We start from the raw sequence: 54,579 nt of genomic DNA, 5'->3' as shown, positions 1-54,579 counted from the left end.
GGCGAGTGAGCTCGATGGGCTTGGCGACCCAACCATCCATACCGGCCTCGGCGTACTCGGCGAGGTGATGGGCCATGACATTGGCGCTCAGCGCCAGGATCGGTGTGCGCGGGAGGGCGAGGCGCGCTTCCTGTTCCCGGATTTCGCGAGCGGCGGCGACGCCGTCGAGCACCGGCATCTGCACGTCCATGAGGACGACGCTCCACGCGCCGCTACGCCAGGCCGCCACCGCGTCCGCCCCGTTTCCGACCACCTGGATCTCGATCCCAAGTGGTTCCAGCAGGGCGCGTAGGACGAGTTGATTGGTCGGGTTGTCTTCCGCGGCCAGGATGCGAATCCCTTCCTCACGCTCGTGGAGCTCTGCCGCGCCGACCAGTTCGGCCGCATCATCGGCGGGCGCATCCGCCCGGGCCAGAGGCAGCCTGACAGTGAAGCGTGACCCCTGGCCAAGCACGCTCTCGACCCGGATCGAGCCGCCCATCAGCTCCGCGAGCTCGCGACAAATCGCCAGGCCAAGCCCGGTGCCGCCGAATCGACGGGTGGTCGACGAGTCGGCTTGCGCAAACTTGTGGAAGAGCTTGGCAAGACTCTCCTGGGCGATGCCGACGCCTGTATCCGCAACCTGGATCACCAGCTCGCCGCCAGCCCGGTCGATGGAGATTTGGACCGACCCCGCGTCGGTGAATTTCACGGCGTTGGTCACCAGGTTGTAGAGGATCTGACGAACACGAATGGGATCGCCCCGCCAGTACCCCTTGGCCGCCTCCGAGACGTTGAGGACCAGGTAGATATCCTTCGCGGCAGAGAGCGCGGTGAAGTTGGCCTGCGCCTCGGCCGCCAGGGCGCCGACATCCAGGACCCCGTCTTCCAGCTCGATCCGCCCAGCTTCGATCTTGGCGAGGTCGAGCAGATCGTTGAGAAGATCGAGCAGCGCCCGGCCGGAGGTGTTGATGACGGCCAAGCGTTCGCGTTGGGTCGGAGAAAGCGCCTCATGACCCATCGCCTGGGCCATGCCAAGCACACCGTTCAGGGGTGTCCGGATCTCGTGGCTGATGTTGGCCAGAAACTCGCTCTTGGCGGCGTTCGCCGCCTCGGCGAGCCCGGTCTTCTCCTCCAGCTCACGCTTTGCGCGGATCAGCTGAACGTGCTCTCGCCAGGAGGAGAGGGCGGAGCTCAGGGCGAAGCCTGCCAGCAGCAGGAAGGCGGCCTCCACGCCAAGCAGACCAGGGCCGGGCGGGCCGTCGCGCACAGGCAGGATCGCCAGGCAGAGCACCGGGGGGAAGGAAGCGGCGATGAGGTGGGGCAAATTGCGGTGCGAGGTGCGAACGACGTAGAGAAGCACCCCGGCGGCGAGGGCGAGCGCCACCATGCGGGCCGGCTCCGTGCCCTTGTCCCACGTCGCCACAGCGATCAATGACCAGGCGGCGCTAGCGATGAACGAGGCGAGCAGGCGGACGACCCGCGAGGGCCCCGGGGCCTTCGCCAGAAGCGCCGGTGACGTCGCCCACCACAGCATCAGCTCCGCGGGAAGGGTCAGCGTCCACCAGATGACAGCCTCGTGCGCGCCAGCCGGAAGAACGCAGACCAAAACGGCGGCGATGGAAAGGGCGATGCGCTGCGGCGCCGTGCGCCGTGTGCTGGCGGCGGTTGCGTCGAAATGCTCGTCGAGGTGGAATAGCTGCCACAGGGCCATAGCGCACGTCTCTACTGAGCCACCGCTTTAGCGCGACGGGGCGAACAAACGGCTAAGCGGCGTCCTTAACGAACACTGCCTCGTCCGCCGTGACGTTATTCAGCCGCGCCCGGATTCGCATGCCGGCCGACGGCGGGTGGACTCAGCGCTGAGGCTCATGCCGCTCGAATTCCGCTGGCGGCGGGGCTTCGGCCTTTCCCAGCCAGCGGCCGGCGAGATCCATGTAGTCGCCCATCATCGCGAGGTCGTCGCACGTCTCGGCGAGCTCGTGCGTCGCGGCCGCCATGCGCAGGGAGTGTTCACGCCAGCGCCCCGCGGGCGCCCCCGACTGGTCTCCGCCAGCCTTCAAGGGACGACCCGCTTGGCCAGTTGGGTCGCAAGTTCGGCAGGCGCGAGAGGCTTCATCAGAAATGCCCTGTCCGGCACGCCGAAGGACCGGAACGATTCGGGCGGGACCTGTCCGCTGACATACAGAACCCCGAGATCGGGGATCACCTGCCGCGCGAAGCGGGCCACCTCGAAACCCGTGGTCGCCACGCCCAGGTGAATGTCGATGATGAGCGTGCCGATCGTCGGCAACGCGGTGATCCATGGGTAGGCGGCGCGGTCGCTGTCGGCGGTCTCGACGGTCATCCCGCCTTCGCTGACGGCCTCGGCGATCACCTCGCCGACGAGCGGGTCATCGTCCACCACCAGCACGCAACTCATCACATACTCCAAGCGGGGGCTCGCGAAGGGGTTGCTTGCCGAGTCCACTAGCCGACACTTTCCTGCTTGGTCTTCCGTCAGTCCAGGGGCGACAATCATCGACGCTGAACTTTCACCTCCAGGTCGCTCCTCACCGGCGCGTGCAACTTGCGGAGTTGTAGATGTTCTTGGCAGCAACGCGAAGAATAGTGGCGCGACGCGCCTATGCCGGATCTTCAACGGCCTGATACGGGGTCTCGCAAGCCTCCTTCAGCAGGGCGGCGCCGTCTCCGCCGCTTCGTGCATTCAGCCCGCCAGTCACAGTGATGCTGAGGGCGGTGAAGTCGCGGCGCAGGCGGTAGATGGGGGCGAGATCTGAGGCTGGATCATGTCGTGGAAACCTACGGAAGGAATGCGCTGCGGAGCAGGACGATGGCGATCAGGAGCGTCATGACGCCAGTGGCGCCGTCGAAGACGCGCCACGCCATCGGCTTGGCGAACAGTGGAGCAAGGAAGCGCGCGCCAGGCCATCAGGCCGCGCAGGACTTCGGGCCGATCCTCTTTGAAGGCCAGCGTCGCCGCCGCCCGTGCGCTGGATGGAACCGCACATCCAGCCTCTCCGCGCCGGAATCCGTTCTGACGTCCGCAACTCTTGGGCCGTCGGCGGAACAGGCGCGCAGCGGTGGAGTTGTTCGCCCGTCTCTTACCCTCGGTGTCGAAATGCCCCTGCTGTCGATCATCCGATTCTTCACGATCGTGCTCTCGCTGGTCCTCCTCGGCGCGGCGGGCTACCTGCTCTGGAGCTGGTATCAAGGCGATCTCGTGCGCGACGCCGCTGGCGACCTGCAGCGGGTGCGGGAAGACTGGCGGCTCTGGACCGGCGGAGCCCTCCTCGCTTGGTCCTTCCTAGGCCGCAGCGTGGTTCCCCTGTTGCTGGCGAAGGCCGACATCCGGCGGACCCGGGCCGAGAGGGCCGAAGGCCAGATGATCGCCAGCTCCACCGGCTCTACCCTCTATGTCGAACAGCATGGACCTGTCGGTGCGCCGCCGATCATCTTCACCCACGGCTGGGGCATGGACAGCACCTTCTGGAACTACGCCAAGCAGGATCTCGGCGATCGCTTCCGCCTGGTGCTCTGGGACCTTCCTGGACTTGGCAAGTCGAAGGCCGGCAAGGACGCCGTACGGCTGGAGGCGTTCGCCGCCGACCTGGCGACCCTGGTTGAAGTGACAGGGCGGCAGCCGGCCGTGCTTGTCGGCCACAGCATCGGCGGCATGACTATCCAGACGCTGATCCGCGACAACCCGCAGCTTCAGGCGCGGCTCGCCGGGCTTGTGCTGCTGAACACCACCCACACGAACCCGCTGAAGACGATGGTCCTGAGCGGCCTTGCCCGCGCCTTGCAGCGGCCGGTCCTCGAGCCGGTCATGAAGCTGATCATCGCCCTGCAACCGCTCGTCTGGCTCTCCAAGTGGCAGAGCTATCTCAGCGGCTCCGCGCACCTGGCCCATCGCCTGGGCTTCGGCAAGTTCGTCACCCGCAGCCAGCTCGAGCACGCGACCCTGCTTTCGACCCGCAACCCGCCCGGCGTGCTGGCGCGCGGCGATCTGGCCATGTTCCACTGGGACGCAAGCGAAGCGCTCGCCAGGCTCCGCATCCCGCTGCTGGTCATCGGGGGAGACAAGGACATCGTCACCAAGCTTGAGGCGAACCGCACGATCGCCGGCGAGAGCGACATGGCCCGCCTGCACGTCGTGGAGGGCGTCAACCACATGGGCCCGATGGAGCGCGCCGACCTCTACAATCAGCTGATCGGCGACTTCGCGCTGGAGGTTCAACCGAGCGCTTCCGTGGATCTGCCCTCCCGCTTCGATCGTGCTGGGGATGACACGGCGCGCGAGCTGCGGCCTGATGAACGCCTGACCCGCCCTCCGGCCACGTGACGGGCAGCGCAGAGTTCACGCGACTTCGCGGGGCAAAGCCCGGCGCGATCAAGGCCGCTCGCCGACCGGCGCCGGCGAGCATGCGCGAGGGCTGACCAGCGGACGCACGGCCGGCTAGCTGCGCCGCATGGAGATCATCTGTGGTGGGCCTTCCGGCGGGTCGGAGATCTTCAGGACACGGTGCGCACGGTGCTGACGGACTGGCGCCGTGACATCGGCGTCAGCTAGGATTCTTAGGTCGTGATGCGTCGCCAAGCCCACGCCGAGCAGGGACACTGATCCTCCGGGACGGTTTCGGCGAACGGAGGACGGCCGTAAGCACGGCCCATGCCAAGTCTGCGGGTCACACGCTCTCTCCGCGACCGTCCTTGAAGTCTTTTAGGTGAGCCGTTCCACCAAGGCGGCCAATTGATCCAGCGTGGCGCCCCAGCCTTCCTGGAAGCCCATCTCCTCGTGCTTGCGAGAGTCTTCCGGGGTCCTGTGCAGAGCCCGGGCCGAGTATCGTGTCCCGGCGCCCTCCGCCTCGAAGGTCATGATGGCGGTGAGGGCAAGCCAGGGCTCCGTCGGCTGCCAACCTTCCTTGAGCACGGTCGTAAACGCCAGGCGGGTCTCCGGAACCACTTCGACGAAACAGCCTTCGACGTGCGGCTGGAAGTCGCCGTCACCCTCGCGCATCAGAGTCTCGAAGCCACCCCCCGGCCGCAGGTCGAGCTTGACGACCTTGCATTCCATGGGGGCCGGGATCCACCACCTGGCCAGATGCTCGGGCATGCTCCAGGCCTTCCAGATCACCGACGGGGGCGCCTTGATGAAGCGGTCGATCGTCAGTTCCGACGTTTCAACCTTCATGGTCTCCGCCCTTCATAAGGTGAGTTTCGACGTAGTCGGCGAGGCGATCGGCCTGCGCCTCCCAGATGGCCCGTTGTTCGGAGAGCCAGGCCTCCGCGAGCGCCAGGCGCGGGGCGTTCACCCGGCAGGTGCGCACCCGCCCAACCTTCTGGGACCGAACCAGGCCATCCTCCTCGAGAACCCGAAGGTGCTTCAGAAACGAGGGGAGCCCCATGTCAAAGGGGGCTGCGAGCTCCTTGACCGAGGCTGGGCCACGCGCAAGCCGAGCGAGGACCGCTCGTCGGGTGGGGTCGGCAAGGGCGTGGAACACCCCGTTGAGAGATGCGCGAGAGTTCTCCATCTGGACAACCATAAGCGATAGTTATCCATTTGGCAAACTAATTGGCTCTCCAAACACAGGCCTCGCGGGCATGCATCTGCTCAAGCCGCCGCTCACCTACAGCTCTGGCGCCCGGAACAGCGTCATTGGGCTGGGCTGGAGGCTGAGCCTCCCCGACCGGCCGCAGGCCGCGCCGCCGACGACGTATGCGCTTCACTCGCTGAGCCTATCGCTAGCGCCAGGCCGCCGCGCATCCGGCCCCACCCGCCCGTCGATCTTGGACGGGGAGCGTCTCAACCAGGGGCGGCGTACGCTTGGCCGCCGGCAAGTCCGCGCCCCAAAGGAAGGCTTGGTGTAGGGCCCGGCGCCACAAGCGTCGGCCTATGCCGTGTTTCGGGGCAGCGGGCGCCCCTCGCCGAGCCTAACAAATTTCGCGAATATCCCCTGTCGGCGTTGTTGCCAACCCGCCCGCCAACAGCGGATGACCCGCCGGTTGAGAGGGGCTAACACGCCGGCCGATGGTCCAAGGTGAGCTGAATGACTGAAATCCTGTCCGCCGGGCGGCTGGACCTTTCCTTCCTCAGCGGCGGCGGCCGGGTCGGCGAGATGATGCGCGGCCATGAATGGAAGGGCTCGCCGCTTGGACAGCCCGCCTCCTGGCCGCAGTCGCTGCGCTCTGTCGTCGGGCTTCTGCTGAATTCGAAGTTCCCGATGTTCGTGGCTTGGGGCGAGGATCTTGGCTTCCTCTACAACGACGCGTACGCCGAGATCCTCGGCGCCAAGCATCCAGCCGCGCTGGGCGGTCGGTTCCGACAGGTGTGGGCCGAAATCTGGGAGGAGATCTCGCCGTTGGTCAGCACCGCTATGAGGGGCGAGGCGTCCTACCACGAGAACCTTCGGCTCACCGTCAGCCGCAAAGGATACGACGAAGAGGCCTGGTTCACCTTCTCGTACTCGCCGGTTCGCGCGGAGGACGGGATCGTCGCCGGCATGTTCTGCGCGGTGCACGAGACCACCGAGCTGGTGCTGGCGGAGCGCAGGTTGAGCGGTGAGCGCCAGCGGCTGGTCGACATGTTCGAACAGGCGCCGACCTTCATGGCGATGCTGTCCGGTCCCGAGCATCGGATCGAGATGGCCAATCCCGGCTACATGGCCCTGGTGGGCCATCGGCCCGTGGTGGGCCGGACGGTGGCGGACGCCCTGCCGGACGCCGTGGCTCAGGGCTACCTCACCCTGCTCGACGGCGTCTACTCGAGCGGCGTCGCCTATGCCGCCAACGGCGCCAAGTATGCGGTCCAGGCCGAGCCCCAGGGGCCCGTCGACGAGCGCTATGTCGACTTCGTCTACCAGCCCCTGAAGGATGGCGAGGGCAAGGTCACAGGGGTCTTCGTGCTCGGGGCTGACGTTACGGACCGCACCTTGTCGGAACTGGCGGTGCGGTCGAGCCAGGAGCAGCTGAAGCTCATGGTCCTCGAACTCAATCATCGGGTGAAGAACAACCTCGCCACCGTCCAGTCCATCGCGGTCCAGACGCTTCGGGGTTCCGACCCGCCTGAGCGGATGCGCGAGGCGCTTGTCCAGCGGATCTCCGCCCTGGCCGCCGCGCATGACATCCTCACGCGGGAGCAGTGGGAAGGCGCGACCCTCTCGAATATCGCCCTGGGCGTGCTGGAACCGCTTGCCGTGGGCGATCGCATCCGGCTTTCCGGCTCCGAGGTCCGTCTGTCCAGCAAAGTCAGTCTCGCGCTGTCGATGGCCTTCCACGAGCTGGGCACCAATGCGGTGAAATACGGGGCGTTGAGCACGGGAAGCGGATCGGTCGAGCTGACGTGGCAGGTGGCCGGCGGAGATCAGCTGCGCCTCGAATGGCGCGAACGCGGCGGTCCCCCCGTGCATGCTCCGGCCCGGCGTGGATTTGGCTCCAGGCTGCTGGAGCGCGGGCTTGCCGGCGAGCTCAACGGGGAGGTCGAGATGACCTTCCCGGCTGAGGGGCGTGCGCTGCCGGATCACGGCGTCGTTGGCTGAGGCGTCCTAGGGCGGCGCCCTCAAGCCGAACGCCGAACGGCGACGCTCCGCTCCTGCCTCTCTCCCTCGAGCTCGTGTCCGCCGCGCAACCCAGTGTCGACGCCTCCACGAACTTACCGACCTCGCTCTCCGCCACGTCCCGCATCCAGGATCAGGGCGCCGCGCGGCCCAGGCAGGAGGTCGAGGCTCTTGCCGGTTCGCGGAGGCGACTGGCCGAAGCCCAGCCTGGCGTAAACCTCCTCGCCGTCACGGCTGCGGACGATCACCCAGGGGATCCCTCCGAGCTCGTCATGCGAGCCGCTTTGGACCACCTTCCCGCGGACCCGCTCGTCGCCGAGCTCGCCCACCGCTCGCCCGGTTTCAAGCCGCCGCCGATGCAGGGTCCGGATGATGTCCCGCCGCAGCTGCAGGCTGCGCAGCCGCGCTTCCAGGTCCGCATCGAGCCGGTAGCGGCGTCCTTGGCGGGTCGCGAGCCCGAGCGCCTCGAGGTGCCGCAACCGGCCCCGGGTCAGCGCGGCCCAGGCGTCGTTCACGCCGACGCCATCGTCCACGAGCCGGTCCGCGTCGGCGGCGGCCAGCAGGCGGCGGTCGAAGCCGGTGAACCGACCGGACCGGGTCTCCCGCCACACCCGCCGCTCGGCGTCCGCGCGGGACAGATCGCCCAGCAGCTCGTGCGCCACCTCCTGGGCTCGCGCCCGGAAGCCGTAGGCGATATAATCGCGCGGGATCACCAGGTCCTTGCCGTTCGCCTTGCGGCCGCGGATCAGCAGGTGGGCATGCGGCTGGTCCGTGTCGAAATGGCAGGTCCCGACCCACTCCAGCTCCGGCTGGCCGAGGTCGTCCGCCACGCGTCGCATCACCTCCCGGGCGTACGCCTTCAGGTCGGCGATCCGGTCGCCGTGCTCCGGCGAGACGATGAGGCGGAAGTGGTGCCGATCGGGCGCCCACCTCGCCGTGGCCGCCGAGGGCTCCAGCTCGTCCGTCGCTCGGTCGAAGAACTCGGGTCGGGCGCCCTCCGCCCCGGCGCCGGACCGCCCCAGATAGGCCAGGTGCTTGGCCAGGGCGACACCCCGCCCGGCGCCACGCCCGGCGTGCCTCGAGACCAGCGCCTTGACGATCACCCGCTGCCGGACGTCCAGCTTGAAGGATCGCCCTGAACGCCGCTGCGCCGACCTGAGCACGCCGGCCCGGCCGCCGATCGCGAACAGCCGCGACGCCGCCAGCCGCTGAAGCATGACGGTCCGCACCCCCGCCCGGTCGGATTTCAGGGATGTGGGAAGCCGCACGTAAAGGGGCCGCTCGCCGCGGATCTGCGGCTCCGCCAGTCGGACGTGGATGGCTTCGCGCACGAGCATCGAACGCTCTCCTGCCGTTCGGAAGGCCGCACGTCACCGCACGTCGCACAATGCAGCCGTGGCCGCCCTAAACCGCTGAAAGCCTAAAGCAAAACGGAAGCAAACTCATCTCTTTTATCTTGCCCTGAGCCCCGAAATCCGTGTGACGACAAATCGGCGCAATCGAAATCAACATTCATCATGCCCGAGCAAGTCGCATTTTCGGCCTAAGCTAAGCCGAGTCTCGAGCACTCGGATCGGCCAAACGAAGAAACCCGCCCGGCCGGAGCCGAGCGGGTCGCACAGACAGAGAGAAGCGGAAGCCTAGGCCGCTCTGGCCTGAATGGCCAGGTGCCGGCCGCCACGGGCCTGGGCGAGCTGCGCCAGGTTCAGCGCCGGTCCGAACGGCTGCGACCGTCCGCGGCGTTCGCCGTCCAGCGACTGCGCCAGCGTCAGGCAGCAGGTCGGCTCCAGCGCCAGCAGGTCATCGTTGGCCCGGAACGGCGCGGCCTTGCCGTGGCGGTCGAAGTCGGCGCGGGCGAGCACCAGGGTCACGTGCTTCTGCTGGGCCCAACGAATCGCCAGCCGCTCCGCCCCGCGGGCGCCGGTGGTCGCCAGCGCCATGTCGGGCCACTGCGTCTTCGCCCAGTTCAGCGCGTCGAAGATCCGCCGCGCGTCCTCGGCGCCGTCGGCGAACGGCGCGGCGCGGAAGGCCACGACCGGGCCGGTCACCTCGGCTTCGCCGGCCTTCCGGCGTTCCGCCGCCCGGGCCACCTGCTTGGCGTCCAGTTCCGCCGCCGTAAGCCGCGTGCCCCGCCGGCTGCCGCGCCAAGCCGTCCAGACCTGGCCGGTCTGCACCGTGTAGACCTCGGCCGCGGCGTCGCGGACGAGCTCGGCCGCCGTCTGGCTGACGTCGGCCGCACGGGTCGCGCGCGTGGCGTCCTGCAGTTCGGTGTCGGCCATCTCCGATCCGTCGAAGTCGCGCTCCAGGACGCGCATCCGGTCACGGGCCCGGTCGGCGTCGCGCTCGATGCGGCCCGCCGCCGAATGGAAGGCGCCGATCAGGCTTTCGCAGAGGATGGTCTGGACGTCCTCGAGCGCTGTGTCGCCGAGGACGTCGAGCAGCTCGGTCATCAGGGCGTGGCCGAGCTGCACGAGGGCCGCTTCCGTCGGATGCGGCCGCGGGTCTTCCAGCGCCGCGGCCTGGACGTCGAAAGCGGTGTCCGAAGACGAGAAGGCGTGAAGGGAGAAGGTCATGACGATGACTCCATCGGTCTGAAGCACGTCGACTGCGCCCGATGCGCAACGACCCTCTCCCCGCCCACGTCGGGCCCCCGGCGGTCACCGGAGCGGAGCCTCAGGCGGAGCGCAGGGGAACGGCCGCCAGGCCGTTGACGGCCGGGGTGACGTGACAGGATCGGAGGGCGTTGTGTGGGGGTGTCTGCGCCCGCCGACGAGGCGGGCGCGCTGTCCGGCGCGGGGACCGCGCCGGGAGCGGGAGCAGACCCTGCGCAGGAAGAACAGGACCGTCACGCCGGCGCAGAGCGCCACGGTGGCCCACTTGATCACGGGCGCCGACAGGCGCCGTCCGACGTGGGCGCCGGCGTAGCCTCCCGCCAGCGCGCCCGCGCCGAGCGCCAGGGCGAAGGGCCAGGCCACGGCCCCGGCGACGATGAAGGTCGCCACCGCGACGGCGTTCGCCGCCGTGACCATGAGCGTGCGGGCGCCCTGCAGCGCCTGCACCTCGGCGCCGGTCAGCATGCGCCAGGCCGCCATCATCATGATGCCCACGGCGCCGCCGAAGTAGCCGCCATAGACCCCGAGTCCGAACTGCAGGACGACCAGCACCGCCGGCCGCCCCGCGAGGCCGGCGAGCCGCGGCGCGATCCGCGGTCCCGCCGCCAGCATCGCCGTCGCCGCGAGCAACAGCCACGGCAGGACCTGGTCGAAGGTGGAGCTCGGCGTCCAGAGCAGCAGCAGCCCGCCGACGAGGCCACCCACAACCGTTGCGGCGACGAGCACGGGAAAGCTCGCCCCCGGCAGCGGCAGCGGCCGCGCGCCGCCGCGGTAGACCCAGGCGCTGGCGAGCCCGCCGGGAAACAGGGCTGCCGTGCTCGTGGCGTTCGCGGCGACCGACGGCAGCCCGGCTGCGATCAGCGCCGGCATGGACACGAACGAGCCGCCGCCGGCGAGCGCGTTCATGGCGCCCGCCATCAGGCGAGCCCCGCCATCTTCAGCAGGTGATCGCGGGGCCGCTGCGGCTGGTAGGCCTGGGCCGCGTGTCCGTCGCAGTAGGCGCCACGCGCGGCCGGTCGGCCGCAGAGCGTGAAGCCGGCCGCGAGCGGATCGCCGATCGGCCAGCGGCAGGCGTGCGCGGCCACCGTCAGCACCGTGGCCAGACCGGGGTCTTCGGGTGCGGCGACAATGCGCGGCGGCGGCGGCCGAACAGGCGCGGGCCCGCGCCTGCCGCCGTCGGACCGGCGCACGGGCGACGCTCGGCGGGTCCCCGGCCGCGCCGCCTTCGGTCCCCCGTTCAGCCCGAGGCGATGGATCTTGCCGATGACGGCGTTGCGGGTGACCCCGCCCAGGGCGGCGGCGATCTGCGCGGCGCTGAGGCCGCCCCGCCAGAGGCGGGCGAGGGCGTCGACGCGTTCCCGCGTCCAGGAAGGGGATGAGGACATGACGGACCTACGACGAGCCCGATCGGCTCGCCCGAGCCCGCCCTCCCTCCCGCTTCGCGTGAGGGATCGTCACCCGGAAGGGCGGAGACCCGACAGGGGCTCCGGGAGCCGCCCCGGCGGCGACTAGAGCCCGACCCGGCCAGCCGGCCGGGGCACGCCAAAAGCGCGAGCGCCAAGGTTCAGCTCAGGCTTGCCGCGTCCCACGCCAGAGCGCCGGTCTCATCCCGGTCCCAGGCGCCGACGAAGGCGAGGTCGAGCTCCACGCCGCGAGCCACCACCACCGAGGTCCAGACTTCGGGGCGCGCCAGCAGCGCACGGCGTGCATGTTCCCGGGCTTCGGCCGCCTCCGCGAACGCCGCACGCTTTGCGAGGCCGAAGCCGTCCTCGCGGCAATAGATCAGCGTGAAGAGCGGGTAGGGGTCAGCCGCTTCGTCCATCTGCAGATCAACGGAAGGCGCGCCGATGCGGTCAAGACGAAAACGCCTCCAGCGCGGCGATGCGGGTGGGGGCGGCCCGCCACGGCTTGAGACGGGTCAGATCGCCGCTCAGGCTCCCTGGCTGGAATGGAGGAACCATCGCGCGGCAGCCGCGCGCACGCCGCGAGAGGTCGCAGAATGAAGACGGCCGCCCCGGTAGGGGCGGCCGTCCATGCATCTCAAGGGTGGCGTGTCAGAACGGGATCTCCTCCTCGTCGAAGTCGCCAGCGGCGTCGGCCGCCGGCTCCTGGCCGGAGGCTTGATCCGGCCGCCTCGCCTTGATGCGCAGCTGTTCGACGACGAGCCGGAGGTCGTAGTGAACGACCCCGTCCTGCCCGGTCCAGCTGTCGTTCTCCACATGCCCGCTCACCACAACCCTGGATCCTTTGCGGGCGTACGGGCCGATGTAGCCCTCGGCGGCGGCCTCGTTGAAGCAGATGCAGTTGAAGCCGGTGGTGCGCTCGCCGGGCTGGCCGTCCCCGCGCCGGAAGCGGGCGGTCTCCACGAGGCGGAAGCTCGCGCGCTTCTTGCCGGAGCCCTGCGCGGTGAGGATGGACGGATCGGCGGCCAGATAGCCTTCGACGGTCACGGTCTGCATGGTCAGTCTCCTAGATCGGAATGGGAAAAGGAGGGAGGCGGTCAGGCCGCCAGCGGCTCGCGCGCCGCGGCCGCGCCCTCGCGAACGCCGGCCCAGTCGAGGACGGTGAGGCGGCGCACCACCAGCTCCTTGGCGGCCCTGCGGCCGCCGTCTCGCGCCTCGTAGTGGTTGTCGACGAAGGCGCCGACCACCATCACCTCGCAGCCTGCGGCCAGCCCCGGCGCGATGACCTTCTCGTTGAGCCCCTTGGCCCGGCTCACGCAGTTGACGCCCACGACCCGTTCGGCGCCCTCCGCGTCCCGGCCGCGGTTCTCGATCAGCCGGAAGACGGCCTTGCCGAAGTCCTCCGTCACCTGCGGATCAGCCGCCAGGCGGCCCACAAACACCACGTTCTGCATGTCAGTCTCCTTGGTCCGAAGCCGCCGCGAGACCTCCTCCCGGTCCGGCTTCGCCCCACGAAGCCCTTCCGTCTCCACTCCGCGGGCGGCGTGACGCACGGTCGCGCGCCGGACCCTGGCGACACCGCTCGCCGCGGGCTATCCCGCTCCCGATGAGCGACTTCCTGGATGTCCCCGGCGTGTCCGGCGCCCGCTACCGGTTCCGCCGCGCGGACCTGCACGCCCTGCCGGCGACGGCCGGCAACCTCCTGGTGGTGTGCCTGCGCAAGGCCGGCCCCGAGCTGCTCCTGTGCGCCGCCGCCGACAGCCTGGCACAGGCCGCCAGCGGCGCCGCGGAGGCTCTGAAGGCGCGCCGCGGCGCTGTGGTCTACATCCGCCTCAATGTAGCCCGGGCCGCGCGCGAAGCCGAACATGCCGACATCGCCGCCCTGGCGCCGGAGGCGGTCGCCGGGCAGATCGCCTGAGCTCACCTGCCGGGCTCCAGCACCTGCACGACTGGGTGCCGCCGCAGGACGGCTTGGACCACCTCGGCCCGGTCGACCGGGAGGAACATCCTCGGCGTGTAGGCGATGATCTCCACGAAGCCACCGAGCGCCACGAGCGCCGCCCGGTCGCCGGCTCCGCCCACCACTTCCAGTCGCCAGCGGTCCATCACCCGCGCCCGCCGGAGCCAGCACCCGCCCTCGAGGCCCAGCTGCACGCCGCGCTCCAGCGTCTCGCGCAGCACGAGCGCGCCGTCCGCCCAACTCTCCGCCAAGCTCGAAACCCCCAGCGCCGCCTTGAGCGCGGCGACCTGCGCGGCGTCGAGCACCCGGCCCAGCCAGCGGCGGCCATCGGGCGCCTTCACCCGCCGCACCTGGGCGCTCTTGGCCGGCAGCCGCGCCCAGACCGGCAGCAGCAGGCCGGTGGCCAGCACGAGCTCGCGCCGCCGCCAGGGGTCGGCCGCGTCGATCTCCGCCTGCCAGGCGGCGGCCCAGGCGTCCCGATCGACCGGCGCCCAGGCCGACTCCTCGAAGCCCTTCAGCGGCCCAAGGCTGCGCTCCTCGGGCCGCACGAGCCGCACCGCCGGCAGCAGCCGGTCGTCGTCGCCCGTGGTCGTCAGGCCAAGCTCGACGAGCGCGGCGCGCCCGGAGCGGCCGTTGACGGCGAGGACGGCGCCTGCGCCGAGCGCGTCGGCCCGCGCCAGCGCCTCGCCGACGCCCAGCAGCCGGCGCGGCGTGCGCAGCGAGAAGGCCACGAGCCGGGTCTCGGCGCCGGAGCCGGGGTCGGTGCGAACCGTCTCCTCCGACAGCACCTGCAGCTCGTCGGCGACGATGTCCTCGACGCCGTGGTCGAGCTCGCCCGCGGCGGCGGCGCGCTCCAGAACGCCCGCCAGGATCCGCCCGAAGTCTGCGAAGAGGGCGTTCTGGTCGGCGATGCGCAAGGCCAGCAGCCGGTTGAGGAAGGTGGTGATCGGCGGCAGCTCGTCGGAGCCCCTCAGCAGGCCCTCGGCGTCCAGCAGCTTCAGCCCCGTCTTCGCCTGGAAGTCCTCGAGGCTCATGCTATCGAGCTCGCCGCGCGCCAGCGCCCCGTACATCACCAGCAGGGCGCGGCGCGCCCAGGGGCTCTCGAGGTTGTTCTCGGCCCGGAAGAGCCCCGCGCCCGCCACGCGTCGCTCGCCTCGGGTGAGCGCGCCCAGCGAGTCCAGCCGGCGCGCAATGGTGGAGAGGAAGCGCTTCTCGCCATGGATGTCGGTGGTCACCGGCCGGAACAGCGGGGCGCAGACCTGGTGGGTGCGATGCGTGCGGCCCAGACCCTGGATCGCGGCGTCCGCCCGCCAGCCCGGCTCGACGAGGTAGTGCACGCGCCGCGCGCGGTTCACCGCGTCCACGGCGGCGTGGTAGCTGCGCCCGGTGCCGCCGGCGTCGGAGAAGACCAGGACCCGCTTGCGCCCGTCCATGAAGGCGTCGGTCTCGGCCTTGGCGGCGGACGGGCCCCGGCGTTCCACCACCCGCCGGCCTTCCCGCAGCACCACGCGCCGCGTGCGCCCGGTGATCTCGGCGACGGCGCCGGTCCCGAGCGCCTCCAGCAGGGCGTCGAGCACCCCCGGCACGGCCGGCAGGCTGGCGAGCCCGGCGATGGTCTCGTCGCGCAGCCGCAGCGCCTCCTGGCTGTGAACCGGCCGGCCGTCCTCCATCACCGGCACGAGCACGGTCTCGCCGTCCTCGCCCTCGAGCGCCTGCATCAGCGCGGTCGGGAAGGCGCCCTTCAGGTAGTCGAGCACGTACTCCTTGGGCGTCAGGTCGACGGAGAGGTTGTTCCACTCCTCCGGCGGGATCTCCGCCAGCCGGCGGGCGGCGACCGCCTCGTTGGTGGAGACGATCTGCACGACGGCCGCGCGGCCCTCCGCCAAGTCCTGCCGAATGGCCGCCACGAGCGTGGGCGCCTTGAGCCCGGCCAGCAGGTGGCCGAAGAAGCGCAGCTTGGCGCTCTCGAACGCCGAGCGCAGGGCGCTCAGCGCCGCCCCGCTCAGCACCTTACCCGCCTCGTCGCAGATCCCCACCGCACGGATCGCGGCGTCGAGGTTGCCGTGGATGGTCTGGAAGGCGTCCGCCCAGGCGCCCCAGAGGGCGACGTCCTCGGCGCTCAGCGGATGCTCGAGCGGTTCGTACTCGACGCCCTCGAAGGACAGGCTGCGCGCCACATAGAGCCCCAGCGCCTTCAGCTCGCGCGCCACCAGCTCCATGAAGGCGATGCCGCCCGCCTCGGCGGCGTCCAGGAAGTCCGCCCGCGTCGCGAACGGCGCCTCGGGCCCGCCCCACAGCCCGAGCCGGCCGGCATAGGCCAGGTTGGCGGGCTCGGTGGCCCCCGTGGCCGAGACGTAGAGCACGCGCGCGTCGGGCAGGCGGTTCTGCAGCACCAGCCCCGCGAGACCCTGCTGGGAGGCTTTCTTCGGCCCGCGGCCGCCCACGCCGCCGGCGGCGTTCGCCAGGGCGTGGGCTTCGTCGAAGACGATTACGCCGTCGAAGCCGGCTCCCAGCCAGGCCACGATCTGCTCGAGCCGCGAGGGCCGGCCGCCGCGCGCCGGCTGGCGCAGGGTGGCGTAGGTGGTGAAGAGCACGCCCCGCTCCAGGCCGATCGCCTCGGACGGCTTCCAGCGGCTCTGGGGGACGACGTCGTGGGCCGAGCCGCCGAGCGCCCGCCAGTCGCGTCGGGCGTCTTCTAGCAGCGCCTCGTTGCGCGACAGCCAGACGGCGCGCGCGCGGCCCTGGGCCATGTTGTCGGCGATGACGGCGGCGATCTGCCGGCCCTTGCCGGCTCCGGTGCCGTCGCCCAGGAACATGCCCCGCCGCAGCCGCACGGCGCCGGCGGCGCCCTCGGCCGCGAGCCGCAGCTCATGCGGCGCCTCGCCGAGCGTCCACCATCCCGGCAGCCGCGTCCCATGCGCCTCGCCGGCGTAGACCACGGTCTCCAGCTGGGCGTCCGACAGCCGGCCGTCCTGCACCAGCGCCGGCGGCAGCACGGGCCGATAGGAGGGTTCCGGCGCCCCCACCGAAGCCATCGCCGCGGCTTCCACCAGGGGCGTCGGATGCGCCTGAGCGCCGACGATGGCCAGACGGCCGCGCCAGGCCTGGTAGAGGCCCACGTCGCGGCCCTCGCCCGACCAGGGCTCCACCGCATAGTCGAGGGGCGCTGCGCCCTGCAGGAACCGCAGTCCCACGCCCTCGGCCCGCCGCAGAGGCATCGCCATGCCGACAGGTCCTGTCCGCACCGGGCGCGCCTGTGCGGTCGGCCGGTCGGGGAGCCCGGCGGCCCAGGCCGCGGCTTCAGCCAGGTCCCGCACCACAACTGTCTCGGCCGACGCAGCGGCCCCGCCCGCCCGGTCGATCGCCAGAAGGCCAGTCTCGACGCTGGTCCCGTGCCGCGCGAAGGCGCGCGGCGGCAGCGCCAGCCGCCCCACGACCGAACCCTCCCGAGCGAGCAGCGCCAGGAGCCCGCCGTCGGTGAGCGCCGAGGCGGGCACGATCGCCGCCAGTCGGCCGCCGTCGGCCAGGCACCTCAAGCCGGCCAGCAGGTGCGAGCCCAGCCCCGCGAACGGGGGGTTCATCAGCACGGCGCCATAGCCGCCGGCCTGCGGCAGCAGGTCCGGCAGCAGCACGGCGTCGCGCCGCCAGCGCGCCGCGGCAGGGAACAGCCCGTCCAGCAGACCGGCGCGCCGGTCGGACAGCTCATTCAGGGTCACGGCGGCGCCGCACGCCTCGGCCACCGCGGCGATCATGCCGACGCCGGCGGACGGCTCCAGCACTGCATCGCCGGGGCGCACCTGCGCCGCCAGCACCAGCAGGCCGGCGAGCGGGGCGGGCGTCGAAAACTGGTCCAGCGCCAGCTGCTCCTCCGAACGGCGGGTCTGCGTCAGGCCCAGGGCCGAGATCCCGTCCAGGAGGGCGACGACCTCGGCCGGCGCATCTTCCAGCGGCGCGACCTGCGCGCCCACCCGACGGACCTGCAGCACCATGGCCGCCTCGATGGCGTCGTAGGCGTCGCGCCAGTCCCAGGCGCCCTCGGCGTCCGTCGCGCCGAAGGCGGTGGTGAGCCCGCCCGACACCAGCCGGCGGTCGAGCGCGCGACCGCGCGCCAGGTGCGGCGCGAGCGCCCGGGCGGCGGCGAGCAGGTTGGCGGGGCGGTCGTCCGCGCCGGAGACGGCGGCGAAGAGGGGCAGGGCGGTCATGGGGAGCTCCCGTCGGCCCGGCGCGGCGGGCGCCTCCCTCCGGTCCGCCGGGCTCGCCCTGGCCCCACCTGGCTCCTTCTCCGCAGAAGACGACGCCCTCCCGCCGGCCAAGCGGAAGGGCGCCGTCGGCCCGACGGGCGCACTGGTGGGAGGCGGGACCTGTAGGACGGTCGCCGCGGAGCGCTCCTAGACGTGCCCACCCCGGGGCCGCGGCCGCTCCTGGCCGCGGGTCTCCCCGGCGTTCGCGACGGGCGGCGCCCTCGGGCGGTCCCGTCAGGCGGCGACGGCCGCCGCCTCGTCGTCCGGCGCCTCGTCATGCGACGCCCCATCGCGCGTGAGCGCGCCCGCTTCGTCAGGCTGCGGCTCCGGTTCCTCGGGCAGCGCGGCGGCCCAGGACAGGTACGCAGGCGCCCAGGCCCGCTCCGCCGCGCGCTCGGCCACGAGGGCCACCAGTTCGTCCTTTCGGCAGCCGCCGGCGCGGCCGTCGGGCCCGCCCATCTCGTCGAGCATGGCCAGGAGCTTGCCCTTGGGATGCGCCGCCAGGAACGGCGCGTCGGGCGTCCAGTGGAGGGTGACGTCGGCGCCGCACAGGGCGGCGATCTCGACCGCCTCCGCCCGGGCCGCACGCCGCAGGAGGGAGGTCCGCTCCTCCCGCAGGTCGAGGCTGAGCCCCGCCAGTTCGGCCAGCAGCGCCATCCGCTCGCCATGCGCCAAGGAAGCGACCCAGCCGATCGGGGAGAGGCCCGAGGCCTCCCAGGCGACCCGCCGGTCGGCGAGGCGCTGACGGACCTCGCCGTCGAGGCTGGCGATCGGCGGCGTCCGCGGACGGCTATAGGCCTCGGCGCCGACGGTGAGGGCGCCTCCGCCCTTGCCCAGGCCCTGCCGCAGCACCATCACCGCGAACAGCCGCGCGACGATCGCCACCAGGGCCGTGCCCGGGTCGTCGGCCAGGGCGCGGACCAGCGCCCGGGTGGCGGTGTCCGTCCGCACCTCGTGCAGGGCGTGGTTCACGCCCTCCAGCTCCGGAGGCGGCGCCGCGGCCACGCACCGGACGGGCGCGAGAGACCCTGCGCCCGGGCGCGCAAAGGTCGTCGACAAGGACAGCGCAGGGCCGTCATCCGCCGCCTCCCGCTGGGTCTCGTGTGCCTCGACCTCCACAACCTCGGGCGGCGGTCCATAGGCGCGGAGATCCAGGCCCGTCCTGCCGCTGGCGAACACCTGCACCAGGCTCGCGTCCCGCGCGCGTTCGCTCGCCACGAGCGCGGCCAGCCTGGCCTCCAGGAACGCCCGGATCGCGCCGTCGCAGCTCGCGTCGGAAAGGTCGCGGTCGGCGAGCGCCGCCGCGGCCTCGGCGGCCGCCGCCTCCGCCGCCCGCCAGGCGTCCAGCGCCTCGGCGTCCAGCGCCTCGGCGTCCAGCCCGTCGCCATAGGCGGGCCCGAACGGCTCCAGGGTCTCGTCGGGCTCGCCGGCGATCGAGGCCACCTGCACTTCGCGCCCCGGCGCCGCCACCGCATCCGCGAGGGCCTCGGCGCGCCCGCTCCAGGCCGCCTCGAGCGCAGCCGGATCGAGCAGCACGTCCGGGTGCTCGCCGAAGAGGTCGCTCTCGATGCGCCCGCCGGCGGCGGCGTAGCGCGCCGCGCCGGCCAGCCGGAACCGCCGGTCCGCCGCCGTGAGCCGGCCGCGCTCCAGCCGGTCGGTGATCCGCCATTCCGGGAAGGCGTAGCCGTCGAGGGTCGCCTGGGCGAGTTCGCCCTGCTCCTTGCGGTCCGGCAGCCGCGCCAGGAGCCGCGCCTGGCGCAGGCTCACGCGGCCGGCCTTCAGGGCCTCGAGCGCCTTCGGGTGCAATCCGGCCAGGGCGGCCAGCCGCCGCACCTCGACCTCCTCGTAGCCCAGCGCGGCCGCGACGGCCTCGACGGTCAGCTTGGCCTTCAGCATGCGGCCGATGGCGGCGATGACGTCGGCCACGTGCACCGGCACTCCGGTGTTGGTCAGCACCACGGCGGCGGCCTGACGCGCGCGATCGTTTTCGACGAAGGCGCTGACGCCGAAATCCTCGGCGATCCGGCCGTCCGCCAGCAACGCCGTCAGCGCCAGCCACCGGCGGCGGCCGTCGAGCACCATCCAGCGGGCCTCACGGCGGCGGCCGGGCCGCACGGTGAGCGGCTGAAGCAGGCCCGCAGCCAGGATGGTCTCCGCCAGCTGCGGGATCCCGTCGTCCGGCGGTTCGCCGAAGCGCAGGTTCTCGGGCGCCACCGCGAGGTCGCGAAGCGGGACGGTGAGGGGCAGGCGCGCCTCGGGCGCTGGGGTCGGGACGGGATCTGACATCGGATGCTCTCCGCCCGGCCTCCGGGGACCACCCCCGCGCCGGGCGCCCGTTCCGACCCTGCCTTCCCCTCCAATTGCACCGCGGCGCGCCGATTGCCGCCGCCGGCCGCAACCGTCATGCTCAAACTCGCCGCACCCGGAGGCGTCGAGTCGCGACGCCGCGCCCGAGCCGAGCGCAGCGGCGAGTGGACGAGGGAATGAGCGACGCCGAGAGCCTGAGGGCGCAGCTGCGCAAGAGCGAGCAGACGTTCTTCGACAAATTCTCCAAGCGGATCACCCACGTCGAGAGCCTGCGACCCCTGTTCGGGTTCATCGGCGTCGGGGGCACCTTGATTGTGGCCTTGGCCCGGGCGGTGGACGACCCCTGGGGCCTTGCCCTGACGATCGGCGGCGCCGTGGTGGCCGGAGCCGGCGGCGCCATGGTCGTCCTGATGGACTACAAGAAGCTGGAGATCTCGCAGGACGCGAAGGACGCGCATCGCATCGCCGACGAGGCGCTGGACGCTCTCGCCGAGAAGATCCGCGAGCTCGAGGCCGCCGAGGCCACCTGTCGGCAGGCCGTGGCCTTCGACCTCAAGCGACTGGCGCGGATCGACGCCACGCGCCTGATGATCGAGAGCGTCGAAGCCGCCTTCCTCAACGCCGCCGACCCGAAGAAGTCCGCCCAGTTGATGCTGCGCCTCGCCGCATCGCGGCTCCGCAGCGCCATGGACTACAAGGCCGGCGACTTCCTGACCTTCACCATCTTCCAGAAGGTGAAGGTGCGCGGCGGCGGAGAGGTCATGCGGCCGATCGCGCGCCAGTGGACCGACGCGCACGCCGCCTCGTCCTTGGGGCGCGAGTGGAAGCGGGGGGAGGGGTACACGGGACGCCTCTGGAGCCTCGCGCACGACGACCGCGAGGTGAGCATCGTCGAACCCGACACCCAGCGCCCGGCGGCGCAGTACAGGGTGGAGAACGCTGATCCGGTGAGGGAGGCGCGCTATCGCTCGGTGGCGAGCTTCCCGATCCTGATCGGCAGCCAGGACGATATCTGGGGCGTCGTGACGGCAACCAGCGACCGGGCCGGCGTTTTTGATCATGTCGGCGACCTGGCGCGGCAGAGCGTGGAGACCGTTCGCGACATCGCGATGGTCGCCAGCCTGCTCGCCAAGTTGCGGCCGTGACCGCCGAAGGCGCAGCTTGTTGGCGTGCGGTCCGTGTGGCAGAATCTGAACGTTGACCAGGTGAGACGATGTCGGACCTAGAGAAGCTTGAAGCCGAATACCGCCGCCTTGCCACGAAGGTGATCTATGCCGGCTTCGAGGGCGGGGCCGATCCTGCGGACGTCGCCCGGCTCGAGCAACTTTCCGAAGAGCTCCTCCGCCGCAGCACCATCGGGTCTTTCGCGCGGGAGAAGCCGGAGCCCGTCGCCGCCTAGCCGGTGCGCTAGGCCGCGGAGCGCGCGGGCGCAATTCGGCGAAAGCCTGTCTCCGTCTTCTCCGCGATGGTCCGCCGCAAGGCTTCCACGGCCGCCAGGAGTTCGACCTCCGACAGGACAAGATGCCCTGCCGGCGCGGAGGGCGCGGCTGCGCCGTTCTGTTGCGAACGCCGGCGGTGGTCAGCGAAGTCGATCAGCATCGCGCGCAAGGCCCCCCATCCGCGGGAGACTCGGTGGGGAGTCGTCCCTCGGCGCAAGCCTCCAGGATTCGGCACGAGCCTCACCCAAAGGGAGCCCGAATGCGGCGCGGCGGAAGCCGAACCGCCTCGGCTATGGTCAGCGGCGGATCTCAGGATCCGAATCTGCGCACGCTGCGCGCGGCTCTTTCGACAAGGACATCGTTCCAATCGCCGAATGGAGCAGGCGGCGTGCGGACCACGACCCCGAGGCCCACAAGGCCAAGCGTCGCCTGGAGCTGCGCGGCCGCCGCCTGGCCGACACGGCCGCGGTCGGCGGCGATGAGGACCCGCCGCACGTCGGGCGGCGGCGTCCAGCGTGCGAGGTTGTGTGCGCCGAGCAACGCCCAGCCGGGCAGGCCGAACAACCGCATCGCCGCGAGCGTCGTGAAGACGCCCTCGGCGACCAGCATTTCCTGGCCGGCGGGGGCGAGCCGGACGGCCGAACCTGGCGGCAGGACGCCCACGACCTTGCGCGAGGCGCGCATCCGCCGGCGCAGGCCGTCGTCGGTGAGGTAGGTCACCTCCACGGCGGTGAGGGCGCCCGTGGTGTCGTGAGCGGCGGCCATCAGCGCGGGCGCTCTCCGGCGGCCGGGGCGGTACACGGAGGTCGGCGCCGCCGCGTGGGCGCGCAGCGCCGGCACGGCATAGGCCTCGACCACGCCGCGGCGTCGGCAGTGACGGGACGCCGCCGAAGCGGTCCCAAGCGGCGCGCCCTCGGCCCAGAGCCGCCGGGCCGCCGCCACACGCTCCGCCGCCAGCAGGACCGCTCCCGCGGCGTTTGGGGCAGGCCGTGCTCCGAAGCCGCCCACCAGCCGGTGGTCGGCATCCACGAGGCCGCGGGTGCGCAGATCGTCCATCACGTCTTGCCAGGGCGCACCGCCGAAGCTGTGGACCACCAGCCGCTCGCCGGCGAGCAGCAGCGAGACGGAGCGGTCCGCGGCGCTGTGACCCGGCGCCGGGACGCTCGCGCGGCGGCCGCCGGCGTAGACCTCGCCGCCGAGCGCCGCGGCGATGGCATGCAGGGTTGCGGGGCGCCCTTCACCCAACTCGGGCATTTCGACCTCCTTCGCCGGCTCCGGGGGACCCCGCTCGCCCTTGCTCCAGCTTCAGGCCGCTCCGCCGCCCGGCGCGCGCACCAGCCGCAGTGCGAGGCTGCTCGGCCCCCCGGGTTCGGCCACGATCTGCAGCTCCCGCTGCAGGTGGACGTCGGCCTCGAGCAGGATCCGCATGGCGGGGTAGTCGGCGGCCAGGGTCGCGGCCCACAACACCTTGCCGGGGTTCTCGTCGAGCGCCCGGCAGATGGCCACGAACAGATCGAGCCGGCGCGGCCCTGCGCCCCGGACCTCGCCCGGCGCCTGTGGCGAGTCGAACGCCGCATAGCGCGCCAGCGTCTTGCGGGTGATCCGAGCCCGGGCGGCGACGCGCTCCGCCATGCCGGGCTCGGCGATGCGCTGGCGGATGTGGAAGGCGATCCGCCGGAGCACCTGTTCGACGCTGGGCGGGGCGTCGCCGCCCCAGGTTTCCACGACCCTCATCCGACTGTGATCCGGCCAGCCATTCCTCTGCTGCCAGAACACCCGATCACACCTCTGGGTTCAGTATTCGAGCGCGCCCGCAATGTCATTGCGGGTAGTCCGCAAGAATGTTGCGGACAAGCTAAAGAAATCCTGTTCTGCGACCTCATCGACTTGCCATGCGCTGTCTTTCGACAACCTATGGTCGTTCGGGTTTGCGTGGAGTGCGTCATGCGTCCAGAGCGAGAAGAGGCGTTCGAAACCGCCCTCGAGGCCCTGCGCCGCCGCCTACTGGAAGGACGCTTTCCGCCCGGCGAACGCATCCCGGCGGTCGCCATCGCCGACGAGCTGAAGCTCAGCGCGACGCCGATCCGCGAAGCCCTGTCGCGACTTGCCGGCGAAGGGCTGGTGGACGAGCGCCGCCACCAGGGCTTCTTCGCCCGCCGGCTGACCGGCGCGGACGTCGCCGACCTCTATCGCCTGAGCCAGTCGCACCTGCTGATGCTGCTCGCCCAGGAGCGCGCCGTCCGCCACAGCCCCCCGGACGCCGAGCGCCTGCAGGCCGAACCGGTGACCGCCATCGAGGCCTTCTGCCTGGCGTGGCTGCACGCGCGGGGAAGCTCGACCCTCCACGCCGCTTACCGCAGCGCCGCCGTCCAGCTCGGGCCGATCCGCCGCACCGAGCCGCTGATCCTGGACGACCTGGCTGAAGAGGCGCTGGCGTTCGCCCGAGCGGCCGTCGACGAGGCCGCCGCCGAGATCGCCCAGATGTTCCGCAGGTTTCATGCCCGCCGCATCGCCGCCGCCGACCGGCTTGCCCTGGTCTACGCGCGGCAGGCCGGAAGATTATAGGGTAAATATAGAGGGAATATAGATTGAATAGAGAGCTCCCCAGGCGCGGAATTCTGCTGTCGTCGACGTGACGGCAATCAACAGCGGAGTAACGACCATGCAAACGCGCCTCGAACTGCCGCAATCGCGGCTGATCTGCTTCGGCAGCGCCAAGGCCTGCACCAACCAGGGCGTGGGCCAGATCCTGGAAGCCGATCCGGAAGAAGGCTTCGACGACTGACGACGGCGCCCGCCGTCTCTCAGGGGCGGCGGGCTACGCCATGACGGACGCTCCCTTCCAGGCCTTGGTGCTCAGGCGCGACGTACACGCCGCGCGGGTCGGCGACGATCTGGTGTTCCTCGACGTCTCGGCCGACGCTTATAGCTGCCTGCCCAGCGGAGCCGAGGCGATCGACCTGCGGCCGGACGGATCGCTGGCGGCGTCCGCGTCCCTTGCCAGCCAGCTGCTGCGCGCGGGCCTCGCGCAGCGCAACGGCTCGCCGCCTGGCCCACGCGCCATGCCGCCGCCTGTCCGCGCGACGTTGTCGCCGCACACAGCGCGGCCGGCGCGGCCGCGTCACCTCCCCGATATCGTAGCCGTCACCGCCGATGTGCTTCGGCACTATCGCGGACGCAGCTTCAGCGAGGTCCTCGCCGCGGGGCGCGTATCGCCGCGCGCCGGCGCCGCCGCCGAGGACCTCGCGACGCTCGTCGCCGATTTCCACGCCTGGATCCCGTGGGCGCCGATCTCGGGCAAATGCCTCATCCGGTCGTTCGTCCTTCGCCGCTGGCTCGCCCGCCGCGGCCACGCGACACAGTGGGTGTTCGGCGTGGCGACCTGGCCGTTCCGCGCTCACTGCTGGCTGCAGTCCGGCGACCTCGCCCTCGACGACGTCCCTGAGCGCCTGCAGGCGTTCGAGCGGATCCTGGTAGTCTAGCGGTGCGCCGCACATCCTTTTTCGCCATCGCCGCGCGTCGGGACAGCCTCGCCTCACCGGGCCTCGACGCCGAACAGCTGGCGGAGATCGAGCATGCCGGCGACTGGCGCTGCGCCGTCCGGCTGCCGGGGCTCGCCGTGTGGAGCGAGCCCAGCGGGGCGCTGCCGGTACGGGCGCTGCCGCGGGGCAGCGGCGTGCTGATCGGCGAGGTTCTGCCCCGGGCCGCCGCTGCGCCATCGCCCTGGGCTGCGCCCCACGTCGACTGGGAGAATCCGCGCGCTGCGGCCGGACATCTCTGCGCCGGCGCCTGGGGCGCTTATGTCGCCCTGCTGCGCGACCCGCGCGCGCGCCTCGCCCTGTTCCGTGAGCCGACGGGCCAGCTTCCGGCCTTCGCCTGGACATTGCGCAGCGGCGAGCGGGTGGTCGCCTCCGATCCGCGGCGCGTGCCCGCGGCGCTCTCGCCGCCCGACCTCGGGATCCACTGGGAACGGGTCTGGCGCTTCACGGCGCAGCCCGGCGCCGCGAGCGACCGCCCGTTGCTGGACGGTCTGCAGGGCGCCTGTCCGGGTCAGTTGCTGTGGCTGGACGAACAGGACGCGGCGCCCGAGACGGTCTGGACGCCTGCGGACTTCATCCCCCGCGGCGGCAGGATGCCCGACGAAGCGGCCGAAACGATCGTGGCGCGCGTCGACCAGGCCGTCGCCGGGCGCCTGCGTCATCACGACCGGGTCCTGGTCGAGGTCTCCGGCGGACTGGACTCGGCCATTGTGGCTGGCGCAATCGCAGCGGCGGGCTTGACGCGGCGGGTGGCCGCCTGGCTGAACATTGTCGGCGGCGAGCGCGAGGCCGACGAGGCGCGCTACGCTGACGCGGTGGTCAGACGCGTGGGGGCTGCCTTGCACCGGATCGAACGCCGCGCGCGCCGCCTCGACGTCGACGAGATCGAAGCGGCCGCCTTCGAGCCCTGGCCGACAATGGCGGCCATCGAGCCAGACAGGGACCGGATCGAGGCGGAGCTCGCCCGCAGCCTCGGCGCGACAGCCATCGTGTCCGGCCAGGGCGGCGACGCCGCCTTTTTCCAGATGCCGGGAGCGGCGATCTTCGCCGATGCGCTGCGCGACCGGGGCCTCCGTGCGCTCAACTCGCCGCTGCTCGCCAATGTGGCGCGCCGCACCCGGCGCTCGGTCTGGGGCGTGCTCGCTGAGGTCGCGCCGGACAAGCGGCGGACCGCGCCAGCCCGTCGATCGCCCTATGTGCTCGCCCCGCCGGGCGAGGCGGAGCACCCGTGGGTCCGAGCCGCCCGAGAGGCCGATGCGCCCCCGGGCAAGCGGCTCCAGATCCTGGCGCTCGCCGCCCTGCACCTGCACCAGGCCGACAGTCGCCGGCGCGCCGTGGCTGACATCGTCTTTCCGCTGTTCTCGCAGCCGCTGATCGAGCACGCCCTCGCCATCCCGAGCTATGTGCTCGCCGGCGCCGCCTATGACCGCCCGTTCGCCCGCCAAGCCTTCGCCGCTCGCCTGCCGTCCGAAGTCCTCGCGCGCCGCGGGAAGGGGGACCACACGGTCCACTACGCCCATGTCGTGGCGCGCAGCCTGGATGTGATCCGCCCCTATCTCCTCGACGGCAGCCTGTGCCGCGCCGGCGTCCTCGACCGCGCCGCCCTCGAGCGGGCGCTGCGGCCCGAGCGCCTCATCTGGGAGGAGCAGCCCGGCGCGATCCTCTGGGCGACCGCGGTGGAGGCTTGGGTGCGGACGTGGCAGCGGCAGGTTCCGGATGCGCGGACGGCGCCACGTCGCCCGGGGCGAGATGCGCGTCGAGGAAGCTGAACAGCCGGTCGTAGTAGTCGCGGACGTTCCCCGGGCTGGTCAGCCCATGATCTTCGCCCCAGTAGACGACCAGCTGCGCGTCCTTTCCCTGACGGGCAAGCGCCGAGAACAGGCTCGCCGACTGGCTGAGCGGCAGCTTGTCCTCCGAGCCGTGGAACAGCAGGACCGGCGTCACGATACGGTCGGCGACGTAGAGCGGGCTGTTCCGGGCGTAGCGCGGCGGATCGGCCCACGGCGGCGTGAGCATGGGGTTCTGCGTCCGCTCGACGAGCCCGGTGGCCCAAGAGGTCATGTAACCGTCCTCGGGCTGCAGGATGCGGCCCTCCGGGTAGTTCGCCCAGATCGCCGCCATGTCGGTGGGCGCGGCGAAAGCGATAGCCGCCCGGAAGCGGGGCGACTGCGCCGCTGCGCTGAGCACGCTGTAGCCGCCATTGCTGAACCCCAAGAGGCCGAGCCGGTCGGGATCGAAACGCCCGGAGCCCGCCGGCGTCCCGGAGGCCGCCTCCACGATGCCCAGGATGCGGTCCGCCAGCCCCTGCGCCGGCTGGCCGTCGTCCCGCGCCGGCAGGCTGGGGACGAGCACGGCGTAGCCATGGCCGGTAAGCGCCCTGAGGTTCTGCAGGAAGCCCCGCTCCACAGGGCCGTCCTGCGGCCGGCTGCGGAAGGTCTGGCCGAGATAGGGTCGGATAACCAGCGGCGGCGGGGGGCCTTCCTCGTTGGAGGGCAGGAAGAGCCAGCTCGTCAGCGGCTCGCCCTTGAGACCGCGATGGGCCACTGCGACCACCTCCGGCGTATCGGCGTCGGCGAGGTGACCGTTGATTTCGGCCAGGACCCGCCGCTCGTCTCCCTGCCGCAGCACCAGGCGCTCGACCCCGGACGGCTGCGCCTCGCGGACCACGACCGCTCTGCGCGGCCAGGAGACGGCCAGCACCTGGCCAGGCGGCGAGGGCAGGCTATCCACCGGGCCTTGCCGATCGACCGCGAACCGCAGCAGCGTCGCGCCGGCGCGGAAGGTCGCGCTCTCCAAGGCGGGCGCCGCCGGTCCGCCCACGTGCGCGGCCGGTCCCACAAGACGCCCCTCGATCTGCGGCGAGGGCTCGGAGACGGCGCCCGTCGCGGAAAGCCGCCAAAGACGGCCGTCGCTCAAGGCCAGCAGAACGCCGGGCGCGAGTTCGGCGAGGTCCCGCGGCGGCGAGGGCGCTGCGGCCGTCAGGTTGCGGCTGCCGCTCTGGTCGCAAAGGCGCCAGTCCGGCCGCGCGTCCGGTGCGCCGAACGGCCGGCTCCAGACCAGGGGGCGCGAGCTCAGCCACCGCGCGTGCACAGTGACGGGGTTGACGCGAACCTCGGGGACGACGTCCCGACAGACGGGCTCGACATCGCCATTCCGCGCATCGACCCGGAGCAGTCGCCCGCTCGCCCAGAGCCCGTCCGCGCCGCGCATCAGTACAAGAAGGGCCCGGTTGTCGGGCGACCAGGCGAGAAGGTCGGGGAGCAGGTCGCAGGCCGGGCAGGGGCGCGCCACGCGCCCGCTCTCCAGATCCAGCACGGTGAGCCGCGTGGCTTCGGTCTCATTGCCGGCGGGCCCGCGCGTCGGGCGGTCCGCCCGCAGCGACAGGTCCGGTCCCGTGGCGAAGAGCGCCACCCGCCCACGGTCCGGCGAGAGCTCGAGGCGGAAGAACTCGCCCTCGGCGAGCGACGCCGTGACGCCGGAGGCGACGTCGATGGACATCAGCCGGCGTGGCGGCGCGCGCCGCCGGACTCCAAGGTATCGCCCGCTGCCGAGCACGGTGTGGGCGCCCTGGCCGGTTGCGGCGCTTGCCCAGGCGGCCGGCAGGCGGGCCGGGCGCACCCTCGCAGATCGCACGGCGCCCGGCGGCTGCCGGTCGGGGCGCGTGAGGACCAGCAGAACGTCGTCGGACCGCCAGCCCAAGGCCCGGGGATCGGCTTCCGGCGTCAGGTCCACCCAGCGGATCTCCCGGGTCTCCAACGTCAGGACTCCCAGCCGGAAGTCCTCGCCGCGCAGCTGATAGACCGCCGCGCGCCGGCCGCTCGGCGAGAAGGCGCCCAGCACCAGGCCGCGAGGATCACCCGCGGGCCCATCCGGCGCAGCCGCCGGACCCGAGGCGAGGTCGATGAGCCTCAGCCGGCCAAGGCTCGGGCTCATCCAAGTGTCGAGGTCGAACCGGTCGGCGCTGAGGTAGGTGTCCCGCTGCTCGAAGACGAGCCAACGACCGGTGGGGTCGAAGGCGACCCGCCCGAATGAGCCCTGCGTCAGGAGGTCCTCGACCGTGACGGGACGAGCCGTGCCCGCGCCCGCGCACAGGAGCATGCCGGCGGCCAGCGCCGGCCCGAACAGCCGCCGTAACACGGCCGTCTACCAGCGACGGGTGAGCTGCAGGACGACGTAGCGCCCGATCGGATCGGCGTTGGCCGGGTCGTAGGCCAGCCCGGACGTGTTGTCGTAGAACGGCGGCGACCGGTCGAACACGTTGCGGACGATCAGCGTGGCCGCGGCGTCCTTCAGCGGGCCCCGGGAAGGCGCCCAGCGCAGCTGCAGGTCCGCGGTCGCGTGGTCGTCGATCCGCGCGCCCACCCCGTCCCGGTAAGCCGAGACATAGTTGATGGCGACGCCGGAGGTGAGGTCGCCGCGCGTCCAATCCGCCGTCGCCCGGCCGCGGAAGCGGACCGGGAAGCCCGCCACGCCCCGCCGCTCCACGATCGGCGAAGCGGGCGTCACCTGCTGCTCGTAATCGAGGATGTAAGCGCCGGTGGCCGCGAGGTCGAGCCGACCGCCGCCCAGCTCGAAGCCGCCCGTGGCGGTCAGGTCGAGGCCGCGCACGTGCAGGCCGCCGGTGTTCACATAGCGGTTGTCGACGAGCGCCCCATACTGCTCGGCCGGGAAGCTGCCGTTCACGCTCACGAACTGCGGGCTGGAGATCAGAGCGGTGATGCGCGCCAGGTCGGCGGCGTTCAGGGCCGGGGCGATCCGCTCGACGAAGGGCGCGAGCGTCGGGTCGCTGAGCGCCGTGGTCACGCTCTGCTGCACCGGCCGCTCGATCCGATCGTCGAAGCGGACGTCGAAGCCGGTCAAGTGGACGGCCACCGGCCAGTTCGGCGGCGCCACGTCGAGCGTGGCCGTCCAGGACTCCGCCGTCTCCGGCTCCAGGTCCGTATTGCCGCCGTTGAGCAACAGGCTGAGGACGCGCGCCCCGCCGAAGGGCAGGAAGGTGGGGCTGTACGAGGTCGGGTCCTGGACCTCCCGCAGCGCCGGCGCCCGGAAGGAGCGGCCGTAGGTGGCGCGCACGGCCACGCCCGGTAGCGCTTCCCAGATCAGGCCCAGCCGCGGATTGGTGGTCGGGCCCACGTCCGAGTAACGTTCGGTGCGCAGCGATGCGGAGAACTCGAGCCGCTCGACGCCCGGCCGGCGGTTGACCGGCCCGATCAGAGGCGCCCGGGCCTCGAGGAACCCGGCGGCGACCGAGCGCGACACGTCCACCGCCCGGGTGGGCGTGGGCGCCAGCGAGCTGGCGTAATTGGCCCCCGAACTGGTCAGGGTTTCCCGCCGCGCCTGCACCCCGGCCGCTACCTTCAGCTCGCCCCCCGGGAGCCGCCAGAGCGCGCCGTCCAGTTGCAGCCCGCCCGAGACCACCCGGCTGCGGCTGCGGCTGGTGCTGAACCCGCTGCCGACGAAGGCCAGGACCTCCGAAGAGTTGGCGCCCGGAACCCCCGCGAACGGATTGAAGAAGCCGTCGCGCGCCGTGCTGAACAGCGTCTGCGGGCGGTCCGCCACGGCGCCCAGCGCCTCGCTCAGCAGCGCGCTGTTGACCAGGCCGGTGTTGCGGGACTCGTCGATCTCCTGGGCGAAGGCGCCGTGCAGGTCCGCCCGCCAGCCGCGGGGGAGCCGCGCCTCGGCTCCGGCGGTCAGGGCCAGGGTCTCCGCGGTCCCGGAGATCACCGGGTTCGGCAGGTCCTCGGCGAAGGAGTAGGCGAGGCTGTGGCTCGCCGCCCCGGTCGGCGACACGAAGAAGGGATTGCTGCGGTTCACCGTGAAGGTCGCCGTGCTCGGCAGCGACCGCAGCCGGAAGCGCCGGGCGCTGTAGCGGGCGTCGGCGGTGAGCTCGAATCCTTCACCCACCGCCTGGTCGAGGGCCAGATACACCGCGTTGAGCGTCTGCTGCGGGAGGAGGTCGCTGCCCTTCCGCGGCTCGCCGCGATTGGCCGTCCCCGCCTGCAGGTCGCCCGGCTGCAGGCCCACCCCGTTTTGGCCGGCGGGGATCGCCCAGTACGGCGCGGTGATCCCGGTGACCGGATCGGTGCGCTGGATATTGCCCGGGAAGCTGTTCGCCTGGCGCTGGTCGCGGCCGCCGAAGCGCCGCAGGTCGGCCGAGGCGCTGAACGGCCGGGCCGCCGCCGGCAGCGCGTCCCGCCGCTGGAGTTCGTAGGCAAACAGCGCGCCGCCCCCATCCCAGCGGCGTCCCGCGACGACCGAGGCCTGGCCCTCCACCGGCTCGCCGCGGGTCGCGGTCCCGCCCAGCAGCCGCAGCTCGCCGCCCTCCAGCCCCCGGCGCAGGATGATGTTCACGACCCCGCCGACGGCGTCGGACCCGTAGATGGCCGAGGCGCCGTCCAGCAGAACCTCCACCCGCTCCACCGCCGCCGTGGGAATGCTGGAGACGTCGGCGAAGTCGCCGAAGGCGCCGGAGCCGGCGATCCGCCGGCCGTTGACCAGCACGAGGGTGGCCCCCGCGCCCAGGCCCCGCAGATTGATGCCTGTTCCGAATGCGCCATTGCGTCCCGACCGGTCCGCGCCCGTCAGCGCCGTACCCTCCGCGGCTCCGCCGCCGAAGTTCTGCGGCAGCGCCCGCAGCGCCTGGACGAGGGTGGTCTGTCCCGTCCGCTCCAGGTCGGCGCGATCGGCGACGACCAGCGGGGAGGGGCTCTGCACCCCGCGGATATGGCTGCCGGTGACCTGCAGCTCCTCCACGGTGGTCGGCGCGGTCGATGAGCCCGCTTCCACGAGCCCGAGGAGAGCCGGACCCGCCTCGGCGATCTCACCGACGAAAGGGCGGGGCGGGTTCGCCTCCGCCGGCGCCGCAGCGGCCCCCCGGCGCTGGACTACGAGCACCTCAGGCCCGGTGCGCCGCGCCGAAAGGTCCGTCCCGCCCAGCAGCACGGCCAGCGCCTGCTCCGGGGTGTAGCGCCCCTGCAGCGCCGGCGCCTTGCGGCCGGCCACCGCCTCGCGCGGGAAGAACAGCTGCTGGTCGGTCTGCTTGGCGAGCGAGAGCAGCGCCGCGTCCAGCGGCCCCGCTTCGATGTTCACGGCATAGAGCGACTGCGCCTGGACGGCCCCGGCCAGCAGCGCCGCCGCGCCGACGCCGAGCAGCAGCCGCCGAACCGAGCGAACGGGCGTCGAAGTTCCGAAGGTCATGTTTCCCCCACCGCGACGGTGAGGGCCCGCCGGGCCACAGCAGCCCGGCCGAACACGGCCAATTCCGTCGTCATGGGGTGGAGTCGGAAGAAGACGCCAAACACCCTCGAAAATAATTCAGCCGCCGGAGCTCTGGGCGGCCGGGACCAGCACGATCCGCCCATCCCGCTCGTCGACCGGCCGCAGCCCGTACACCGCCGCCACGGCGGAGGCGAAGGCCTCCACGTCGCCCGCGTCGAACACCCCGCTCACCGGCTCGTCGCCGAGACCCGCCGCGTCCCCAAGTTCGATCTTGTGCGCCGAGTAGCGGTTCACCTCGGCCACCGCCGCCGCCAGCGGCGTGTCCCGGAAGACCAGGCGGCCGTTCGTCCAGCTCACCGCGTCGGCGCCCGCGGCCCGCACCCGGCTCAATCCGGCGTCCGTCACACGAAGCTGCTGGTTCGGCAGAAGCTCCGCGGCCTCGCCCCGGTCGTCCTCGATCCGCACGCGGCCGTCGACCAGCGTCACCGAGACGCCGTCGCGATCGCGCCGGACGTCAAACCGCGTGCCCAGCGCCCGCACCTCGGTCCCGCCGGCGTCCACCAGGAACGGCCGGGCCGGATCGTGGGCCACGTCGAAGAAGGCCTGGCCCCGCCGCAGGTACACCCGGCGCATATCGCCCCAGAAGACCACACGCACCGTGCTGTCGGTGTTTAGCCGCACCCGCGAGCCGTCGTCCAGCACCACCAGCCGCTGCTCGCCCACGGCGGTGCGATAGCCCGGCGCCAACGCCCGGTCCGCCCATGCCAACAGGATGAGCCCCAGCGCCCCGGCCACCGCGGCGGGCAACCAAATCTGCCGCCAGTCCCGCCGGCGTCGCAGCGGTCGCTTCGCGAGCACCTCGCGGGCGGCTGCCTGTACCTCGGGATGGCCGACCAGCGCCCCCGTGGCCCGCCAGCCCGCCTCCACGCGCCGGAAGGCCTCGGCGTTCACCGAAGACTGCTTCCAGGCCTGGAAATCCTTGAGGGCGCGCGCGGTCACAGACGGCCGGCGCAGCCGCTCGAACCATTCGGCCGCCTCCGTCTCCGCCCGCGAGAGCTCCGCCTGATCGCTCATGCCCAAAGCGCCGCCTATTCCCGCATCAGGGCGGCGAACCGCTTGTGGGCCTCCGTCATCCGCGCCTCGACGCGCTTGACCGAGATCCCGCACCGCTCCGCCGCCTCGGCGTAGGTGAGACCTACGACCCGAACCAACAGATACACCTCGCGCACCTTGGGCGGTAGCTCGCGCAGAAGTTGTTGCAACAGCACCCGCTCAAGCTGGTCCGGAAGGTACCCGCTCTCAGGCTCCCGCACCTCCACGCGCTCAGCCCGACCTTCCCGCCGGAACTGATCCGCAGCAGCCCGCCGCGCCAAGGTGGCGAGCAGGGCGCGGGGATTGGTAACTACGCCGCTGATCCTCGCGCACCGGGCGAACGCCTCCTGCGAGAGTTCCTCTGCGAGATCGGTGCCGAACTTGCGCGCCACAAAGTTCAGCAGCCAGTGCCGATGTTCCCGGTACAGTAGGTCGCATTGCGCTGCATTCGAGCGGACCAAGCTCGTGGCGATCTTCGGTCGTGTCGGGAAGGAGGCCATAGCTGCGGCTCAAGTCGAACTCGCGCCGAGTCTAACAACACACACTGTCAGTGTGTAGAGCGTAGCTGGCAGCGAAGCGAACTTCCGGCTGTGCCGGTTGACGCCGAACTCCTGCGCCTAGGACGCCGCATTCGCGCATGCCGCGAAGCTCAGCAACTGAGCCAGGAGGAGCTTGCCGAGCGTGCAGGGCTTCACCGCAATTACGTCGGCTTGGTCGAGCGCGGCGAACGCACCGCTTCCGTGAAGACAATATTCGCGCTCGCCCGCGGGCTTGGCCTGCAGCCTGTGGAATTCTGGCGCTTTGACTGAACTGTCGTCCGGAGTACCCGAAAGGTCAGCTGCTGACTCTTAGGGGACCTTCGGAAGGTCGGCCCCACGGCGCTCGCCAAGCTGGCCGCGCGGCCGCCGCAGCTGGCTTAACCGGGATCTCGCAAAGGGCGTTGCCCGACGAGGCCAGTTACGAACCAGACCACTCGGGACGTTTCAATTCGTGGCCTAGCACTAAGGCGCCGGCGAGCGTCAGCCGGTCGTTCAGGAACATACGAAGTTGGTCGCGCTCGTCTTCGGTGGCGGTCTCTCCGTTGAGGTCTGAAGCAAAGGTTTCTAGGAAAAGGCTTGTCAGCCTCACAGTTTGACCCATCGCGCCTAGTCGACGTGCGACTGAGTTGGGCCCCTGGTTGTCCAGCTCGAAAATCGGAAATCGGCTCAGCTCGTCCACTACAGCGGTCATGGTTAGAGCGGCGGCTCGAACTGAAAGCGGGGAAGGGAGGAAATTCGCCGAGGTTCGATGATAACTCTCGATCACTTCATAGCCGTTCAATAGGAGCCGCTTGGCCGCCTCCTGAAGCTGTCGCTTGCGGCGCCAGGTTGGAGCGAACGCCGTGACGTATGTGAGCCCTAACGCCAAGATTGCGCCGGCGAATTGGGCCCAGCCCGCCAGCTTGTCGTGCGCAGTCAGCCACACAATTAGGTCTTGCATGATGGAAGCTCTCGGGCACTGGCGCACCAGCGACCCCCGACGAATCCCGGAGGGACTCAAGTGATCGCTTACTCGCTTGCGATAACTTTTAGAGGCATGGCTCGCGTTTCAAGTAGATAGGTTTCAGCGCCCGCAAGGAGATGAAGGCCCTCCTCACCAACCGCCCTACGGGATAGGCCAGGCTGGACTATCTTCACGTCGTATTCGTACCGGTAGTCCTGCCACCCGGCCTTGAGCTTCTTCAGGGCGGCGGCCGTACCTTGTTCAAACCTCGACGCCGCCCCCCTATCGAGGCGGAGCCTTTCGCGCTTCAGCATGTGCTGGAACATGCGATTGGGGCGGTCCCGCCAGCGAGCGGATTTCTGCGCCTGACCGCAGACCTCGTAGAGATCCTTCACGCGCGCCCCGGGAGCATCGCTGCTGGAGTATTTGCAGTGGTAGAGCGTCACGTAGACGACACTCTCAGTCACCCGGATGGCGACGACGTCCGCGATCTCACCGGCGCCGTCGTCATCGAAGATGATGTCGTAGGGCGCTTCGTCCGCGAGAAGGGTTTCAATCACCAGCCGTTGGACGGAGTCTGCCCGCTTGGAGGGGCCCTGAGATTCCGCGCGAATGTCGGTCTTGCTCCAGTCCCAGGTCTCGATCTTCTCCGGTGGATACGGCGCAGGAGTCTGTCCCTCGGGCAGCACGTAGAGGTGGCTGTAGATCAATAGGGACCCGTCCCCAAAATCGATCTGCGGCGAGTCGTCGGCGAAGGCCTCCGACAGCGTTTGGAGCTTGCTACCGATCTTGATCGTCGCCCGCGGCCCCTTCATTTGAGGGTAGCGAGCCCCTCCCTCGCTGAAGACCACATCGAATTGAGCAGCCTGCGTGTCGTTGCGAACGATGAAGCGCAAGGGACCGGACCGGTTATGATCTGCCAGTTCGATATCGCACTCAGTGAGAAGGGCGACTTGGTCGCCGAAGGCGATTTCGACCCTGTCTTCGAGCTGGGTGAGCAGTGACTCCGGCCAATGGATTGCGACAGGCGGAACCGCTGGGCGTTCGCTGATCTGCCGCGGGCGCATTGCGCTCTTGAACACGCCGTCTGTGGTGATCCCAGCGTCTGTGACCGAGCGACCGATCTCCTGACACCAGTCCACCCAATCGGTCAGGTCCCTGACGCGGGAGATTGACCAGAATTTCCCCTTGGCCGAACAGCCACGAGCTGCCGGCGCGCCGTCCAGGAAGCCCGTCCCAAAAACATTGTTCTTGATGCGGGCTTGTGACTTCGCGTTGTCGAGGCCCTCGGCAACGTCGACCCCCATGTACATCGAGTAACGAACGCCGCGTCCCTGGTGGTGGGTCAAACCCAGATTGCGGAGGATAAGTCGCTTGAAGCCGGCGAGGCTGCGGAAGACGTCCTCGCCTTCAATCCGCCGCGCATCCTCGCCGCAGACGGTCTTCGCCAGGCGGTCGAAAGTCCCTTTAATGGAGCTGCTTACGTAAAGCAGACGAGTCGACGCGTCCCAGTGCATCATGTGGAGATCCCACGTCACGTCGATCGCGTGCTGAGCGGTTGTCCAGGGCGCCTGTTCTTCGGCACGGGTGACAAAGATGGCTACGCCCTGATGGGGATTCACCTTCATGCCGAGGAACACGCCGGCGTCGTACAGATCCTCGGCGCGGAAGGGGTCCCAGTTGGCGCACGTAGTCTTGTAGACCACCGCGTTCATCTTGGGCTCGAGGGTCTGCAAGGGAATGTCGTTCAACGTGCCGACGAAACCCCTGAACATCTCGGCCCGACGGACCTGACGCTCAATGCGCGCTGAGCTCAGCGCCTCGACCAACGCGTTCCAGTCGGCGTCTTCGGCATAGAGCTTGGCGAGGGAGCGATCGATGTCGTCCACGCCGGTATTGGCGATGACTGTGGCGTCGCCGAGGGTGGGGTCCTGCCGCGTGAACCGGCCGACAAACTGGATCGTCACTGCGACGCTCTTGTGGTGATCGTGCAGCGCAGCGATCTTTAATTCGGGGAGGTCGAAGCCCTCGCCCAGCATGTCGACGCAGACGATGATCCTGCTGTTGAAACTGCGAAGCGCGGCGAGATTTTCCGACCGCTCACGCATCGACTGCTGGCTGTGGACGATCACCGGCCGGTGCTGCGGATAGATATCCGAGTAGAGACGGTGCAGCTGCCTCGCGCGATCGATCGTATTGCAGCGCGCCATCGCGAGATGATTCAGCCCGGCGCTGAGATCGGCTTCCAAAATGTCGCCGACCTTTTGCGCGATAGCCAAGTCCGCGTCATCTCGCTCAAGCCCGAACACGGCCTCAAAGCGGATGGGTTTGAAGTAGCCTTCCTCTTGCGCCTTCTTGAGCGGGTACGTGTAGATGAACTCGCCATCGACGCGGCGACCGTCCTCACGGAAGGGTGTGGCTGTGAACTGGACGACCGGGAGTGGGGGGCTCCGGTCAGCGAACAGCCGACGAAACTCAGCCCAGGTCCGCGCACCAATGTGGTGCGCTTCGTCGATGAACAATGCGTCCGCTCGTGCTGCCATCCGCTCTTGGACGTCCGCATCCGCTCGACCCGCGACGTGCATGGTGGTCACCACGACGTTCGCCCGATCAAAGATCGCGTCGACCTCTGCAACGGAGGTTGGGATATGGGACAGGCGCAACACCACCGGGTGGATGGCTGCGTCGTCCAGGCAAGCTTGGGCCTTGAGCACGCCGAAGGACTCGAACTTGCGGCCGATTTGGTCCCTAAGCGCGTCGGTGGGCACCACGACAAGGAGACGCTCGAATCGCTGCCGGGCGTTGAGCGCCAGCATCGTTTCCGTCTTGCCGGTGCCAGTCGGCATCACGACGGTCGCAGGTTGCGTCGATCGCGTCGCGTGCGCCAGCGCCGCATGTAGGGCGCCAATCTGAGGTCGTCGTAGGCCGGGAGCCGCTGGTCGTCCGGCGCTCGCTGGTCGCCCCTCTCGCAGATGGACCGCGTCTTCCCAGGAGAGAGTGACTGCGCCGAGACGCGCCTGCATCTCTTCGTCACTCAGCGAAGAAGGATCCACGGGTAATGGGAAGAGCCACCGACTGTCGCCGCGTTCGAGGATGGCTGCGACGTCGCCGGCGTGAACAGCGCCTGGCGCTAACAGGACGAGATCGGCCTCGAACTTAGTGGATGTCTTGGCACCGACGACGACCAGTGTTTCGCCTGAAGGAAGGTTGGCCTTGAATCCGCTGGTGCGGCGAAAGGTGAATGGCTTCAGCCGGCAGGCGATCTTCGTCTGAGGGCGTGCTTGTTGGCGAATGGGGCTGCCCAGCAACCTACCCTCGAGTGCGAAGACCGGGGGAAGGTCGAGAGTGACGTCCTCCGCAAAGAGATCATCCTGCTCGATCGGATCAGCGCTGATCGGCCGCCCCCTGGACACTGCGTGGCAAGAGTGAATCCGACACCGAAGGTGGCGCCGTGCATCAAGCGTAGCCTTAGTGGAGTCGCCTACCTACTCAAGCGAGCTTTTTCTGCCAAATAGCGGTTGGCGCGAGGAGGCCCGCTTAGTCGCAGGCTAATGTCTGCTTCTGGCCCAGACGCGAATGTCCGCACCTGGCGCATTCCTGACGTTTCAAGGCGCGTGAAGCCTGCTGGCGTGACCCCGAAGGCGCCTCGTCGTAGTGACCGCATGCGGCGAAGCTCTGAACAGATGCTCGAAGAGGCGCGGGCGCTTCTCGCGCGGAAAGGGCGCCTGACCAGCAGCCTCCTCGACGTGGCCCCGGAGACCGCCTCGGCGAGGCAGTACATCGACCGCTTCGGAGGCCTGGGACGGCTCTACGAGTTGATCGGCTATTCGCCGTCAAAGTGGCAGAGCCTCAGCCTTCAGCGAGGCGTCGGCCGGCGGCGCGCGCCCTGATGACCGCAGCCTGACGTCGGTTCAGACCCTCCGCACCTAGGGCGACACTTCCGCTTCCCCGTTCTTGGCTCTCACGCGAGACTGAGCTGCAGCGAGTGGGGTGGAGAACGACGCGATCTAAAGTCGCTGGAGGGGGAAACATGCGGGCGATCATGTTCGCCGCGGCCGCGGCGGCCGTCTGTGGGAGCGCGACGGCGCATCCCGGCGGGCTCAATGCCGAAGGGTGCCACAACAACCGAAAGACCGGGGACTACCACTGTCACCGAACCGGCGCCGCTCAAGCGCCACGGCGACCGGCGCAGCCCGAAAGCCTCGTCTCCCGCTCCGGCGACGGCGCCTTCCCCAACTGCGCGGCGGCGCGGGCGGCGGGCGCGGCGCCCGTCCGGCGCGGCGAGCCCGGCTACGGCGCACATCTCGACCGTGACGGCGACGGCGTCGGCTGCGAGCGGTAATGCGGATGGTCAGCGGCGGCCGCGGCCGCCTTCGCGCACGCCCGCTTGCCGCAGCAGCGCGCCGAGCGGCTTCCGGTCGCGGGAGCAGGTCGCGACAATGCGATCCCAGGACCTGTGCTGCGCGCGGCAGGTGACCGTCCGGCCGAGCGTCAGGGCGCTGAGCGTCGCCTTGGCGGCCTGGCCGGCGGGCGTGTCGAGTTCCGGGGCGTAGAAGTCCGCGAGGCGCACCTCGATCCAGCTGGCCGGCGTCGGGCCACGGGCGACGCAGAGCGAGTCCCCGTCGCCCACATAGACGACCGGGCCGGTGAACGTCTGGCCTCGGCCGAGCCCCGGCGGCAGGGGGCCGCGATCGGGGATCGCCTTGCAGGGATCGGCGAGGGCGGGGCTGGCCGAAAGCAGAAGCAGGATCAGAGCGGGCGCGAGCCCGGACTTGATCGCTGGCTGAAGCTTGGCTGTTATCGGCGCAGGAGCTTCAGGGGAGGAGGGGCGCATGGGCTTTCGCATGTCGCGCCGGATCAAGATCGCGCCGGGCGTGCGCGTCAATCTCACCGCCAGCAAACGCGGGCTGACGTCAGGCCTGTCGGTCGGGCCGAAGGGCGCCAAGGTCTCGGTGAACTCGCGCGGCCAGAAGGCCACCACGCTCAGCGTCCCCGGAACGGGGATCTCGCATGTCAGCCGTTCGAAGGCGACCGCCCCGTCGGCCGGAAGCATTCTGCTGATCGTGGTGGCGGGCCTCGCGCTGCTCGGCCTGGCCGCGGCCCTGATCGATTGACCTAGGCCTTCGACAGCCGCGGATCGTAGAGCCACTTGCGGACCTTGGTCGCGGTGACGCCGGCGCTGTCCGGGTGCAGCGGGTTGATCAGGACATTCCGCTCCTCGGGGATGATCATCGACGGCACGACGAGGAGCGCCGTCGCCTTGGACTTGAGCCACGCGGAAGCGAAGTCGAGGCTCGCCTTGGCGGGCGGCTCCGCGTCCCAGCCGACCGGCAGCTCGTCGGGCGTGACGACCTTGGCGTTCGCCCAGACGTCCGGCGGCACGTCGATCTGCACGAGGTAGCGGTTCAGGGGCAGCCCGCCGGCGTTCAGGTGGACCATGGTCTCGAGGCAGGCGAGGGCGCGGGTCTCCGAGGCATAGACCGCCGGCAGCCCTTTGACGTTCCAGCGCCCGCCGGTGATCTCCGCGCCCTTGCCCGAGAGGTCGTGTGCCTCGTAGGCGGGGGCGTCCACGGCGATGCGCCAGAGCGTGCGCGTCAAGCGTAGGCCCCGCTCTGGATCCGGGCGAGGGTCTCTGACACCAGCGCCTGACCCTCCATGGTGTCCATCAGGTCGACCGGCCGGGCGCCGCCGAACGCAGGCAGCGGCTCCTGCAGCCAGCGGGAGGTCCAGGCCTTGGCGTCGAACCCCTTCGGATCGCCGGACTCCTCGACCATCGCCTCGACCTGGCCGATCAACTTGGCGAGCCCGACGAAGCGTTCGCTCTCGTCCTGGGCCAGCAGCTCCTGGTTCTTGGCCTTCCGGTTGATGGTGGAGATGGCCACGTGCAGGGCGTTGAAGGTGACCCCCACCGGCATCGCGAGGTCGGCGATGATCTGCTTGGCCTGCTCCGCCGGCAGGCCCGCCTTGACCAGCTCGATCCGGTCGAGCGGGTCGGCCTTGTAGATCGCGACGTAGCTCAGCGGCGCGCCGGCCGGTCCTCCGCGGGGAAGGGAGCGTCCGGTCTTCTCGGCGCGTGCGGCGTTGCCCATGTCGTGCTCCTTTGAGCGAATAGATAGCTCATATGGGCTGACAATGCGAGATGGCCGCCGGGGTTCATCTACAGACCTTGGCGCCGCGCCGTGTCGTGTCATGAGGGTCCCGGCTCCTCATCGGGCGGGGGCCTGCGGAGGCTGAGCGCCTGCAGCTGATCTGCCCGGGCCTCCAGGTCGGCGAACATCGCCTCGAACGCCTCCATCAGGCTGTAGGCGTCGAGGAGCGAGAGCTTGTCTCCTATCCGTTGATCGAAGGCCTGAAGCTGCAGGTGGAAGGCGGTCATGAACTTGTTGTCCGCCGTCCGCCGGGCGAATTCGCTGGAGCCGATCTCGAGCGCCGCCAGGATGCCGTAGGGATCGACGTCCAGGAGCTCGGCGAACTGGTGGATCCGCTCGACGTTGAGCGGTCCGCGGCCGGCTTCGAAGTGTTCGTAGGTTCTCTGCTTGAGGCCGAGCTCGGCCGAGACGTCCACCAGCCGTCGGCGCCGCATCCGGCGCAACGAACGCAGGATCATCGCCAGGAGCGGGCCCTTGGCGGCCGGGTCATCCGGCGGTGCAACCATGGGCTTGGACGCCCTCTTAAACCAACCCTACGTGGGTGGACTAAAGGGCAGAGGCCCGACTTAGCAAGGCGCGAGTCCGATAATTACTGAAGTCCGCCGCGACGCCCGCAAAGTGGTCGCGGACCGCGCGCAATCCCATTGCGGGCGTGCGGTTTCGGGCGCCCGGAAGCCCCTTTCGGACCGCATCAGGACCGCTTCTGCATACCGCCGATCTCCCGGTCTGATGCGCGGCGATCGGGTCCAGAGGCTGACCGAATCGTCCCGCCCAGGACCGAAATGACCGGGCCGTACATATTCCACGCCGAGGGTTGGCGGGTTTTGATCGCCTTTGCTGGCGGGCTCCCGCGAGGACGCATGGGCCTTGGTGTTCGATTGTGTGGCTTGGCCGCGGGAGGCCTGCTGGGCCTGCAGGCGGCGACGCAGTTCGTGGGCTGGTCGTTCGACTTCGCCCCGGCGCTCGGTGCGAGCCTGCCGGTCGCCGGAACGCCGCTCTATCCGCCGTGGTCGTTCCTCGTGTGGCGCGCCCGCTTCGAGGCCGAAGGTCCCCGGGTGTTCTCGGGCGCGACGGCGCTGCTGCTGTTGGGTGTGGTCGGGGGCCTCGGGGCGGGCGTGCTGCTGGGCGCAGAGGGCCGCCCCCAAAGGGTCCGAGGCTGGGGCGGTCTCGCCGAGGCTCGGCGGGCCGGGCTGCTGGCGAAGCGCGGCTGCGTGATCGGCGAGTTGAACGGGCGTGTGCTCATCACCGCCGACCTGCGGCCCACCCTGGTCACCGGCGGCACTCGGTCCGGCAAGGGGCGCGGACACGTGGCGCCCAGCCTGCTGTCCTGGACCGAGAGCGCCCTGGTCCACGACCCGAAGGGCGAGCTCTGGCGCGTCACCGCCGGCTGGCGGACCGGCTTCTCGCACACGCTGCGGTTCGACCCGCGTAGCGCGACCTCCGCTCGATGGAACCCGCTGGCGGAGATCCGGCCAGGACCGGGGGAGCTCGCGCAGGTGCAGCGGCTGGTGGCCATCCTCGCCGATCCCGGCGGCGTGCGTGATGACGAGGCGATCTGGGACAAGTCGGCCTCGGAGATCCTCGAGGCCGTCATCCTCCACGTGCTCTACACCGCCGACGACGCGGCCAAGTCCCTGGTGACGGTGCGCGGCCTGCTCGCCGACCTCGACGATGCCGCCGACCGCATGCTGAAGACCCTGCATCGCCCGGGCGCCGACGGGCGGCCGGAGACCCACCCCTTCATCGCCACAGCCGTGAAGGGCTATTCGGCGATGCACGACCGCTTCCGCACGTCCGTGCAGGGCACGGCGCGCTCCTATCTCAAGTGGCTGGCCGGAGAGGACCTGGAGCGCGTGCTCTCGGCGTCCGACTTCGCCCTCGGCGACCTGATGTGCGCCGACGCCCCGGTCAGCCTGTATGTCCAGGTCGCCCCCGCCGACGCCGCGGCGCTGCGCCCGCTGGTGCGGTTGCTGTTCTACGCCGCCGCCCAGTCCCTCACAGCCCACGAGCAGGCCGACGCGGCGGGCCGGCCAAAGCGCCACAAGCTGCTCATGGTGATGGACGAGTTCCCGCTGCTCGGCCGCGTGGAGTTCTTCGAGAAGAGCCTGCGGCTGATGAGCGGCTACGGCCTGAAGACGCTGTTCGTCGCCCAGAGCCTCAACGACATCGTCGAGACCTACGGGCCCAACAACACCATCCTCGACAACTGCCACGTCTACACCGCCTTCAGCGCGCTTGACCCGCTCACCCAGGACAAGGTGTCCAGGCTCACCGGCACGGTGGCGGAGTTGCGCACCAGCCGCAGCGGGCCCTCCGGGCTGGGGAGCGGGCGCAGTTCGGTCTCCCGATCGGAGGTGGAGCGCCCGTTGCTGGAGCCCGGCGAGATCCGCGCCCTCGACGACGGGGAACAGCTGGTGTTCGCCGCGGGCCGGCGGCCGCTGCGGACCCGCAAGCTGCAGTACGACCGGCGCGTGCCCTTCCGGACCCGTGCGGCCTTGCCACCGCCGGCCGACGCGCCGGTCGACACGCCCGGCGCGCCCGCCCATCCGTGGGCCGGCCGCCGCGCGCTTGGTGAGGACCCCACCGCGACGCTGCCGCTGTTCAAGGAGGTGGCGGCGGCCATGGACGACAAGAAGGCGGCCGCCCGCGCCGCCGAAATCTACGAGCGGGTCGCCGGCGAGATGGCCGCCCAGGAAGCGGCGCTCGACCATCTGCAGGGAAGACATCATGGGTAGGCGGGAAGTGGCGGTCGGCCAGCGCGTGCAGGTCTATTTCGAAGACGCGCGCATCGCCAAGGCGCTGGCCGAGGAAGCCGCCGCCAGCGGAGGCTCGGTCAGCCGCGCGGCCGAGCGCGCCATCGCGCGCGGCCTTGCGCGCCGGCTGGCGGGCGATCCCGAGGACCGGCTGCTTGCCGTCGAGCGGGCGGTGCGCGACCACGGCCGGGCGATGGCCCGCGACATGACCTTCATGCAGGAGCTGATGGCGCAGTTCGCGCGCGAGCTCTTCACGGTCCTGCCCGAACGCCCCGCCGACCGGGATCCCCTGCTGCAGGCCGCCGTCGAGGTGCGGGTCCGCCGGTTCATCGACGACACCATCGCCCGCATCGCCGGCGCGTCCCTGCGGGAGCACCGCGCGGAAGCCGAAGGGGAGGCAGGGGCGCCGTCGGAGGCGAGGTCCTTCCAGGCGGCGGACGCATGAGCCCGGACGACCGCTCGGACCTCCGCAAGCTGGAGGCGCTGCGGCACGCGCTCGGCGCGGCGGTGCTGGCGGCCCTGGACGAGCCGGGCGTCGTCGAGGTGCTCGCCAACCCGGACGGCCGGCTGGTCGTCGACCATGCCACCGGGGGGCGGCGGGACACGGGCGAGCGGCTGAGCCCGGCGGCCCGCGAACGGGCGATCCGCCTGGTCGCCGAACATGTCGGCGAACCGGTGACGCGCGAAGACCCCCGGCTCTCCGGCGTGCTGCCCACTGGCGAACGCTTCCAGGGTTTCCTGCCGCCGGTCTCGTCTGCGCCCACCTTCTCGATCCGCAAGCGGCCGCCGGTGATCTGGGGGCTCGACGACTATGTCGCCCAGGGCGTGGTCTCCGCCGGGCAGGCCGATGCGCTTCGGGCGGCCGTCACGGCCCGCCGGAACATCCTGATCAGCGGCGGCACCGGCTCGGGCAAGACGACCCTGGCCAACGCGCTGCTCGCCGAGCCGGCGTTCGCCGAGGACCGCGTGTTCCTCGTCGAGGACACCGCCGAGCTGCAGTGTTCGGCGTGGGACTGCGTGGCGGTGCTGACCCGCCGGCATCCCCGATCGATCGGCGTCGTCGACCTCGTGCGCGATGCGCTTCGCATGCGCCCCGACCGCATCGTGGTGGGGGAGATCCGCGACGGCGCGGCGGCCCTGGAGACCCTGAAGGCCTGGAACACCGGCCACCCCGGCGGCCTCTCGACCCTGCACGCGAATTCGGCGGAGGAGGCGCTGCAGCGCCTGGAGGACCTTTTGTTGGAAGTCGTGGCGGAGCCGCCGCGTCGGGCGCTGGCGCAGGCTGTCGATCTCATCGCGCATCTGCGTCGGACCGCGGACGGGCGACGGCTCACCGGCCTGCTGACCCTGGACGGCCTCGACGCGAACGGGAGCTACAGGCTCACCTCTGCGGCGTGAGCTTCTCTCGTTGGGTCCAAGTTGTCGACAGGATTGTCCAAGATTATGCGCGCGGCCGCGTCTAAACGCGAGCGTATAAGGACCGATTCGCGACTTGCCTCCAAGTTGGAAGAAAATATTCCGGCCCACTCCGTCCGGTCTCTGTTGACAGTCTGTGGATGGATTTGATTGCGTTGATCTGAGGCGCGCTTTCCAGCGCCGGATCAAGGACTTCGGACATGCGCCGGATACGCGTGTGCGGCCTCTTCGCCGCCGTGACCTCTTGCGCCCTGCTGGTCGCCGGACCGGCGGCGGCGGGCGGCTCCGGCATGCCCTGGGAAGGGCCTCTGCAGCAGATCGTCGAATCGGTGACCGGCCCCGTCGTCCAGGCCGCCGCGGTGATCGCCGTGGCGGTGTTCGGCGCGGGCGTCGCCATGAGCGAGAGCGGCTCGGGCATGCGGCGCGGCGTCGGCATCCTGTTCGGCCTGTCCATCGCCTTCGCGGCCTCGACCTTCTTCCTGGACTTCTTCGGCTTCGCCGGCGGCCTGGAGATCGGCTGATGGCTCAGGCCTCCGAACCCGCCCCGCGCGAAGGCTGGGAGCTGCCGGTGGCGCAGAGCCTCGCCGAACCCGTGCTGCTGGCCGGCATGCCGCGTGACTACGCCATCCTGATGGGCACCGTCGCCCTCGTGCTGGGCCTGGCGCTGCGCATCTGGTGGCTCGGCCTGCTGTGGTGGACGGCCGCCCACGCCCTCGGGATCGCCGCGGCGCGGGCTGACAAGCTGTGTTTCGACGTGCTGAGGCGTCATCTCGCCCGGCCTGGCCACCTCGACGCGTGAGGACGGGCCGATGCGCTTCCTCCACGAACATCGCCGGCGGCCCGCGAGCCTCGCCGACCATCTGCCCTGGGCCGCGCTGGTGGCGCCGGGCGTCGTCCTCAACAAGGACGGCTCCTTCCTGACCGCGTTCGCCTTCCGCGGCCCAGACCTGGAGTCCTCGACCGAGGACGAGCTGATGGCGGTGCGCGCCCGCCTCAACAATACGCTCCGTCGCCTGGGCTCCGGCTGGTGCCTGCACGTGGAGGCGCGGCGGCGCCCCGCCGAGCCCTATCCGCCAACGGACGCGGAGGTGACCGCCGCCTGGCTGGTGGACGCCGAGCGCCAGGCGCTGTTCGACGGCGCCGAGCCGGCCTTCGAGAGCGAGTTCCGGCTCGCGCTCACCTGGCTTCCGCCCGCCGACGAAACCCGGAGGCTCCAGCGGCTGATGTTCGACGGCCTCGAACGGACCGGCCGCGACTGGCGCGCCGCCCTCGAGGCCTTCCGCCGGCAGACCGACGCCGTGTTCGACCTCCTGGCCGACGTCCTGCCCGAGTGCCGGCGGCTGGACGACGCGGCCTTGCTCCACTGGCTGCATGCCTGCGTCTCCACGCGGCCCCACCCCATCGACCCGGACGCGACGCCGGCGTTCCTGGATGCGGCCCTGGCGGATGCGCCGGTCACGGGCGGCGTCACGCCGCGGCTCGGGACGGCGTGGCTGAAGGTGGTGTCGGTCCGCGGGATGCCGGCCGCGACCCGCCCGGGTCTCCTCGACGCGCTCTCGTCCCTGCCGTTCCCCTACCGGTGGACGGCCCGCTGGATCGCCCTCGACAAGGCCGACGCGGAGCGGGAGATCGCCAAGCTGCGCAAGCGCTGGTTCGCCAAACGCAAGGGCGTCGGCGTGCTGCTGCGCGAGGCCGTGACCAAGGAAGAGGTCCCGCTTCTCGACACCGACGCCGCCGCCAAGGCCGAGGAGTGCGACGGCGCGCTGGCGGCGCTTGGCGCCGACGCCTGCGCCTACGGCTACCTGACCCTCACCGTGACCCTGCTCGACGGCGATCCCGCCGCCGCCGCGGAGAAGGCGCGCGCCGTGGAGGCGACGCTGAACGCCCACGGCTTCGTCGCCCGCGTCGAGGACCTCAACGCCGTCGACGCCTGGCTGGGCTCCATCCCAGGCGAGCCCTACGCCGACGTCCGCCGGCCGATGGTCTCGACGCTCAACCTCGCCGACCTGCTGCCGGCGTCGGCCGTCTGGGCCGGGCCGGCCCGAGATCCGGCCCTGGAGGGTCCGCCGCTGGCGGTCGCGCGCACGACGGGCGCCACGCCGTTCCGCCTGGTGCTGCACGTCGGCGACGTCGGGCATGCCATGGTCGTGGGCCCCACCGGCTCCGGCAAGAGCGCGCTCCTCGCCTTCCTGGCGCTGCAGTGGTTCCGCTATCCGCAGGCGCGGGTGGTGTTCCTCGACAAGGGCCGCAGCGCCCGGGCCGCGACCCTGGCCGCCGGCGGCGCCTGGCGCGCGCTCGAGCCGGACCAGCCCTTCGCCCTGCAGCCGCTGGCGCGCATCGACGACATGAGCGAGCGGGCCTGGGCGGCGGAATGGCTGGCGGAGGTCCTGCGGGGCGCCGGCTGCGCCGTCACGGCGGCGCTGCGCGAGGAGGTCTGGGCCGCGCTCAAGGCCCTCGCCGAAGCGCCCGCCGACCAGCGCACGCTCACGGTCTTTGCCGCCCTGCTGCAGGACCGGGCCGCGGCCGCCGCCCTCGAGCCCTTCACGCTCGAGGGGCCGCATGGGGCGCTGCTCGACGGCGCCCGCGAAGACCTCGCCGCAAGTCGCTTCGACACCTTCGAGCTCGAGCGCCTGATGGCGACGCCGTCGGCGTTGGGCCCGGTGCTCGGCGCGCTCTTCCACCAGCTCGAGCGCGGATTCGACGGACGACCGACCCTGCTGGTCCTCGACGAGGCCTGGCTGTTCCTGGACGACACCGGCTTCGCGGCGAAGATCCGCGAGTGGCTGAAGACGCTGCGCAAGAAGCGGGTGGCCGTGGTGTTCGCCACCCAGAGCCTCGACGATGTGGCGGCCTCGAGCATCGCCGCCAGCCTGATCGAGTCCTGCCCGACCCAGGTCTTCCTGCCCAATCCGCGGGCCCTCGAGCCCGGCTCGGCGGAGCTCTACCGCGCCTTCGGCCTCAATCGCCGGCAGCTTGAGCTGATCGCCCACGCGACGCCCAAGCGGTCCTACTACTGGCGCCAGCCGCACGGCCGCCGGCTCTTCGACCTCAAGCTCTCCGGCGTGGCCCTCGCCCTCTGCGGCGCGTCCGCGCCCGAGGATCACCGCCTCATCGACCAGGCGCTCGAGCGGTCCGGCCCGGACGGCTTCCTGCGCGCCTTCCTGCAAGCCAAGGGAGTCCGTCATGTGGATCCGCTGTTCGACGCGCTCGCCCACACGCCCGCCGACCGGCCGCCGCTCGCCGCCGAGTAGGGCGCGCGCCGCCCTCGTGCTGATCCTGCTCGCCGGCGGGGCCTGCTCCGGGCCGAAGCCGGCCGAGGCCCAGCAGGTGGTGTTCGATCCCAAGAACCACCTGGAGAACGCCCTGCAGGCCGCCCGCCAGCTGGACAGCCTCGCCAACGAGGCCCGCATGCTGGCCAACCAGGCGCGGGAGCTCGCGGCCTCGCCGTACAGCCATCTCGGCGAGACCGGCGAGGCGCTGCGCGAGATGGGCGAGCTCGCCCGCTCGGTGAAGGGCGTCGCCGCGGACGTCGAGGGGCTGCAGCGCGATTTCGAGCAGCTCTACCCGGCGGCCGTGCAGGGGCTGGATCCCAGGCAGGCGCTGCAGCAAAGCCGGGCGCGCAACGCCAAGGCCCGCGAGACCGCCCGCGACCTCGCGCGCACGGCCGCCGAACTCGAGCGGCTGGCCCAGGGCCGCGCCGGACGCCTGCAGGGGGCGCTCGGCGCCAGCCAGGCGGCCACCGGCCAGACGGCCGCGATCCAGTCCTCGACCCAGGTGCTGGCGGTGCTCGCCGAGGACCTTACCGCCATGCGCACCATCCTCATGGCCCAGTCGCGGCTGATGGCGGAGGAGACCGCCCGCCGTTCGGCCGAGCGGGCCGCGGGCGCGGAGGCCCGGCGGCGGTTCTGGCACGACGGTGCCGCGGCGCCCGCCAATCCCGACTTCGATCCCTATTCGCCGGCGTCGCGGTGAGGTCCGGCCATGTCCGCCGTCACGATGCAGACGCCCAACGACCTGATGGTGGTGTTCTCGAACACCGTCTCGTCCGGCTTCGCGGCTCTCCAGGGTCCGGTCAACGGCGTCTTCGGCCTGATGATCGCCCTGGTGGTGGCGCTCACCGGCATCCAGTGGGCGCTGTCCTCCAACCGCGAGGTGCTGGCGGCCGGCTTCGGCAAGATCCTGCTGATCGGCTTCTTCGCCTATCTGATCAACGACTGGGAGCGGCTCAGCCTGCTCATTCAGTCCGGCTTCGTGGACATCGGGCTGCGCGCCGGCGGCGGCGGACTCAGCCGCGGCGACTTCCTCAACCCCGGCGCCATCCTCCACGAGGGCTGGCGGATCGTGAAGGCGCTGGGCGAGACGCCCGCGCCGGTCGAGAACCCCATCGACGTGATGGGCAACCTCACCGACGCCCTGGTCCTCGGTCTGGCGATGATCGGCATCATGCTGGCCTTCGCGGTGCTGGCGCTGCAGATCATCGTCACCCTCCTGGAGTTCAAGATCGTCACCCTCGGCGGCTTCGTGCTGCTGCCGTTCGGGATCTGGTCGAAGTCCGCCTTCCTCGCCGAGCGGCCGCTGGGCTTCGTGGTCGCCTCCGGCCTGAAGGTGCTGGCGCTCGCCATCGTCGTCTCCGGCGCGCGCTCGGTGTTCGACCAGCTGCAGCCGTCCGCCAATCCCGGCCTGCAGGAGGCGCTGGCGATCCTCTCGGCCTCGCTGCTGCTGGCCATGCTGGCGATCTTCGTGCCGAACCTCGCCGCCGCCCTGGTCACCGGGGGCCCCGCCCTGGGCGCCGGGGCCGCGGCGACCGGCGGGCTGGCGGTGGCCGGCGCCGGAGCCCTGGCCGCGGCCGGCGTCACCGGGCTCGAAACAGCGGCCGCGCGGATCGCCGGACCCTCCCGCGCCGCGGCCGGCGCCGGGACCGGGCGTCCGCCGGCGCCGCCGCCACCTTCCGGGCGGCCGCAAGGACCGCCGCCCGGACCGCCCTCAGGCCCGCGCCCCACCAACGACAATCCCCACGGTCCCGGGCGGTCCGCGTCCGGCCGCGGCGGCTCGCTCGGCGGCGTCGCCGAGCCCGCGAGCGCCTGGCGCGGGGAGGGCGCCTCGGGCGGCGGTTCGTCGGGCCACGATGGCGGACCGAGGGACGCGGCGCGGCCGGCCGCCGCAGACGCGGCGTCCAGATCCGCCCCAGGCCGACCGGCGGACACCATCGCCGGCGAGCGCGAGGCCGCCCGCGCCGCCTTCCACCGGGCGGCCCAGGCGGACGCCGCGCCCGCCACACCCCAGGCGGGGGAGGGCCGCCGCAGCGCCGCCGTCCGCGCCTTCTTCGCCGCCAACGCCGGTCGGTCCCTGCTGCCCGCCGGCGAGAGCAGCGGCGCGATCGCCCCGCAGCTGAAGACCGAGGAGCCGTGAGGCCATGCATCCCTTCTTCCGCCCCAAGCGCGCGCTGAGCGCCACGCCGGACGCCACGCCCTACCAGCGCGCCGGCCAGGTCTGGGACGAGCGCCTGGGGCTCACCGTCGCCCACGCCCGTAACTGGCGCCGCTTGGCCTTCGGCAACCTGCTGCTGGCGGCGGGACTTGGCGTGGGCTGGTGGGCGGAGAGCCGCCAGGCGGTGGTGAAGCCCTTCGTGGTCGAGGTCTCCGACTGGGGCGAGACCCAGAGGATCACCGCCATCGGCGGCCGCTACGAGCCGACCGAGGCGCAGACCGCCCACGCCCTGGCGCAGTGGGTGCGCAACGTGCGCTCAAAGAGCACCGACCCGGTGGTGATCCGCCAGAACTGGCTGGCCGCCTACGAGCTCGCCACCCCGCGCGCCGCGGCCTTCCTCAACGCCCACGCCCAGGCGCACGACCCCTTCGCCTCCGTTGGCCGGGAGGCGGTGAACGTCGAGGTTCTCAACGTCGTCCGCCGCTCCGAGCGGACCTACGACCTGCAGTGGCGGGAGACCCGTTTCGTCGACGGCCAGGAGGCCAGCCGCCAGCGCTGGCGCGCGCTGATCACCACGCGCCTGCAGCCGCCGAGGACCGAGGCGCAGCTGATGAAGAACCCGCTCGGCATCCGCATCGAGGAGGTGTCATGGACCCCCGACGCCGCCTGAACCGCTACGCCGCCGCCACCGTGGCGATCGCCGCCCTGACGCTCGGCGGATGCGCCGCCCTGCGCGACCTGGGCCGCGCGTCTGCCGGCGCCTCGCAGGCCTCCGCACCCCCGCAAGCCGCCGCCGCCGCCAGCGCCACCAACGCGGCAGGCCTGGCGGTTCCGGCAACGGCTCCCGCACCGCCCGGGATCCGCGGCGTCATGGCGCCGATCCCGAACCCGCCGGGACGCCGGTCGGGGCGGGCGCGGGCGCCGGGCGTCGCGTCAGCCTCCGCATCCTCGCGGACCGCCGACGATCAGCTGGCGAGGCCGGGGCCGCCGGCCCGCGGTACGCCCGCCGCCAGCGGCCGGACGGCCATCGCCGCCGCCAACGCCGAGGCGCGCGAGACCTCCCGGGCCGACGCCTTCGTCGGCGGCGTGCAGGTCTTCGCCTATTCACCGGGACGGGTGTACGAGGTCTGGACCGCCCCGCTGCGGGTGACGACGCTCACCTTGGGCGCCGGCGAGGCCGTGGTGTCCATGGCCGCCGGCGACACCGTCCGCTGGCAGATTGGCGAGACGCGGTCGGGCCAGGGACCTGGCCAGCGCGGCCATGTGATGATCAAGCCGTTGGAGCGGGGCCTGGAGACCAACCTGGTGCTGGCCACCAGCCAGCGGGTCTACCTGATCCAGCTGAAGAGCGGCTCGGCCGAGGCCTTCAACGCGGCGGTGGCCTGGGACGCCGGCGCGGTGCTCTCGCCGGCGGCGGCCGCCCTGCTCGAAGGCGCCGAGGCCGCCGCGCCGGAGACGCTCGCCGGCCCGGCGGGGCCGCTGGACGCCCGCTTCCGGATCGAGCCGCGGGGCCGCCGCCCCGACTGGACGCCGACGGCGGTGATGACCGACGGCGTGCGCACCTTCCTGACCTTCCCGCCGGGCGCCGCGTCGGGCGAGGCGCCGGTGCTGCTGGTGCGCGGGGCGGGCGGGGAGGCCCAGCTCGTCAACTACCGCCAGCAGGCCGGGCTGTGGGTCGTCGACCGGGTCTTCGACGCCGCCGAGCTGCGGCTCGGCGGCAAGCGCCCCCAGGTCGTCCGCATCCGCCGGGACCCCGACGCCGGAGACCGTCCATGACCGACGCCCCTTCCTCCGCCGCCACGCCCCAGCCCAAGGCGCCGGCCGAGCCGCTCGACGTCCGCGCGCCGCGGCCCCCGGTGGTGCGGCTGCGCCGCAGCGTGGTGACCGCGGCGGTGATGTCGGCCGCGGGCCTGTTGGCTATGGCGCTCGCCTGGGCCTTCGTGGTGCAGCCGGAGATCCGCGCCGAAGCCCGCGCCCGCCCGCTCGACGCGGCCGCTTCCGACGGGGACATCCGTCCCAGCGGCCGTGTGACGGACGGCCCGTCCGGCTACGGCGAGGCCGACCGGCTTCCGGAGCCGCGGCGGCTCGGAGGCGACCGGGAGTCTGTCCCTTCTCAGCCGGTTGCCGACGACGCGCCTCCGCCGCGCTCCGGGCCAACGCCAAGGGCAGGGGCAGGATCGCCCGCGGCCGAAGCCCGGCAGTCGGACCTCTTCTTCGCGGCCGGGGGAAGCGGGGCGGCCGCGCCCGCGGCCAAGACGACCGACGCCCCGAGCCGGGACTACGCCGCCGTCTACAACACCCATCAGCTGCTGGCGCCGCTCAGCCCCTACGAGGTGAAGGCCGGCGCCGTGATCCCGGCCGCTCTGATCACCGGGGTGGACACGAGCCGGGCCGGCCCGGTCGTGGCGACGGTGACGGAGAACGTCTTCGACAGCATCTCGGGCCGGCACCTGCTGATCCCGCAGGGCGCCCGGCTCGTCGGCCGCCACGAGGGCGAGAGCCGTCACGGCGACAGGCGCGCCTTCCTCGCCTGGGACCGCCTCATCCTGCCGAACGGCAAGAGCCTGATCCTCAACCGCGAACCCGGCGTGGACGCCCAGGGGCGAACCGGCCTCAAGGGCCGCGTCGACCGCCGGCTGTTCCCGCTGGCGGTGGCGACGCTCTTCGCCGGCGCGATCACCACGCTCGGCCAGGCGGCGCGCGACGACGACGATCGCTCCGGCGGCCTGCTCGGCGACGCCGGCGACGCGGCGGCCGTCGAGGCCGCCCAGGTCGGCGGCAAGCTGATCGACCGCGAGCTGCAGGTGCGTCCGCAGATCCGCCTGAAGCCGGGCGCGCGAGTCCGCGTGCTGGTGACCCGGGACCTCCTGTTGGAGCCGTACCGCCCATGACCGCCGCCGTTCCCATCGCCTGCGCGGCCGCCCTAGCGGTCCTCGCCGGCCTGGCGGCCGCCGCAACGTCCGGCGGGGCGCCGCGCCTGCTCGTCAACGAGAGCCGGAGCGTGCCGCGCGGCCTCTACCTGCGCCGGGACGATCTCACGCCCGAGCGCGGGCGCCTCGTGGCCGTGCGCCAGCCCGCCGGCCCGGCGGCGGCCTACCTCCGCGGCCTCGGCGTCCCGTCCGACATGCGGCTGCTGAAACGGGTGGCTGCGGTCCCCGGCGATGCGGTCTGCGCCTGGGCCGGCGCGCTGGTCACGCCGAAGGGCGCCGTTCCGGCCCCGGGCCGCGACCGACGCGGCGCTCCGCTGCCAAGCTGGCGCGGCTGCCGCCACCTTGGCGCCGGCGAGCTGCTCGTGCTGGGCGACACGCCGAGGAGCTTCGACAGCCGGTTCTTCGGCCCGCTCCGCCTGGAGCAGGTGGACGGCGTCTATGTGGAGGTGCTGCGATGGTGAGCGTCGTTCCTCTTGTCTTGGGCGCGCTCGCGCTGTCGTTCAGCCTCGTCGCTCCGGGCCGCGCGGCCGACTGGCGCGCCTCCGGCGGCCCCCTCTTCGTAGGCCCTGGCGAGCCGGCATCCCCGAGTGAGGACGCGACGGGCGCTGCGGCCACAGCGACCCTGCCGCCGCTGCGCCAGCCGTTCGGCGCCGCGGTCGCGGAGGCGGCCGCGCGTCACGGCCTCGACCCCAAGCTCCTGCACGCGCTGGTGACTGTGGAAAGCTCCTACCGGCCCGACGCCGTCTCGCCCGCGGGAGCCGCCGGCCTCACCCAGCTGATGCCGGCGACGGCGGGCGAGCTCGGCGTCCGGAACCGCTTCGACCCCATGGCGAACCTCCTGGGCGGAGCCGACTACCTCGCCCGGCAGATCGTGCGCTTCGGCGACCTGCGCCTCGCCCTTGCCGCCTACAACGCCGGCCCCGGCCGCGTCGCCCGTCTCGGCCGGGTGCCTGAGATCCAGGAAACCAAGGCGTACGTCGAGGCTGTCCTTGACTGCTACCTGGCGCTCACCGCCGGCCGGGGTGTCCGCTCGTCGCGCGAGTGCCGGCCCCCGGGGGTCGTCCAATGACCCATCT

The 54,579-nt window shown here is 71.5% G+C and carries 52 protein-coding genes and 1 pseudogene (2 of these 53 cut by a window edge); 27 read left to right on the top strand and 26 right to left on the bottom strand.

From position 1 onward, the window contains the following. The 3 genes from ACK41C_RS02585 to ACK41C_RS02575 form a co-directional block, all read right to left on the bottom strand. Positions 1-1,693, bottom strand: the 5' portion of a protein-coding gene (locus ACK41C_RS02585; protein WP_409650130.1) for an ATP-binding protein. The gene continues 95 nt to the left of window position 1, outside the view; only the first 1,693 of its 1,788 coding nucleotides appear in the window; the start codon lies at positions 1,691-1,693; the stop codon falls past the left edge of the window. A 142-nt stretch (positions 1,694-1,835) separates the two neighbouring features. Then, positions 1,836-1,979 (bottom strand): hypothetical protein, encoded by a 144-nt coding sequence (locus ACK41C_RS02580; RefSeq protein WP_409650128.1) that lies wholly within the window; start codon positions 1,977-1,979, stop codon positions 1,836-1,838. A gap of 59 nt (positions 1,980-2,038) precedes the next feature. After that, a complete protein-coding gene (locus tag ACK41C_RS02575; RefSeq protein WP_409650126.1) occupies positions 2,039-2,401 on the bottom strand; it encodes a response regulator in 363 nt (120 codons plus the stop codon). A 372-nt stretch (positions 2,402-2,773) separates the two neighbouring features. On the opposite strand from ACK41C_RS02575, the gene ACK41C_RS02570 reads away from it, so the two are divergent. After that, a complete protein-coding gene (locus ACK41C_RS02570) occupies positions 2,774-4,324 on the top strand; it encodes an alpha/beta fold hydrolase (RefSeq protein ID WP_409650123.1) in 1,551 nt (516 codons plus the stop codon). A gap of 378 nt (positions 4,325-4,702) precedes the next feature. Here the strand turns inward: ACK41C_RS02570 and ACK41C_RS02565 are convergent, their stop codons facing one another. Then, positions 4,703-5,173 (bottom strand): SRPBCC family protein, encoded by a 471-nt coding sequence (locus ACK41C_RS02565; RefSeq protein ID WP_409650120.1) that lies wholly within the window; start codon positions 5,171-5,173, stop codon positions 4,703-4,705. Further along, positions 5,163-5,513, bottom strand: a complete 351-nt coding sequence (locus ACK41C_RS02560) for an ArsR/SmtB family transcription factor (RefSeq protein WP_409653880.1) — start codon at positions 5,511-5,513, stop codon at positions 5,163-5,165. The genes ACK41C_RS02565 and ACK41C_RS02560 overlap by 11 nt, the downstream gene beginning before the upstream one ends. Positions 5,514-6,029: 516 nt before the next feature. Here ACK41C_RS02560 and ACK41C_RS02555 point away from each other — a divergent pair. Beyond that, entirely contained in the window at positions 6,030-7,517 is a 1,488-nt protein-coding gene (locus tag ACK41C_RS02555) for a sensor histidine kinase (protein ID WP_409650118.1), read from the top strand. 113 nt (positions 7,518-7,630) lie between these two features. Here ACK41C_RS02555 and ACK41C_RS02550 read toward each other — a convergent pair whose 3' ends face one another. The 7 genes from ACK41C_RS02550 to ACK41C_RS02520 form a co-directional block, all read right to left on the bottom strand. Next, positions 7,631-8,872: a DUF3363 domain-containing protein gene (locus ACK41C_RS02550; protein ID WP_409650115.1), complete on the bottom strand. Its 1,242-nt coding sequence runs from the start codon at positions 8,870-8,872 to the stop codon at positions 7,631-7,633. A gap of 303 nt (positions 8,873-9,175) precedes the next feature. After that, a complete protein-coding gene (locus tag ACK41C_RS02545) occupies positions 9,176-10,108 on the bottom strand; it encodes a DUF2493 domain-containing protein (protein ID WP_409650112.1) in 933 nt (310 codons plus the stop codon). Positions 10,109-10,192: 84 nt separating this feature from the next. Then, a complete protein-coding gene (locus tag ACK41C_RS02540; RefSeq protein ID WP_409650109.1) occupies positions 10,193-11,053 on the bottom strand; it encodes a sulfite exporter TauE/SafE family protein in 861 nt (286 codons plus the stop codon). An 11-nt stretch (positions 11,054-11,064) separates the two neighbouring features. Continuing rightward, a complete protein-coding gene (locus tag ACK41C_RS02535) occupies positions 11,065-11,532 on the bottom strand; it encodes a GcrA family cell cycle regulator (RefSeq protein ID WP_409650106.1) in 468 nt (155 codons plus the stop codon). A 179-nt stretch (positions 11,533-11,711) separates the two neighbouring features. Further along, entirely contained in the window at positions 11,712-11,969 is a 258-nt protein-coding gene (locus ACK41C_RS02530) for a hypothetical protein (RefSeq protein ID WP_409650103.1), read from the bottom strand. A gap of 232 nt (positions 11,970-12,201) precedes the next feature. After that, positions 12,202-12,606: a single-stranded DNA-binding protein gene (locus ACK41C_RS02525; RefSeq protein WP_409650100.1), complete on the bottom strand. Its 405-nt coding sequence runs from the start codon at positions 12,604-12,606 to the stop codon at positions 12,202-12,204. 41 nt (positions 12,607-12,647) lie between these two features. Then, on the bottom strand, positions 12,648-13,004 hold the full coding sequence (locus tag ACK41C_RS02520; protein WP_409650097.1) for a single-stranded DNA-binding protein: 357 nt from the start codon (positions 13,002-13,004) through the stop codon (positions 12,648-12,650). A gap of 152 nt (positions 13,005-13,156) precedes the next feature. On the opposite strand from ACK41C_RS02520, the gene ACK41C_RS02515 reads away from it, so the two are divergent. After that, positions 13,157-13,468 carry a hypothetical protein gene (locus tag ACK41C_RS02515; RefSeq protein ID WP_409650094.1) on the top strand — a complete coding sequence of 104 codons (312 nt, stop codon included), beginning with the start codon at positions 13,157-13,159 and terminating at the stop codon, positions 13,466-13,468. Between the two features lie 2 nt (positions 13,469-13,470). On the opposite strand, the gene ACK41C_RS02510 is transcribed toward ACK41C_RS02515, so the two are convergent. Further along, a complete protein-coding gene (locus ACK41C_RS02510) occupies positions 13,471-17,712 on the bottom strand; it encodes a strawberry notch-like NTP hydrolase domain-containing protein (protein WP_409650091.1) in 4,242 nt (1,413 codons plus the stop codon). 273 nt (positions 17,713-17,985) lie between these two features. Beyond that, positions 17,986-20,037: a ParB/RepB/Spo0J family partition protein gene (locus ACK41C_RS02505; protein ID WP_409650089.1), complete on the bottom strand. Its 2,052-nt coding sequence runs from the start codon at positions 20,035-20,037 to the stop codon at positions 17,986-17,988. 197 nt (positions 20,038-20,234) lie between these two features. Between ACK41C_RS02505 and ACK41C_RS02500 the strand changes: the two genes are divergently transcribed. Beyond that, complete coding sequence (locus ACK41C_RS02500; protein WP_409650086.1) at positions 20,235-21,203, top strand: GAF domain-containing protein; 969 nt, start codon at positions 20,235-20,237, stop codon at positions 21,201-21,203. Between the two features lie 68 nt (positions 21,204-21,271). Further along, the gene (locus tag ACK41C_RS02495; RefSeq protein WP_409650083.1) at positions 21,272-21,457 is read left to right on the top strand and encodes a hypothetical protein; all 186 of its coding nucleotides are present in this window, start codon (positions 21,272-21,274) and stop codon (positions 21,455-21,457) included. Between the two features lie 349 nt (positions 21,458-21,806). Here ACK41C_RS02495 and ACK41C_RS02490 read toward each other — a convergent pair whose 3' ends face one another. Together ACK41C_RS02490 and ACK41C_RS02485 are read right to left on the bottom strand one after the other, a co-directional pair. After that, a complete protein-coding gene (locus tag ACK41C_RS02490; protein WP_409650080.1) occupies positions 21,807-22,751 on the bottom strand; it encodes a toprim domain-containing protein in 945 nt (314 codons plus the stop codon). A 51-nt stretch (positions 22,752-22,802) separates the two neighbouring features. Then, positions 22,803-23,231: a hypothetical protein gene (locus ACK41C_RS02485; protein ID WP_409650077.1), complete on the bottom strand. Its 429-nt coding sequence runs from the start codon at positions 23,229-23,231 to the stop codon at positions 22,803-22,805. 210 nt (positions 23,232-23,441) lie between these two features. Here ACK41C_RS02485 and ACK41C_RS02480 point away from each other — a divergent pair, with 210 nt between their 5' ends. The 4 genes from ACK41C_RS02480 (at position 23,442) to ACK41C_RS02465 (ending at position 26,805) form a co-directional block, all read left to right on the top strand. Continuing rightward, positions 23,442-24,062: a GntR family transcriptional regulator gene (locus tag ACK41C_RS02480; RefSeq protein WP_409650074.1), complete on the top strand. Its 621-nt coding sequence runs from the start codon at positions 23,442-23,444 to the stop codon at positions 24,060-24,062. Positions 24,063-24,159: 97 nt separating this feature from the next. Continuing rightward, positions 24,160-24,282 (top strand): hypothetical protein, encoded by a 123-nt coding sequence (locus ACK41C_RS02475; protein ID WP_409650071.1) that lies wholly within the window; start codon positions 24,160-24,162, stop codon positions 24,280-24,282. 40 nt (positions 24,283-24,322) lie between these two features. Then, positions 24,323-24,979 carry a lasso peptide biosynthesis B2 protein gene (locus tag ACK41C_RS02470; protein ID WP_409650069.1) on the top strand — a complete coding sequence of 219 codons (657 nt, stop codon included), beginning with the start codon at positions 24,323-24,325 and terminating at the stop codon, positions 24,977-24,979. Positions 24,980-24,981: 2 nt separating this feature from the next. Next, on the top strand, positions 24,982-26,805 hold the full coding sequence (locus ACK41C_RS02465; protein WP_409650066.1) for an asparagine synthase-related protein: 1,824 nt from the start codon (positions 24,982-24,984) through the stop codon (positions 26,803-26,805). 34 nt (positions 26,806-26,839) lie between these two features. Here the strand turns inward: ACK41C_RS02465 and ACK41C_RS02460 are convergent. The 4 genes and pseudogenes from ACK41C_RS02460 to ACK41C_RS02445 form a co-directional block, all read right to left on the bottom strand. Then, positions 26,840-28,246 (bottom strand): annotated as a pseudogene (locus ACK41C_RS02460) (alpha/beta hydrolase family protein); the annotation flags it as partial. Between the two features lie 933 nt (positions 28,247-29,179). Continuing rightward, a complete protein-coding gene (locus ACK41C_RS02455; protein WP_409650062.1) occupies positions 29,180-32,233 on the bottom strand; it encodes a TonB-dependent receptor domain-containing protein in 3,054 nt (1,017 codons plus the stop codon). A gap of 117 nt (positions 32,234-32,350) precedes the next feature. After that, a complete protein-coding gene (locus ACK41C_RS02450; protein ID WP_409650060.1) occupies positions 32,351-33,328 on the bottom strand; it encodes a FecR family protein in 978 nt (325 codons plus the stop codon). Between the two features lie 14 nt (positions 33,329-33,342). Continuing rightward, complete coding sequence (locus tag ACK41C_RS02445; RefSeq protein ID WP_409650057.1) at positions 33,343-33,846, bottom strand: RNA polymerase sigma factor; 504 nt, start codon at positions 33,844-33,846, stop codon at positions 33,343-33,345. A 90-nt stretch (positions 33,847-33,936) separates the two neighbouring features. Here ACK41C_RS02445 and ACK41C_RS02440 point away from each other — a divergent pair, with 90 nt between their 5' ends. Then, positions 33,937-34,155, top strand: coding sequence for a helix-turn-helix domain-containing protein (locus ACK41C_RS02440; protein ID WP_409650055.1), 219 nt, complete (start codon positions 33,937-33,939; stop codon positions 34,153-34,155). A 148-nt stretch (positions 34,156-34,303) separates the two neighbouring features. On the opposite strand, the gene ACK41C_RS02435 is transcribed toward ACK41C_RS02440, so the two are convergent. Together ACK41C_RS02435 and ACK41C_RS02430 are read right to left on the bottom strand one after the other, a co-directional pair. Continuing rightward, complete coding sequence (locus ACK41C_RS02435; protein ID WP_409650052.1) at positions 34,304-34,825, bottom strand: hypothetical protein; 522 nt, start codon at positions 34,823-34,825, stop codon at positions 34,304-34,306. A gap of 68 nt (positions 34,826-34,893) precedes the next feature. Next, a complete protein-coding gene (locus ACK41C_RS02430; RefSeq protein WP_409650049.1) occupies positions 34,894-38,136 on the bottom strand; it encodes a DEAD/DEAH box helicase in 3,243 nt (1,080 codons plus the stop codon). A 354-nt stretch (positions 38,137-38,490) separates the two neighbouring features. Here ACK41C_RS02430 and ACK41C_RS02425 point away from each other — a divergent pair, with 354 nt between their 5' ends. After that, on the top strand, positions 38,491-38,718 hold the full coding sequence (locus tag ACK41C_RS02425; RefSeq protein WP_409650046.1) for a hypothetical protein: 228 nt from the start codon (positions 38,491-38,493) through the stop codon (positions 38,716-38,718). Between the two features lie 140 nt (positions 38,719-38,858). Beyond that, positions 38,859-39,170: an excalibur calcium-binding domain-containing protein gene (locus ACK41C_RS02420; RefSeq protein ID WP_409650043.1), complete on the top strand. Its 312-nt coding sequence runs from the start codon at positions 38,859-38,861 to the stop codon at positions 39,168-39,170. Between the two features lie 9 nt (positions 39,171-39,179). Here the strand turns inward: ACK41C_RS02420 and ACK41C_RS02415 are convergent, their stop codons facing one another. Beyond that, positions 39,180-39,662 carry a thermonuclease family protein gene (locus ACK41C_RS02415; protein ID WP_409650040.1) on the bottom strand — a complete coding sequence of 161 codons (483 nt, stop codon included), beginning with the start codon at positions 39,660-39,662 and terminating at the stop codon, positions 39,180-39,182. Here ACK41C_RS02415 and ACK41C_RS02410 point away from each other — a divergent pair. Then, the gene (locus tag ACK41C_RS02410) at positions 39,661-39,942 is read left to right on the top strand and encodes a DUF4236 domain-containing protein (protein WP_409650037.1); all 282 of its coding nucleotides are present in this window, start codon (positions 39,661-39,663) and stop codon (positions 39,940-39,942) included. The genes ACK41C_RS02415 and ACK41C_RS02410 overlap by 2 nt on opposite strands. A 1-nt stretch (position 39,943) precedes the next feature. On the opposite strand, the gene ACK41C_RS02405 is transcribed toward ACK41C_RS02410, so the two are convergent. From ACK41C_RS02405 to ACK41C_RS02395, 3 genes are all read right to left on the bottom strand, one after another. Beyond that, positions 39,944-40,426 (bottom strand): RES family NAD+ phosphorylase, encoded by a 483-nt coding sequence (locus ACK41C_RS02405; RefSeq protein ID WP_409650034.1) that lies wholly within the window; start codon positions 40,424-40,426, stop codon positions 39,944-39,946. Beyond that, entirely contained in the window at positions 40,423-40,917 is a 495-nt protein-coding gene (locus tag ACK41C_RS02400) for an antitoxin Xre/MbcA/ParS toxin-binding domain-containing protein (RefSeq protein WP_409650031.1), read from the bottom strand. The genes ACK41C_RS02405 and ACK41C_RS02400 overlap by 4 nt, the downstream gene beginning before the upstream one ends. Before the next feature lie 98 nt (positions 40,918-41,015). Further along, positions 41,016-41,483, bottom strand: a complete 468-nt coding sequence (locus ACK41C_RS02395; RefSeq protein ID WP_409650028.1) for a helix-turn-helix domain-containing protein — start codon at positions 41,481-41,483, stop codon at positions 41,016-41,018. Between the two features lie 381 nt (positions 41,484-41,864). Between ACK41C_RS02395 and ACK41C_RS02390 the strand changes: the two genes are divergently transcribed. From ACK41C_RS02390 to ACK41C_RS02325, 14 genes are all read left to right on the top strand, one after another. Continuing rightward, the gene (locus tag ACK41C_RS02390) at positions 41,865-43,712 is read left to right on the top strand and encodes a type IV secretory system conjugative DNA transfer family protein (protein ID WP_409650025.1); all 1,848 of its coding nucleotides are present in this window, start codon (positions 41,865-41,867) and stop codon (positions 43,710-43,712) included. Then, positions 43,705-44,175, top strand: coding sequence for a hypothetical protein (locus ACK41C_RS02385; RefSeq protein ID WP_409650022.1), 471 nt, complete (start codon positions 43,705-43,707; stop codon positions 44,173-44,175). The genes ACK41C_RS02390 and ACK41C_RS02385 overlap by 8 nt, the downstream gene beginning before the upstream one ends. Continuing rightward, positions 44,172-45,128 (top strand): P-type conjugative transfer ATPase TrbB, encoded by a 957-nt coding sequence (trbB, locus tag ACK41C_RS02380; RefSeq protein WP_409650019.1) that lies wholly within the window; start codon positions 44,172-44,174, stop codon positions 45,126-45,128. The genes ACK41C_RS02385 and trbB overlap by 4 nt, the downstream gene beginning before the upstream one ends. A gap of 218 nt (positions 45,129-45,346) precedes the next feature. Beyond that, positions 45,347-45,667, top strand: coding sequence for a TrbC/VirB2 family protein (locus ACK41C_RS02375; RefSeq protein ID WP_409650016.1), 321 nt, complete (start codon positions 45,347-45,349; stop codon positions 45,665-45,667). Continuing rightward, positions 45,667-45,945: a VirB3 family type IV secretion system protein gene (locus ACK41C_RS02370; RefSeq protein ID WP_409650013.1), complete on the top strand. Its 279-nt coding sequence runs from the start codon at positions 45,667-45,669 to the stop codon at positions 45,943-45,945. Before ACK41C_RS02375 ends, ACK41C_RS02370 begins: the two co-directional genes overlap by 1 nt. A gap of 10 nt (positions 45,946-45,955) precedes the next feature. Continuing rightward, a complete protein-coding gene (gene trbE, locus ACK41C_RS02365) occupies positions 45,956-48,397 on the top strand; it encodes a conjugal transfer protein TrbE (RefSeq protein WP_409650010.1) in 2,442 nt (813 codons plus the stop codon). Beyond that, positions 48,330-49,118 carry a conjugal transfer protein TrbJ gene (locus ACK41C_RS02360; protein ID WP_409650007.1) on the top strand — a complete coding sequence of 263 codons (789 nt, stop codon included), beginning with the start codon at positions 48,330-48,332 and terminating at the stop codon, positions 49,116-49,118. The genes trbE and ACK41C_RS02360 overlap by 68 nt, the downstream gene beginning before the upstream one ends. 9 nt (positions 49,119-49,127) lie before the next feature. Next, complete coding sequence (gene trbL, locus ACK41C_RS02355; RefSeq protein WP_409650004.1) at positions 49,128-50,555, top strand: P-type conjugative transfer protein TrbL; 1,428 nt, start codon at positions 49,128-49,130, stop codon at positions 50,553-50,555. A 4-nt stretch (positions 50,556-50,559) separates the two neighbouring features. Further along, positions 50,560-51,243: a conjugal transfer protein TrbF gene (trbF, locus tag ACK41C_RS02350; protein ID WP_409650001.1), complete on the top strand. Its 684-nt coding sequence runs from the start codon at positions 50,560-50,562 to the stop codon at positions 51,241-51,243. After that, a complete protein-coding gene (locus ACK41C_RS02345) occupies positions 51,222-52,349 on the top strand; it encodes a TrbG/VirB9 family P-type conjugative transfer protein (protein ID WP_409649999.1) in 1,128 nt (375 codons plus the stop codon). Before trbF ends, ACK41C_RS02345 begins: the two co-directional genes overlap by 22 nt. After that, positions 52,346-53,464: a TrbI/VirB10 family protein gene (locus ACK41C_RS02340; protein ID WP_409649996.1), complete on the top strand. Its 1,119-nt coding sequence runs from the start codon at positions 52,346-52,348 to the stop codon at positions 53,462-53,464. The genes ACK41C_RS02345 and ACK41C_RS02340 overlap by 4 nt, the downstream gene beginning before the upstream one ends. Then, entirely contained in the window at positions 53,461-53,964 is a 504-nt protein-coding gene (locus ACK41C_RS02335) for a S26 family signal peptidase (RefSeq protein ID WP_409649993.1), read from the top strand. Before ACK41C_RS02340 ends, ACK41C_RS02335 begins: the two co-directional genes overlap by 4 nt. Then, positions 53,958-54,572: a lytic transglycosylase domain-containing protein gene (locus tag ACK41C_RS02330; RefSeq protein ID WP_409649991.1), complete on the top strand. Its 615-nt coding sequence runs from the start codon at positions 53,958-53,960 to the stop codon at positions 54,570-54,572. The genes ACK41C_RS02335 and ACK41C_RS02330 overlap by 7 nt, the downstream gene beginning before the upstream one ends. Continuing rightward, on the top strand, positions 54,569-54,579 hold the beginning of the coding sequence (locus ACK41C_RS02325) for a hypothetical protein (protein ID WP_409649988.1). Its footprint extends 253 nt past the window's final position; the window shows 11 of its 264 coding nt (coding positions 1-11); it begins with the start codon at positions 54,569-54,571; the stop codon falls past the right edge of the window. The genes ACK41C_RS02330 and ACK41C_RS02325 overlap by 4 nt, the downstream gene beginning before the upstream one ends.

This window comes from Phenylobacterium sp. (assembly GCF_046290725.1).
GTDB lineage: Bacteria > Pseudomonadota > Alphaproteobacteria > Caulobacterales > Caulobacteraceae > Phenylobacterium.
Note: the sequence above shows the minus strand (reverse complement) of the source record. Positions and strands in the feature narration are given on the sequence as shown.

Excerpts from the sequence above, each read along its gene's own strand:
- ACK41C_RS02580 (WP_409650128.1), bottom strand. The coding sequence starts at position 1,979 with ATGGCGGCCGCGACGCACGAGCTCGCCGAGACGTGCGACGACCTCGCG.
- ACK41C_RS02575 (WP_409650126.1), bottom strand. The coding sequence starts at position 2,401 with ATGAGTTGCGTGCTGGTGGTGGACGATGACCCGCTCGTCGGCGAGGTG.
- ACK41C_RS02565 (WP_409650120.1), bottom strand. The coding sequence starts at position 5,173 with ATGAAGGTTGAAACGTCGGAACTGACGATCGACCGCTTCATCAAGGCG.
- ACK41C_RS02560 (WP_409653880.1), bottom strand. The coding sequence starts at position 5,513 with ATGGAGAACTCTCGCGCATCTCTCAACGGGGTGTTCCACGCCCTTGCC.
- ACK41C_RS02555 (WP_409650118.1), top strand. The coding sequence starts at position 6,030 with ATGACTGAAATCCTGTCCGCCGGGCGGCTGGACCTTTCCTTCCTCAGC.
- ACK41C_RS02550 (WP_409650115.1), bottom strand. The coding sequence starts at position 8,872 with ATGCTCGTGCGCGAAGCCATCCACGTCCGACTGGCGGAGCCGCAGATC.
- ACK41C_RS02545 (WP_409650112.1), bottom strand. The coding sequence starts at position 10,108 with ATGACCTTCTCCCTTCACGCCTTCTCGTCTTCGGACACCGCTTTCGAC.
- ACK41C_RS02540 (WP_409650109.1), bottom strand. The coding sequence starts at position 11,053 with ATGAACGCGCTCGCCGGCGGCGGCTCGTTCGTGTCCATGCCGGCGCTG.
- ACK41C_RS02535 (WP_409650106.1), bottom strand. The coding sequence starts at position 11,532 with ATGTCCTCATCCCCTTCCTGGACGCGGGAACGCGTCGACGCCCTCGCC.
- ACK41C_RS02530 (WP_409650103.1), bottom strand. The coding sequence starts at position 11,969 with ATGGACGAAGCGGCTGACCCCTACCCGCTCTTCACGCTGATCTATTGC.
- ACK41C_RS02525 (WP_409650100.1), bottom strand. The coding sequence starts at position 12,606 with ATGCAGACCGTGACCGTCGAAGGCTATCTGGCCGCCGATCCGTCCATC.
- ACK41C_RS02520 (WP_409650097.1), bottom strand. The coding sequence starts at position 13,004 with ATGCAGAACGTGGTGTTTGTGGGCCGCCTGGCGGCTGATCCGCAGGTG.
- ACK41C_RS02515 (WP_409650094.1), top strand. The coding sequence starts at position 13,157 with ATGAGCGACTTCCTGGATGTCCCCGGCGTGTCCGGCGCCCGCTACCGG.
- ACK41C_RS02510 (WP_409650091.1), bottom strand. The coding sequence starts at position 17,712 with ATGACCGCCCTGCCCCTCTTCGCCGCCGTCTCCGGCGCGGACGACCGC.
- ACK41C_RS02505 (WP_409650089.1), bottom strand. The coding sequence starts at position 20,037 with ATGTCAGATCCCGTCCCGACCCCAGCGCCCGAGGCGCGCCTGCCCCTC.
- ACK41C_RS02500 (WP_409650086.1), top strand. The coding sequence starts at position 20,235 with ATGAGCGACGCCGAGAGCCTGAGGGCGCAGCTGCGCAAGAGCGAGCAG.
- ACK41C_RS02495 (WP_409650083.1), top strand. The coding sequence starts at position 21,272 with ATGTCGGACCTAGAGAAGCTTGAAGCCGAATACCGCCGCCTTGCCACG.
- ACK41C_RS02490 (WP_409650080.1), bottom strand. The coding sequence starts at position 22,751 with ATGCCCGAGTTGGGTGAAGGGCGCCCCGCAACCCTGCATGCCATCGCC.
- ACK41C_RS02485 (WP_409650077.1), bottom strand. The coding sequence starts at position 23,231 with ATGAGGGTCGTGGAAACCTGGGGCGGCGACGCCCCGCCCAGCGTCGAA.
- ACK41C_RS02480 (WP_409650074.1), top strand. The coding sequence starts at position 23,442 with ATGCGTCCAGAGCGAGAAGAGGCGTTCGAAACCGCCCTCGAGGCCCTG.
- ACK41C_RS02475 (WP_409650071.1), top strand. The coding sequence starts at position 24,160 with ATGCAAACGCGCCTCGAACTGCCGCAATCGCGGCTGATCTGCTTCGGC.
- ACK41C_RS02470 (WP_409650069.1), top strand. The coding sequence starts at position 24,323 with ATGACGGACGCTCCCTTCCAGGCCTTGGTGCTCAGGCGCGACGTACAC.
- ACK41C_RS02455 (WP_409650062.1), bottom strand. The coding sequence starts at position 32,233 with ATGACCTTCGGAACTTCGACGCCCGTTCGCTCGGTTCGGCGGCTGCTG.
- ACK41C_RS02450 (WP_409650060.1), bottom strand. The coding sequence starts at position 33,328 with ATGAGCGATCAGGCGGAGCTCTCGCGGGCGGAGACGGAGGCGGCCGAA.
- ACK41C_RS02445 (WP_409650057.1), bottom strand. The coding sequence starts at position 33,846 with ATGGCCTCCTTCCCGACACGACCGAAGATCGCCACGAGCTTGGTCCGC.
- ACK41C_RS02435 (WP_409650052.1), bottom strand. The coding sequence starts at position 34,825 with ATGCAAGACCTAATTGTGTGGCTGACTGCGCACGACAAGCTGGCGGGC.
- ACK41C_RS02425 (WP_409650046.1), top strand. The coding sequence starts at position 38,491 with ATGCGGCGAAGCTCTGAACAGATGCTCGAAGAGGCGCGGGCGCTTCTC.
- ACK41C_RS02420 (WP_409650043.1), top strand. The coding sequence starts at position 38,859 with ATGCGGGCGATCATGTTCGCCGCGGCCGCGGCGGCCGTCTGTGGGAGC.
- ACK41C_RS02410 (WP_409650037.1), top strand. The coding sequence starts at position 39,661 with ATGGGCTTTCGCATGTCGCGCCGGATCAAGATCGCGCCGGGCGTGCGC.
- ACK41C_RS02415 (WP_409650040.1), bottom strand. The coding sequence starts at position 39,662 with ATGCGCCCCTCCTCCCCTGAAGCTCCTGCGCCGATAACAGCCAAGCTT.
- ACK41C_RS02400 (WP_409650031.1), bottom strand. The coding sequence starts at position 40,917 with ATGGGCAACGCCGCACGCGCCGAGAAGACCGGACGCTCCCTTCCCCGC.
- ACK41C_RS02395 (WP_409650028.1), bottom strand. The coding sequence starts at position 41,483 with ATGGTTGCACCGCCGGATGACCCGGCCGCCAAGGGCCCGCTCCTGGCG.
- ACK41C_RS02385 (WP_409650022.1), top strand. The coding sequence starts at position 43,705 with ATGGGTAGGCGGGAAGTGGCGGTCGGCCAGCGCGTGCAGGTCTATTTC.
- trbB (WP_409650019.1), top strand. The coding sequence starts at position 44,172 with ATGAGCCCGGACGACCGCTCGGACCTCCGCAAGCTGGAGGCGCTGCGG.
- ACK41C_RS02375 (WP_409650016.1), top strand. The coding sequence starts at position 45,347 with ATGCGCCGGATACGCGTGTGCGGCCTCTTCGCCGCCGTGACCTCTTGC.
- ACK41C_RS02370 (WP_409650013.1), top strand. The coding sequence starts at position 45,667 with ATGGCTCAGGCCTCCGAACCCGCCCCGCGCGAAGGCTGGGAGCTGCCG.
- trbE (WP_409650010.1), top strand. The coding sequence starts at position 45,956 with ATGCGCTTCCTCCACGAACATCGCCGGCGGCCCGCGAGCCTCGCCGAC.
- ACK41C_RS02360 (WP_409650007.1), top strand. The coding sequence starts at position 48,330 with ATGTGGATCCGCTGTTCGACGCGCTCGCCCACACGCCCGCCGACCGGC.
- trbL (WP_409650004.1), top strand. The coding sequence starts at position 49,128 with ATGTCCGCCGTCACGATGCAGACGCCCAACGACCTGATGGTGGTGTTC.
- trbF (WP_409650001.1), top strand. The coding sequence starts at position 50,560 with ATGCATCCCTTCTTCCGCCCCAAGCGCGCGCTGAGCGCCACGCCGGAC.
- ACK41C_RS02345 (WP_409649999.1), top strand. The coding sequence starts at position 51,222 with ATGGACCCCCGACGCCGCCTGAACCGCTACGCCGCCGCCACCGTGGCG.
- ACK41C_RS02340 (WP_409649996.1), top strand. The coding sequence starts at position 52,346 with ATGACCGACGCCCCTTCCTCCGCCGCCACGCCCCAGCCCAAGGCGCCG.
- ACK41C_RS02335 (WP_409649993.1), top strand. The coding sequence starts at position 53,461 with ATGACCGCCGCCGTTCCCATCGCCTGCGCGGCCGCCCTAGCGGTCCTC.
- ACK41C_RS02330 (WP_409649991.1), top strand. The coding sequence starts at position 53,958 with ATGGTGAGCGTCGTTCCTCTTGTCTTGGGCGCGCTCGCGCTGTCGTTC.